Source organism: Acidianus brierleyi, assembly GCF_003201835.2.
GTDB classification, from domain to species: domain Archaea; phylum Thermoproteota; class Thermoprotei_A; order Sulfolobales; family Sulfolobaceae; genus Aramenus; species Aramenus brierleyi.
Window position 1 is genome coordinate 519,044 of record NZ_CP029289.2, and the last position, 57,671, is coordinate 576,714.

The window sequence follows — 57,671 nt, forward strand, 5'->3', positions numbered from 1 at the left end:
CTTTAATTTTTTCAATTTTTTTCTCATTTCCAATAAGATCTTCTCTTATCACAATGCCAAAGAACGGATTTATGTCTACGTCTTCAGAGAATAATGATGTAAGAATTTCTATAGCTAATGCTAGATTAAATCCTTTATATCCTCCTATAGGTAAAAGTGAGCCACCGTTTATTAAGTCTTCAGGTTTTGATGTTCCTTTACCTTCAGCATTTAGAATCATACCTTCTTCTATTTTTTCTCCTCTATATAATGAACTTACTACTTTCCCAAAAGAAGTTTTACTTAATGCCATATCTATTGTAATAGGCGGATCTCCAGGGAAAGATATGCTTATTGGGTTATTTCCTAATATTCTTCCTTTCATTCCTTCAAGAGAAATAAGTGGTGGAGTTCTTGCTACTAAAAGTGTTATAAATCCTTTTTTTGCAAAGTTTTCAGTAAAAGAGGATAATCTTCCTATATGCGATACGTTTCTGCCTAAAAATATCTTGAAGTTTTCCACTTTTTCCTCACTAGCTTTTCGCAGTATAACTTGTCCAAAAGTCATTTTACCATCTATTTTTATGAGAAAATCATTACGTTGAATATCTATTCTAGCTTTAGGGTTAATTGGAGGAATTATTGTACCTCCTAGATTTACTTTTTCTCCTTTAGCCAGTTTTACGTAATAAGGAACTAATTGTACTCCATGATCTTCATGACCAGCTAAATTAGCATTAACTAGTTCTTCTGCCAATATTTTAGCATATTCATCGAAAGTTATTTTCTGAAATATAGAAAAAACAAGACTATAGAGGTCTTCCTTATTTACTATCATAAATTATAATGAAAAGATGTTAGATATAAGCTATTAATATGCTTATATAACTTCTAATATTTTATCTAAAATCCTAAATTAGAAGAAAATATTTTAAAAATATCCTTAAATTAACTAGAAACTTTTTATTACTCTTAATATTATTCTGGAAGATTTTCACATTTTACCTAATGTCATGAACCTTTTTTATAAGAAGTTTTTACTGCCATAATCTAAAATGATAAAATAAAAATTCTCTTTAATCTGGAGGAATCTCCTTTCCTATAAGTTCGACATCTATTCCTTCTTTTGATAATTTTGAATTAAAGTAGCTATATAGAAGAAATATAGCGCCCATAATTAGTGCAATGATGAACATTACTTCAAATCCTACTTTAGAACTTATAACGCCATAGAAAGAGTCAGATAAGAGAAAGATCCATCCTATTAATGATATAGTACCTAGAACGGAAATTAAAGGTATTCCAAGGATTTCTTTATTTACTGGTGAAGGAGCATTAACATATAATTCATGCTTAGTAATAGGAAATTCTATTGCTGATATTGCAGTAAATATTTGTAAGAAACCTAGTGCTATACTAAAAAGATCGGTAGCAACATAGAGCCCTAAAGGAAATAATGGACTTACCATTATAATTGAAATAGCTATTACAGTAGCAGTTACAGCATAACTAACTATTGGAATACCACTTTTTGAAATATGAGTTAATTTTTCTGGTAATAATCTATCAAAGGAAGCTGCGAATATTTGTCGTGATTGAGCAACTACTGAAGGTAGTATGTCCTTTATCGGGAATAGGAACATTATAAAACCTACAGCTATTGCTAAGATAGAGAAATTACTTAATGCTACTGCTCCTAAAAGAGGTATTGAAGGAGTTATGCTTAAGGAAGATGATACATATCCTAGCCTAGAAATAAAAGCGGATCCAAAAAGATGTTGATAAGAATATATCGTTAATGCCATTAAGAATAATGCTACTAATCCTGCACCTATTGTAGCAAAAAATAAACTTTTTCTGGGAGACTTAGCATCTCCTGCTAACCACCCTCCAAAATGGCTAAATCCACTCCAAGAAGATGTTAGTGGTATTACAGCAAGTAACGTTGAAGCTAAGCTAAAAGATATTAATGATGAAGACCAGCCTTTTTGATTACTAAGTAAGATTATATTCTGATAAGAAGAAGGACCGAAAACCTTATTCCATAATGCTGGTGCAGATGATGGATTCTCAAAAAGCATTGCAAAATCAAGTATTAACAGAAGTGCTAATGGAATATAAAATGCTACAAAAATAGATAATTTAGATAATCGTATGCTGAAAGAGTCTAATAATGTAAATAATATAGTTATAATTATTGCAACAATTACTATATGAATAGGTGAATCGAAATATTTACCTATGTTAACAATACTCGGAGAATGCGTTACTAGTCCTGCAATAGTTAGAGAATCTGAGAGAAACGATGCTCCGATGTAAGCTACAACTCCGATTATAATACAGTATCCTAACCAAGTAAATATATTTATAAAATAGCCTAATCCTGGAGAAAGTATTCTGCTTATCCAAACATATTGTCCACCGATTTTTGGCATTACAAGACCTAAAAAATATATTACAGACGCCGCAGCAAAAAGAGGAATAGCATCAATAAGTAACGACAATAATGGAAAACTCCCTGGATATTCATAGGTAATGCCTACAGTAAAAAATAATATTCCAGAACCTATAGAAAATGAGAGAACTAGCGTTAGCATATCTAGACTGCTAAATTGTTTAATTAATCCGCTAGATTCTCGTATAAATATTTTTTCTTTATTCTTATCTTCATGGCTCATTTATATCAATATAGTCACAATAGTTAATATTATATAAGCATTTTTTACATAAAAATATGTATACTAACTATAAATCTTTAAATTATAATATACAGAACTCTATAATATTAATATTTTAGAGAATTCCTTAGAAAGCACAATAATTTCCTTTCGTAAAGTAGTGAGAAATGAGATCCCTCTTCAATTACTGAAAACATAGGTAATTGTAGCTTTATGGGATACATTAATTAATACTATTTAGTAGATAGGGCATTATTAATATTGTTTCCATGGTTAATGCTTACTATTTAAAAGGGGTTATAGGAGAAATAAATTGGGTATATTGCAAAATGATTATAAAAGATGTTAAGATAATTACAAACGATGGAATAATAGAAGCAGATATTAAAATTGAAGATAACAAAATTACTAAAGTTAGTAAAATTATTCACGAAAAAGGAGAAGATATAATTAGAGGTAACGGTAAATTACTCTTGCCTGGAGGAATCGATAATCATGTTCACATTTTTAAAAAGTATTTAAAGGTTCCTACGTCTGACACTGTTAGAAGAAGTACTATAGCTTCAGCCTTTGGTGGTACAACAACAGTGATAGATTTCGCTTTTTCAGATAGATCTCCAAAAGTTGAGGAAAGAATTGAACAGTTTAAAGATTCTTTCGTTAATTATTCTTTTCATATATTTGCGTCTGATATTACTGATAATTTAATTAATACATTAAAATCTGGATTTAAGTCAGTAAAATTTATGATGATAGAATATGCAGGAATTAAAAGTTCCTTAAGTGGATTGAGAAGAATAAATGACTTGTTGAAAAAGTTTAATGGATATATAATGGTTCACGCAGAAGACGAAGAGTTAATAAAATCGTTATCCGAAGGTAAAAAGGGAGATCCTAAACTTCACTTATTGACAAGACCAGAAGAGACAGAACTCTCAGCAGTCTTAAGAGCTAGAGCTATAGTAGATAATGGTATAATAGCCCACGTAAGTTGTGGTAGAACTTTAGATTTAATTGAAGGAAAACTTTTGGGAGAGGTAGTTCTTCATCACCTTTTATTAAGTAAGAAAGTTTATGAGAGAAGTGATTCGCATCTATTTGTTACATCACCTCCAGTTAGGGATCCAGAAGAATTGTGGAAAAGGATAAATAAAATATATATGATAGCTACTGATCATAACTGGTTTGATAGGGCTATAAAAGAAGAGCATAAGGAGTTTCCAGATCTCGTACCAGGTTTGCCAGGAGTAGAGTTAAGAGTTCCTATGATAATAACAGAATTTATGAAGAGAAAATTACCTTTAAGTCTTGCAGTGAAGTTATTAAGTGAAAACCCTGCAAAGCTTAATGGTCTAAATAAAGGTAAAATAGCTGAAGGTTATGATGCAGACTTGGTAATTTATAACCAAGAGAAGAAATGGAAAATATCTGTTGATAATACTCATATGGCTGATTGGACTCCATACGAAGGTTACGAAGTTATAGGAAAACCAGAAACTGTTATAATTAATGGTAAGATTGCAATAGAGAATGAGGAAATTAAAGATGAGTTCTTCACAGGTAAGCTAGTTAAGTAAAGCTTATAAAAAGTTGCAATAATAAATTTATGTATGGTAAAAGTAGAGAAAATTTTATCTCAATATTTTGAAGTATACTCTGATGAAGAGAATCTAGAAAAATATTCTATAGATTATGGTTACTTATCTCCAGTATTATCGTCAATTAGAAAGTTACCTTCTGCTATAATAAAAATAAAGAACGAGAATGAGATAAAAATACTAATGGATATAATTAACGAGTATCATTTTCCAATAATCGTAAGAGGAGCAGGTAGTAACACGTTAGGTGAAACAATTCCTATAAAGGAAAATACTATTGTAGTAGATATTACTAAGTTTAAGGGGTTTGAAAGGAGAGGGGGCTATTTAATAACTAAAGCTGGTAGTGAGTTTAACGATGTTGGTATAGAGGACTTACCTACTGTTCCCACAAGTTATTACATGGCTACAATCGGTGGTTACGTAGCAGGCGGATCTTTAGGCTTTGGATCTTTAAGAAATGGCGCAGTTTGGGATAATGTTGAAGAAGTCGAAGTTTATACTCCTAAGGGTTTTTTCTCTCTTGAAGGTGAGGAAGTATATTCAATAGTACAATCTGCTGGAACTACTGGAATTATAAGTAAAATAAAAATGAGAATCGTAAAAAGGCCAGGAAAAGTTAGAGTAATAAGGAAATCGTTCAACTATTTGACCGATGCATTAAGTTTTTCATTAAAAATACTTGACGATGCAGAATTTATTAGTATAAGGAATAAGCCTATGGCTGAGTTAATTGAGCCTGGGAAAAATTGGGAGAAGTGGAACGTTATAGCGGGAATTTACGGTGAAGGCGAGGAAGTTTCGCTAAAGGACGTTGTAACTACCTTTGCTGGAACATATTTTACTGCAGTAAACAAAACTAAGGTTAATTATAATTCTCTAGACATACCTTTAGAAAAACTAAATTACGTTGATAATATAAGGGCTATGATATCTTGTGAATTATCTAGATCTAGGAAAAAATTATTTTCACATACTTACTTTTTGGACTATGATAAGTTACCAGAGATTGAAGGTTATAATTTTAATCTTCATTCTTACAAGGTTAACGATAGAGTTGAGGTTGATAGGCTAAAGAAGATGATAGAGTTTAAGGAGAAAGTAGACGAAGAGGATTTACTTAATCCAGGAAAGTTGGTGTTCAAATGATATTAAAAAATGCTAGAAATTTAGAAGGAAAGAAAATTGATATTGAAATAAATGATAATAAGATCGTAAAAATAGCTGATACGCTGGATGGAGAAGGAATAGACTTAGAAGGAAGACTAATATCTCCAGCTCTTATAGATTCTCACGCGCATATTGATAGTAATTTTCTCCTTGATTTATGTAAAGAAGCTCCAACTCCAAAGTTTGAAGAAGCATTGAAAGTACTAATGGAGTGTAAAGAGAATTTGTCTGAAAATGAAATTTATTCTTTAATGAAAAAATCTGTATTATATTATATAAAATCTGCCTCACTTTACGTCAGAACTCACTTGATGATAGACGGTCAAAAATGGAGAGAAAGGCTTGATAGTATAATGAAATTAAAAGAAGAATTCAAAGACAAAATATTCATTCAAGTTATAGGTTTTATTCAAAGTTATGATTATTTTGACGATGAGACAGAAGAACGAATTTGGAAGGCAATAGACTTTGGAGTAGATGGTATAGGTGGACAGCCACATTTACAACCGTCTTTAGAAGACGGAATAAAAATGATAAAAAAGATATTCGACATTGCCACGCAAAAGGGAATTTTAATGGATTTTCATGCTGATTATTCCGATGATCCTAACTCTAGGTTTAGCGAAGTAATAGCTTCAGAGACTATGAAGAGAAAATATTTCAATAAGGTTTCGTTAAGTCACCTTCTTGCTATGCATTCTTATAATTCTGATTACGCTTTAAGGCTAATGAGATGGCTAAGGGAATCAGGCATTAGCGTTATTGTTTCTCCCATTACAGAACTTGAAGGGTCTGGGGCCTTTGAAGATTATCCTAAAAGAAGGGGAATTCCAAGAGTTAGGGAGATGATTTATAACGGAGTCAATGTAGCCTTAGGTCACGATGACATTCAAAACCAGCTAAATCCTATAGGCGATGGAGATTTATTGAAGGCTAGCTTTGCTCTAATGATAGGAGATTATATGTACTTTTCTCAGTTTTTTGGAGATATTTTTAACCTTATGACTTATAATGGAGCTAAAGCACTTAATATAAAAGAATACGGTTTGAAAGAATGTATGAAAGCTAATCTTGTAGTATTCGAAGGAAAGAATGTTAAGGACGTTTTAGTTGGAATAAAACCTCGACGAATGGTTATTAGCAACGGTAAAATAGTCTATGAGAACTCTTATTTAGAGTCCATAAGAATTTAATCTCTTTTTTAAGAACGGCCTCTTTATTCTAGCTTTAATTACTTCATCTTCATTAACGTCAGCGTAGATTACTTCCTCCTTTTTCCCTGATTTACTTATTATTTCTCCCATTGGAGAAACTATCATAGATTCGCCAAAGTATTCATCGTTTTGTTCAGGATATTCCTTGCCTATTCTGTTTATACCTACAATGTAGGAGGTGTTAAATACTGCATGAGATTTTAATTCTAATTCCCAGATCTCCTTAAATGCTGCAACTGAAGGGATAAAAACTATCCATGCTCCTTTAACTACCTCTGCCCTTACAGTCTCTGGAAAGTGTCTATCGTGACATATTACTGTTCCTATAGTAGCACTATCTAAATTAACAACTGGAAATCCTAAGTCGCCTACTTTAAAGTAGTAGTATTCATTAAACTTGTCTTCCTGAGGTAAATGTGTTTTCCTATATTTACCTATAATTTCTCCTTGATCATTTATTATAAAAGCTGTATTATAGAACTGGAGATTATGCAAATCTTTCTCAAATATTGGAACAATTATATTTATTTTCCTCTCTTTTGCTACTTCTCTAAATTTTTGTATAGTGTAACCTCTTTCATCTTCAGCAAGCTCAAAGTATTTAGGATTTTGTTCAAATGGAAAATAAACTGTATTTGAAAGTTCGTCTAAAGATACTATTTTAGCTTGATTATCTGCAGCCTTATTAACCATTTCTACTTGCCTTTCTATATTGTCCTTTTTATCCCACGTCATATAAGTTTGAACAAGAGCTATACGCATAAGATAAGAGAACTTATCATTAAAATAAAGATTTCTATTTTACTTAGTCATGTAAATACATAAGAATAAATTTGTTTTAAATTCTTACTTGTGTATGTAAATATACTATAAGCAAAGTATATATATGATGATTTAAAATAAAAATATTCTAATATGGTTTGGACAATAAATTATGTGGATGATATAACTGTAAGTGATAACTACGAATATGTAGCGTTTATAAGATCCCAACTAGATCACGCAAAGTTCTCTATATCAGGTAAAGCATTTACTTATGAAGATCTTAAGGAATTTAAGATACCTACAGTTTACGATAAGAGTTCCTTAAGGATTCCAGAAGTTCCACTACTGCCTAAATATAAGGCAGTTTACAAATTCCAACCCCTTGCTATTGTTATAGGCAAGGATAGATATGATACTTTCGACAAAGCTGAGGAAGTTGAAGCTAAATACGAGCCATACGATGGTCCATTATATGAGGAAGTTCCAGATAACGTAATTTATAGAGATTATAAAAAAGGTGAAGTAAGTTCTGAAAAAGAATTCAGCTTAAGGGTAGATTTTAATAGGAGTTCTCAATATAGCATGGAACCACGGGTTATAGCTGTAAAAAACCAAGGAGATCAATTAATTATTCATTTATCTACTCAAATCCCTACAGTAGTGAAAATGTTAGTATCTGAAATGCTAGAAATTCCTCAAAACAGAATATCGATAGTGGTGCCTAATGTAGGCGGAGGCTTTGGGCTAAAGCAGGATATTAATTACGAGGAACTTTCAGTAATAGCTTTAGCTTTTAAGTTAAATAAAAACCTAAAATGGGTAGAAACAAGAACTGAGAGCATTCTGACTTCTCAAGCTAGGGATCAAGTTCATGAATTAAAAGTAGGTTACACAGATTCAGGAAAACTAAATTATGTTCTAGATAAAATAACATATAACGCCGGAGCACATCCTTTGCCTTTTACAGGAATTTCGCCATTATTTGTAACATTAAATACAATGAAAAGTCTTTACAACTTTGAATTTTATTACGACGCAGAAGCTAAGGTTAGTAATAAACCGCCACAAGGAGCTTATAGGGGCTTTGGGAGACCAGAGGCCATACTAATTATGGAAAGGATAATGGACGAAATAGCTAAAAGGACTAAAATTTCTCCAATAGAAGTTAGGAAGGTTAACATCAAAGAAAAATTGGAAGGTGACGTAGGTAACTTAAACGGTGTAATAGATAAGTTATATAAAAAATATGAGGAAATGAGAAGAGTCTATGGAAAAGGAATAGGGATAAGCCTTTATGTACAATATGCTGCACCAAATTCTGAAATAATGGTAAAGCATGAAGGATCTTTAATTCCAGGCTATGAATGCGTAAGAGCAAGGTTAGATTTAGATGGTTGGATAGTAATAGAGACTACTTTAACTAATCAAGGACAGAGAATGGATAGTTCCATAAGGAAATTGGTATCCAAAGAATTAGGTTATGATAAAGTCAAAGTAGAACTAGCTAAGACTAATATTAATGGTTACGGAGTTTGGGCTAGTAGATCTATGCTAACTGCAGGAAATGCTTCAATATTAGCAGTTAGAAAACTAAAGGAAATTGCAAAGAAGATAGATGAAAGCGTTGACTGGGAAAAAATTTCAAGAATAATGAGACAGGAACCTTGGAAATTAAAGGAACTTTCAGTGGAAGAATGCTACGAAACTCCAGAATTTGTAGGCACAGTTAGCGGTCAAATAATAGCAGTTATGAAAGACGATTTAGGAAATGTTAAACCCTTGTATAATTACATAGTTGCAGACGTCGGAGTTACAGGAGACGACGAAGTAGTTAAAGGGCAATTAATTGGTGGAGCTCTACAAGCAATAAGCGGATCGTTCTTAGAAAATACTGAGGACGAGATTGAGTATTCTATAGCTACTGCAGTAGAAGCGCCTAAGTTCGAGGTAGAATTATTACATACCCCTTCAAATACTCCAGCTGGAGTTAGGGGAGTAGGAGAGAATAGTATTTCTGGAGGTTATGCCTCTTTTATAAATGCAATAAATGATTTAGGCTTAGAATGTAATAGTGTTCCATGTAGGTTAGTAAAATGATATTTAAGAACGCCAGAATAATTACCTCTAATGGAATTATTGATGCAGATTTTAGAGTAGAAGAAGGTAAGATTAAGGAAATAAAAAAGAATATTATACCTAAAGATAATGTAATTGATTTGTCAGGATACTATGTTCTTCCAAGTGTTATTGACGGTCATACTCATTTTAATTCCCGTTTTTTAGGAGCTAGAGAAGTTATACCAACTGCAGACGACTATAAAAGTGGTAGTGAAGTAGCTTTAGCAGGAGGAGTAACTTCGTTTATAAATTTTATAGATCCTGCTAAGGAAGATCCAATAAAAAGTGTGAAGACTGAGATCGAAAACGCTACTCAATCTATGACAGATTATTCCTTCCATTTAATAGTAAGAAATGGAGATCATATAAAATATCTGGACGAGATATTTAACCTTGGTATCAAGAGCGTTAAAGTTTTCATGGCATATAAGGGAAGTATGCAATTAGACGATGAAAATATAATGCGGGCTATGAGAAAAGTTAAGGAGTTAGGAGGGGTAATGGCAATTCATGCAGAGAACGGTGACGTAATAGATGAATTACAAAAGGAATATGGTGATAAAGATGAAGCAATTTATCATGCATTGACAAGGCCCTCAGAAGTGGAAGAGGAGGCTGTAAATAGGGTATCTATGATGGCTTATTTAACTAAAGCTAAAGCTTACATAGTACACGTTTCTTCTCCTAATTCATTAAAAATAATTCAGTCATGGAGAGCAAAGGGTACAGAAGTTTACGCAGAGACTTGCCCTCATTACCTAATGTTTGATGAAAGTTACTATAATAGACCAGACGGTAAGAGGTTCATAATGTCCCCACCTTTAAGAAGTAAGGAAATGAGGAAAGAGTTAGTAGATAGTTTAAAAAACATGTTTACTTTAGGCAGTGATTACTCTGGATACATGTCAGTATATAAGGATAAGGCATTAAGTTATATAGAAGTACCAAACGGTGTCGCGTCAACTGAATTCCTAGTCCCTACTATAATGAGTTTAATGTTTGACGGTTTTATTTCGCCAGAACATGTAGCTGAGATAACTTCTGAAGACCAAATAAAGCTTTATGGGATTAAGAACAAGGGATTCAGTGTAGGCTCTGATGCAGACTTTGCTTTAATAAAGAAAGAAGAATGGATAGTTAAAGATTGGCATGGTAAAATGGATCATTCAATTTATGAAGGTGTAAAATTTAAGGCTAAGGTTATAAGAACTTACCTTAAAGGAGAATTAGCGTTTGAAGAGGATGTAAAAGGATCTAAAGGCGAGATGCTGAAGAGATAGAGAAGGTAGAATAATGACTATAATAAAAAATGTGAATATGATGGGCTTAAAGCGAACTAACATAACCTTAGATGATAAAGCTAATACGATAATTGACGCTAATGGTAGAATAGCGTTTCCATCTTTTTTTGATATGCATGTACATCTAGAGAATTCTTTAAGTTTAAAAGATACTGGCGAAAATGAAAGTGGAACTTTAGAAGAAGCTGTAGAAAGATGGGCTAAAATTAGAGATTCTCTATCTTTAGAAGATATAAAAAATAAAATTAAAAAATCTCTAATCTTAGAGATATTTAATGGTATCACACATATTAGGAATCACGCTGATACATGCTCAAAGAATATTAATTCTGTTAAGGCTTCTTTAGAGGTTAAAGAGGAAATGAAGGACTTTATTGACATTCAAGTAGTAGCTTTTCCTGAGCAAGGAATATTTAACTGCAATGAAGAGGAGTTTAAGAAGGCTGTAGAGATTTCTGATATAATAGGAGGTAAGCCAGATGGTGAGGATAATGAGGATCTTGGAAAAAGACATTTAGAGTTAATTTCCTCATTATCCTTAAAATTAAATAAAAGTATAGACTCTCATATAGATCAAGGAGATGAACCCACAAGGTTTTCTGAATATCTTTTAGGATTAAGAAATAATCACGTAGCCCTTTCTCATCTTACTTCAATTCATTCTGATAATGACGAGTATGTTTCAAAACTAATTAAATTAATAAAAAAGAGGAATGCCTCAGTAATTAGTTCTCCCTTAACTACAGTATTCCTTAATGGTAGATTTGATGGATATCCTAAGAGAAGAGGATTAACAAGAATTAAACAACTAGTGGATGAAGGAGTTAATGTAGCATTAGGTCATGACGACTTTCAAAACCCTTTCTTTCCCTTTGGATTTGGAGATATAATTCAAGCTCTATGGATGGCTATTCTAATGGAGCAGGCAAACTTAAAGGATACTGAAGATTGGATAGGCTTAATTACAAAGAATGCTGAAAAGGAATGGATATTATCTAGTTATCTTAAACCTTCAGAGGACATTGTTATTTTAGATGCAAAAAGTTTAAGGGAGCAGTTTTCTACTCTTTCTCCAAGATTTATGGTGATTAGAAAGGGTAAAATAATAGCTTATTCAAACAAGAGCGGAGAAGTAATCTTAAACGGTAATAAGATAAATCCTTATGAACTTATCGTTTAACTAGTTGCTATATATCTTATACTTCTGATCGTTTAGTACTTACTAGTGTTAGTGAAAATAATTCCAAATAATGACTAAGATATTGCAGAATCTATACAAGATTTAAAATTAGGAATAAAAAAAGGAATTATGTTTCTTTTGATTGTGGTCTTATTTCCATTGCTATATCATATTCTCCAGCTTTAGCCAATTTCTCTGGATGTTTTTTCAAGTAATATATCCCTAGAGGGAAGCCTACGGCTAGAGGCCATACAATTCCAAATATCCCTGCGCCTAAGAATGCATAGTTAAGTAAAGAAGGAGAAGATATAGCAGTGCTTAATAATCCCTGCATACTGTAATATAATACAATTACACCTAGGATACTAGATATTATAGGAACTACTCCGTGTTTGAATATATCAAATTGTCTCTGTTTATTAGCATAAATCGTAAGTCCTATATTAGCAAACATGTGTTCAAATATTACTCCAATACCTGCAATGGTCAATAGTAATAAGGCTCCATTAAAAGGTCCTAGTAGTAAACCTGCCGCAAGGCTTGATCCGAAACCTACTCCTAACCATAGCATTAACGTTCTGACTGGTGTTTTCCTTTTTGGATGTGTATAGTAGAACCATCTTGGAATTATTACTCCGTCTCTAGCTGCGGAAAAGGATATTCTACTAACTACATTAGAATTTGCTATTATAAATGATAAATAACTATTTGCCACAAATATTGTTAATAATGCGAATCCGGCTATTCCTAAATATTTACCAAATACTATTAGACCAGGATCTGGAGATGATGCAAAAGCAGATATATTTCCCAATCCCCAACCTACCGTTAATGCATATGCTGGCGGTATTAAAGCGAATCCTGTTAAAAGGAAAGCGTATAGTATAGATTTTCCTACATTCTTTTTAGGTTCCTTTATCTCTTCTGATACCGTTATTACTGTGCCTAATCCTGTAAAATCAAGAATTGAAAAGACCATTCCTAGAAATACTAAAGGTAATGCGTATGTTGGTGGAGAAAATACGGAAAATGTATTTAATGATCCAAGTTTGAATATTATTGCTATTGAGGCTAAACCTAAGAAAAGAACTTCAGCTAATCCAGTATAAAATGCGTAAGATAAGGATTCCTTTATACCTAGATAAGATATTATAAAACCGTAAGCAGCTACTACACTTGCTAGACCTACCCATACATACGGTAAGGAACTAATAGAAGGAGAAATTAAATAAAAGAAGCTAGCGAATCCTAATATTCCAAAGGCAGGTCCTCCTAACATTTCGTTTTCAGTGTAAGATAGAAATGTAGGTATGGAGAGTATTTTAGATCCTAATGATGCATAAGCATAATATCCTCCAGCATTTGTCCTTAACTTGGAAAATTGATAAGGAGTATTCATCCACATTCCATAAATTAACCACGCTATTAATACAGCTATTACAGTATATGCTCCTGCATAAGCTACTGTACCGGTTAAAAGTATTGCCACATCGCCAGCTGGAGAAACGTGTGATATTGATTGAAATACTCCATGCATTAAACCTACTGCATTATGTTTTAATTTATACTCATTTTTTTGAATTTGTGAATTTGGAAAATCCTTTTCTTCCATACTTTTCGTAATTGATCTTGTTTATTATATTTTTATTTTGTAATCTGTAGTAACACTTTGTATTACTTCTTAAACTTTTAAATTCTATCAGAACACTACCAGTGTATGAATAGATTAAGTTATGAGAACGCCCCTAGAATATTAGTTAAGCCACCAGGTCCAAAATCATTAGAACTATTAGATATCCAAGACAAGTACGAAACTAAATCAAGGATTTACACTCAGATATTTAGAATGGCTGTTGATGATGCTAAAGGTTCTACTGTTAAAGACGTTGATGGAAATATTTACATTGATTGGTTTTCTGGAATTAGCGTTTTAAATCTAGGTCATTCAAATCCTATAGTTATAGACGCTATTCAAAATCAGCTTAATAAAATAGATCATATAAATGAAGTACCTACAGAGGCTAGAGTTCAATTTTTAAAGACTCTTGAATCTACATTACCTGGAAAGCTAAGGAACAATGCTAAGATAATGTTTACAGTAACTGGAGGAGATGCATGTGAGGCCGCAGTAAGCCTAGCGCGATATATAACAAAGAAGAAAATCATAATCGCTTTTAGTGGATCATATCATGGAATAGCAGGAGAAATAGCAAGTGCTACTGCTAATTATCATTATAGAGAATATGAGAATCTAGATTATCATAATTTTTATCATCTGCCATATCCTTATAAATACAGATTTCCAATAAAAGTAAATGATGAGGATATAAGCAAGGTTGTAATCGATATGCTAGAAAATATTTTAAAGGATAATTATTCAGGAATAGGACCTGTAGGCGGAGTTTTAGTAGAGCCTATACAAGGAGAAGGAGGATATATAGTACCTCCTGATGATTTCTTGCCTATGCTGAGAGAAGTAACAGAGAAATACTCTATTCCACTTATAGCAGACGAAGTCCAAAGCGGAGTAGGGAGAACAGGAAAGATTTGGGCTAGTGAACATTGGTCTATTACTCCAGATATAATGTGTATTTCTAAAAGTATTGGTGGCGGAATACCAGCATCTATGATAGCGTATAAAAAAGAGTATGATGAATTTTTACCTCAAGGATTTCATTTAGGGACATATAGAGGAAATCCTCTAGCTTTGGCCGCTGGTAATGCAATATTAAATTACTTACAAAATTCAGAAATACTTAATAGAGTTCAAGAAAAAGGTAAATATATAGTAGAAAGATTTAATGAAATGAGTTATATTTCGAATTATATAGGAGACGTAAGAGGTAAAGGATTTATGATTGGTGTAGAATTAGTTAAAGATAGAAAAAGTAAAGAACCTGCTACTGATGTAGCGATTCAACTAAAGAAGAAGCTATTTGAAAAAGGATTGCTAATGCATACTTGTGGACATTATGGTAATGTGATGAGATTTATGGCACCATTAACAATTGAAGACGACCTTATAGATAAGGGTTTAGAAGTTTTCGAGAATAGTATTAAGGAAATTGGAAATACGTGAATTCTTATGCTTAAACTAATAAATTTTTCATCAAACGTTGTTTTTGGTAATAATGTTATATGCTCAATTCCTAGTGAAATGGAATCTAAGAACTTTCCTAAGGATATCATTTTTATCTCAGGAGAAAATACTTTTAAATTATTTGGAAACAAAGTATTAGATAAAATTCAGAAAAGTGATTTTCGTGTTATTAAAGATATTATAGGCGTAGGAAAAGATAAGGATACTATAGATGATCAAATCTCTAAGTTTCCTAAAGATAAAAAATATACAATAATAGCTGTAGGTAGCGGTTCAGTATTGGATGCAGGAAAATATATTGCGTCAGAAACTAATTCTCCCTTAATTTCTATTCCTACTTCTCTTTCAACTGATGCAATAGCTACTAGTTTTTCAGTACTATGGAGAAAAGGCTCTAGTATAGCTATAAAGACGGTAGCACCATCGCTAGTCATTGGTGACTACCAATTACTGAAAAAGGAGGATAAAAGGTTTATAAAAGCAGGTATAGGTGATATGCTTTCCAAACTTTCTGCACTTTATGATTGGAGATTAAGTTTTTGGCTTGCAAAAGAAAAATATAATGACTTTGCATATAGTTTAGCTTCATATACTACTAAGTTGATTATAAAAAGGTTAAATCATATTTTGAATAGTGATTATATAGGTATAGAAACTTTATTTCTTGCTGAAGTTACTGATGGTTACCTTATGGAGATTTCGAATACTACTAGAGTAGCTGCTGGTAGTGAACATCTTTTTTCTTTTGCAATGGAGACGCTTGGGGTAAATCTATTACATGGAGAATTATGTGGAATCGGGACGGTAATTATGCACTTCCTACAAACTGGATCTCACAAGGCTAGAAAAATATTTGAAAAATCACATTTCCCCATTACTGTTAAAGAGCTAGGTATTAATAAGGAGACAATAATAAAAGCGTTATCAATATCTCATAAAATGAGAAATTGGTATACGATACTAGGTAAAGAAGGCTTAACTGAGGGCCAAGCAGAAAGACTGGCTAAATATGCAGGTGTAATCTAATAGGAACTTTATTTATGAATATTCATTATTACGCTATTCTCTTTTATTTCGAAATTTACCTTTAGGTTTAAAGATTCTAAAATTCCACTATAGTAATGAGCTAGAATTAAAGAGTACATTCTATTTAATGTATGATGCAACAGTACTGTGTAATTCTCCTTTTCTTGAGCATTAAGAATTGTAATGCTATATAATCCAGAATACTTGGCGATATATTTAAGTAAAAATATAAATATATCTATTTTTTCACAATTTTTACATATTTCAGACCAAAGCATTATATATTCTCTTCCCCAATCTTTTCCTGCAGAATTTGCAATACTAATAATATCGTTCTCTGATTTTCCTATACTATCTATGAGTAGTCTAAAAAATCTGTATGAGATCGTCACTATATTATCTTGACTAACTTTTTCAATTCTATATGTATAATATACATACTTCTCTAGTTCTTCAGCCACTATCGAATTAAATTTCATATTTTTCTCATATGCTATTTCTTCTAACTTATTAGCTATATATCTTGGTATTCTTATAGTTTTTAAAACTGTAATTTTAGAATTATTTCTACTTTCAACTTGTTTTAAATCTAATGTTCCCATTAATATGCCATGTTTTTTACCCTATTTAAGCGTTCTTTAGTATACAAGATTTAGTTAATAAAAATAGTAATGAACTGATATAGAAGAGATTATAAAGTAATAATTAGATATATTTGTTAATAGCTAAAAATTACAAGTTTTTGTATACATTGAACTCCCAATCTGTAATTACACTATTGTATTCTTCTAATTCTTGCTTTTTAACAGCTATAAATTCGTTTATTATCTTATCTCCTATTAAATTGACTAGTCTAGTATCCTTCTTAAGTTCAGTTAATGCTTCATTAAGATCTCTGGGAATTTCCTCTAGTTCTTTATTTTCGTAAGCATTATCGCTTACAGGTTTTGGAGCTTTTAGACCTCTTTCTATACCGTCAAGTCCTGCAGATATAAATGCTATAAATAAGAGGTAAGGATTTGTAGCTGGATCAGGAACTCTATATTCTAATCTTAGATCTCTCGACATGGAGCTAAATCTTGGAGTTGGAATTCTTAATATTGTAGATCTATTATTCGATCCGTAACCTATTTTTACTGGAGCCCACATATCTGGAATTCTTACTAGCCTTTTATATGAATTCACTGTAGGTGCCGCAATGGCAGTTAGTGATTTAGCATGCTCAATTATGCCTGCTATAAAAGAATATCCAATTTCGCTTATTTTTAGGTCATCTTTATCAGAATAGAATATATTGTTTCCATTACTCCATGCGCTTAAATTTAGATGTAATCCAGAACCTGGATATTCCTTAAATGGCTTAGGCATAAAATTTATATCGTAATTATATTTTGCAGAGATCATTTTGGATATTTCCTTAAAAAATATTAAAGAATCTGATGTTTTAATTGGATCGGAATGCCTTATATTGAATTCATATTGTGATGGTCCACATTCCTTTAATGTTTTCATTACTCCTATACCTATGCCTTTTAAGGTATTTTTTAATTCAATAAGAAATTTATCTATAGAAGAACCATAATATCCTCCTACTTCATAACAAGATACGTCATTAAGTGGCTTATTTTCCTTTGTTACATAGAATTCATATTCAAAAGCAGAAATAAAATCTATATTAAACTCATTTTTAATTTTAGTTAGAGTGTTTGTGAGTTGCCATCTTAAGTCATGTTCCCATGGTCTACCAGACTTATCATACATTTTTCCAATAGTTATTGCATATGGCTGTACTATTGACAAAGTAGAAATATCAGGAATTATTATAAAATCATCTGAGTTAACGCCTAAATTTCCATTTCTAGCTAAACTTCCAGCTGGTGTATAATTCATAATAGCCATTGCAGTACTAGTTCCATTTTCTAGGATATCGTCTAATTCGTCTATATCTTCGGCTTTACTTCTTATAAACCCTCCATAATCAACGAAGTCTATCTTTAGAGTATCTACTCCATTTGATTTTAATTTTTTTAAAATATCTGTATATTCCATTAACAAATAAAGAGATTTGGTTCCTAATAAAAAATATGTATTTCAATGTATTACAAGAAATAAGTAAGATCTTGCAAATTGATTGAATGAACGTCTGGTAATACAATTCTTTTAACTAGTTTCATATTCTTAGAAATAATATCGACTCTTTTGTAGGATAAGTACATTAAATCAGTAGATCTATATTTTATAAAGAGAACATTAGATCTAGCTAGATAATAATCCAGAAAATTATAAGCTAATGTATTAGTAATTAGATATTTTGATACGGACGGAGGATTATCACTCCAAGCATCATTAGAGTTAAGTCTATCAATCTTAATCTTTATTGTATTTATTTTATCATAGATAACTAATCCATTTGACATAGATTTGTCCTTTTTGTCTTTTAATTCTCTAACAAGGACGATATACTCCATATCTGGATGTAAAAGATCTAGCCAATCTATGTAATTATGATATTCTAAGAGCTCTGCTTCCCTATTTAAAAATCTAACAATTTTTATATATTCATTCTCACTAACTTCGTTTTTATCATAATTCAGATACATTTCGATATTTTCTAAGCTTTGCATTTCATTCACCTATCAAGTAGTCAAGAATTCTTCTCCACATATATCTAGCAGATTTCTCTGTAAGTCCTGTGGGAATTATATCTAGTTCTTCTCCATGCGGTCCCATAAAGTCTTTTAAGGAAGTTAAATGATCTCCAACCTTATAAGGTACTTTAATTTTTCTCATTAAATTCGTCGAGTACTTAGAAGCCTTTGTTATCATTGTCCAATGTTCTATATCATCAGTTTCAACTACCCCACCTGCACCAAACCCATTCATAAATGTTCTATAGGATAGATCCTTAAATTCCTCATCCACATCCTTTTCTACTACAAACCAATTATAATACTCTGTGGTATCAGTATTTATAGGCCTTAATAGCCTAAAGCTAATATGTGGTATTCCAACGGATTTAGGATAATCTAGATCTACGTCAGGTAATTTTCTTATACCATTAAAAAATCCTAGATTGGGAAATACTAGTCCACTCATATGGTAAGAAAGGCTAAATAATTCAAACTGCTTTGGTTCCAATAGCTTTTTAGCTTCTTCTACTACAGCAGGTTCCCAAATTGGATATAAGATCGGGAAAAATTCTGCAGGAAATCCTCGTCCTTTCCCATCTTTACCTAAAAATCTAATGTTATGCCCTTTCTTTGAGGCTATTTGATATCCAGATATTATATTTTTAATATATTCAAAAGAATAAAGAGATGATGCAGATTTATGTGTAATAACAAAATGATATACATCATGTACAAAGCTATCAGCACCCATTTTCCAGTTAAATTTTATTATTCTTCTTTCAGGAGGTAAAAACTGATATCCAGAAGAATTTCTTCTAAATAATATATCCATATACCATTTTATTTCTCCCAAATAATTCTCAAGAGGTTCAGGATTCTCATTGAGAGTAGAAAAAATAAAACCCGCGTAGCTTTCGCTCTTAAGCTCTAATAGGCCATATCTTTCTTTATCTAATTCTCCGTAAGCTATAGATTCAAGCGGTACTCCTATAAGTTTTCCATTACCATTAAATGTCCATCCATGGTACGGACAAGTAATAAACTTTGAATTTCCTTTTTCAGCTTTAACTATTTGAAGCCCTCTATGAGGACATATGTTAAGGAAAATTCTAATCTTATTATCTTGCCCTCTTATAGCAAGAACTTCATCTGTGGGGCCTATAGCTCTTACTGCAAAATCTCCAGGCTTAGGAATCTCAGATTCATGTACTACAAAATGCCATATATTTGGCCATAGTCTTTCTTTTTCTAGTTCGAACACTCTCTCATCAGCAATCCACCATAATTGTAATTCATGATTTTCCTCTAGGTCTTCTCTTACCTTTACTAACTCATCAATGAGTCTTTCTTTTTCGTAATCAGATTTATTCTTGTTTATATCGTTTTTTTCTATCATAAAATATTACCTTAATTAGAAATTTTATAGCTTGCAATATATTGATAATGTGTATTTCAGAGTATTACAATGTAATCTAAGAGAAGTTAAAATAAATGTTTTCGAAAATGGGAAAACTATGAAAGGAATATATGTAGTCCGGGTTGACGTCTTAGATAGTAGTATAGAAAGTAGTTTCAATAAATGGTACAGCTACGTTCATTTACCAGACCTAATGAAGATAAAATATTTAGAATTCTCCAGAAGATTCTTTAGTAATACGAGTATTCCTAAATATCTCTCCCTATACGAATTTCCAGATAAAGAAAAACTAATAGAAGGTAAAAAGAGTGAAGAAATGCAATACGTAAGATCAGATACTATAAAACGATGGAGCGGTAAATTATCTAAAGGTGAAAGATACTATACAACAGTAGAGGAAATTATAGTAGGCGATGAAAAAATTTCAGACAACAATAAGATATTTATAACTTTTGATGATAATAAAATTTTAAATAATATCTTAAATATTATACTTATTGAAAAAGAAAAAATGGAAAGATGCCTTAAGCTGGATGTCTTTGATAAAGAGCCAGAAGATCTTCCAAGATATATATTACTTTGTGATACTAATGATAAAAATAATAGTAAAATGTTTGAGGCGCTAAAGGATATAGACGGAATAAAAGGTTTAGGATTTTATGAACCAATAATTTCCTATAGTAAAGTAACTTACAACGATACTCTATAAACAGTGTACTACAATCTAATACTTTTTACATATAATACTACCTTTTTTATAACAACATTATATGGGTAGTCTAAAAACTATTGTTTTAAGTTCAATGATAGGTAATATAATGGAATGGTACGACGTATTCATATTCTCAACTGGTGCACTATATATAGCTAAGGCTTTTTTACCTTCAAAAGTAACACCTACCATTGCTCTATTAGACGTTTTCCTTATTCTAGCTCTAGGATTTATTACTAGGCCTTTAGGCGCTTTTGTATTTGGGAATTTTGGTGACAAATTAGGTAGAAAAAGAATGCTAATAGTAACATTATCATTAACCGGAATATCAAGTGGATTAGTAGGATTACTACCTACTTATATAGATATCGGATTCATATCTTTAATTCTTTTATCGATATTAAGAATATCATTAGGTATAGGCTTAGGAGGAGAATGGGGCGGAGGATTATTATTAATAGTAGAAAACACATATCATAGGAATCCATTTTATGTTTCTTTCTTTCAATCATCAGTTAGTATTGGATTAATAGTGGGGTCATTAGTATTTCTTACGTTGGAAACTTTACTACCATCCTCTGAAATGTATTCCTTTGGATGGAGAATAGCCTTCTTAATATCGTTCTTACTTCTAGTAATAGGTTTAATAATAAGATTAAAAATAGGAGAAACTGAAATGTTCAAGAAAGCATTAGAAAATGGAGAAATATTAAGAAAGCCAGGACTTAGCTTATTCAAGAATCATTTTGAAAAAGTAGTCTTGGGAATCTTAATTGTAGGAGGTTTAGCTATATATTTTATAGGTTCGGTAAGTATTCCAAATCTATATGAGTTTAATAAAATAGTATCTCCTACTCAATATTTTTATGGTATAATGTTATTTGGAATAATCGATATATTATTCGTTTTTATTGGCGGTATTCTTTCTTCAAATTGGAAAAAGATAATTATTTTTACTGTAATAGGTAACTTATTGGGCATATTTGTTCTTTATCCAGCGTTTTTATTAAAAACTCCTACAAATTATTTGCTATTTCAAACATTATTAGGAATTTCCCATGGTATAATGTACTCTCCAGTAGCCGTAATTTTAGTTAAACTATTTCCAACAAATGTAAGATACAGTGGGATTTCTGCGTCATATCAATTTGCTGGTGCTTTCTTAGGAGGAATAGAACCTTATGTAATTACTTGGTTAAGTACATTTAATTACTTATTTTATCCTATATATCAAATTTTATTATGTGTAATTTCCATAGTAATTTCTATTATAGTATACAAATATAACCTAGCAAAATACCTTGAAACAGAGGTGGAGAAAAGATGAGAATATCAACTGTTCAGTTAATAACGAGTAGAAATAAAGAAGAAAATTTGAGAAAAATACAGCAATATATAGAAAAAGCTAAGGATACTAACTCGGAACTTGTAGTATTTCCAGAAGCAAGTATGTTTTTCTCTCCCCCAGACGAGTCACCAGAAATATTATATGAGAAAGCAGAAGATTTGGAAGGACCGTGGATAACTGAAGTTAAAAAATCTGCTAAAGAAAATGGAATTAATGTAATTTTGGGAATATATGAAAGAAGTAATAACAAAAAGGTATATTTAACTGCAGTATTTATTGATAAAACTGGTGATTTGAAATATGCATATAGAAAAACTCACTTATATGATGCTTTTAGCTTTATGGAATCAGAGAGAATAGAGCCTGGAAAAGAGTATTATTCTCCAATAAATATTGATGGACTAAAAGCAGGAATACTTCTTTGTTACGAATTAAGATTCCCAGAGATATCTCGGACATATGCATTAAAAGGCGTAGATTTACTAATTGTTCCAGCTGCATGGGTAAAAGGATATTTAAAAGAGGACCATTTGTTGACGCTAGCTAAAGCAAGGGCATTGGAAAATACTAGTTATTTAGTATTATCAGCTCAGATAGGAAATATATTTACTGGATATAGTATGGTAATAGATCCATTAGGTGTACCTATTTCAAGAGCTACAGAAAAAGAAGGTATAATAACATCAGAAATTGATAAAGAAAGAATAAAAGAAGTTAGGGACACTCTTCCAGTTCTATATCAAAGACGAGAAGATTTATACTTTAGGTGACACTTTTGTACAACATGTTTTCAAAATACGCAGATAATTTAAGATTATCAGAATTATTACGTTATTTTAAAATTATCTCAAAAAAGCCTAATATAATAAACTTTGTAAATGGGTTACCAGATCCTAGAACTGTTCCAGTAAACGAAATAGAAGAGATTCTAAATCAAGTCATAAAAGAATACTCTGTTACAGCGTTCCAATATAGCATAACTTGCGGTATAAAAGAATTAAAAGATCAAATTATAGAACTTGTGAAGAATAGAGGAATATACGGAGTTAATGAAAACAATATTTGCATAACAGTCGGAAGTCAAGAGGCACTTTACATGCTTTTCTCTATTTTTATAAATCCAGGAGATAGTGTAGCAGTAGAGAATCCAACGTATATATCAGCCTTAGAAACTCTTAGAACCCTAAATCCTAATTTTAAAGGGATAAATATTACAAATAATGGTTACGAAATGGATAGCTTAAGAGAAAGTAATGCTAAGCTACTTTATACTGTACCATCAGCTCAAAATCCTTCAGGCTACACACTAAGCCTAAAAGAACGTAAGAAGATAATAGAACTAGCACACGAAAATAATACAACAATCATTGAAGACGATACATATGGTTTTCTTCTCTTTGATAATTATGTTCCATCAATGAAATCTCTAGATGACGAAGATAGAGTAATTTACGTTGGAAGTATGAGTAAGATATTCTCTTCTGGCCTTAGAATTGGATGGATTATAGCTAATGAAAAGGTTATAGAAAAAATAGAGGCATTAAAGCAAAATATTAACGCTCATTCTCCAACAATAAATCAACTATTAACAGCTGAAGCTATAAGGTCAGGAGTTATAGATAGAAATATAATAAATGCTAGAAATATATACAGATTAAAAAGCGAAATTATGAAAAATGAAATTATGAAAAATCTGGGAGATAAAATAGAGTTTATTTCTCCTACCGGTGGAATGTTTTTCTTCTTATGGCTAAAAGACATTGATACCGAGAAGTTATTAGAAAAAGCAATAAATAATAATGTTGCGTATCTACCTGGAAAATACTTTTATCACGACATGTCTGGATATAATACCATAAGGCTGAGCTATAGTTATCCTAATGAAAAAGAAATAGTTGAAGGAATAAAAAGACTGAGTGAGATAATATATTAGAAATGTATTTTTTGTAAAGCATAGTATATGCCTGAATCTATTAGGCTTCCAAGAACCTGGTATGGAAAGTATTCACTTAAAATTCCATAAAAGTTATAGTAATTTAGCATAAAACCTATAATAAGAGCTATAATAGCTTTTAGTTTAATTCCATTATTATAATAGAAGGAACTAACACTATTATTTCTTAGATTTACGTACCAATCAACTATCAATATAAAAGTAAAAGGCAATATTAGGTCTCCAACTAGCAAAAGGAAGTTTTCAATATAGTTTAATATCCCAAGTATTGCAAGGATTATTGATACTGTTCCTAATAATATTGAAGCTAATGGTTGAGAAATCATATATGATTTAGCTTTTTTCATAAACGTTTCCATTGAGACTAATAGATCAGCCACTGCAGGATATAAGTTCATTGAATTAGTATGAATTATTGCTATAGACGCTCCTATAGCTGCTACTAGAACCCATATTGGATCTCCATTTCTATAAACTGCTGCTAAGTTCCAATTTCCAGTCGCGCCTTGAGAAATATATCCTAATAATCCCATCAAGAAAACTGGAAGCATTATCCCTATTCCAGGAGAAACGAAATAAGATAAGGAAAATTTATTGTATGGTTTAGCAAATCTGGTTATGGTAGTTATCTTATAAGCCCATGATAGAATAGAGAAAGTTAGAATAAGATTAATTGATAATCCCCAATTTACTGTAGTAGACGGTGACATCATAGCTGAAATATTCGGATGATAGTATGAGAATAAATAGTAAGCTAAGATAGCGTAACTTATTACTAGAATCGGTGAAGTAAATCTATAGAAATAGTTTAACCATTTAGCACCAAATATTACTAGAACTATTTGTAAAATTCCAAGAACTATTGACCAAAAAGCTAATGATAATCCGCTAACAGAAGAAAGTATTTCCGCTCCTACAGCAAGATTTAAACCGAACCAACCCATGTTGACAAAAGTGTAGAGGAGAGATAACATATTTGCTGGATAATAACCGAAAGTGCCTCTAGCTTGTGTAAGGGAAACTATTGGTTTTTGTCTTCCTATTTCAGAGAAGAGACCTGCAGGAATTATTCCAATTAAAGTAGCTAGAGAAACTATTATAAGAAAATTAGGTATTCCAACTCCAAATAATAAATATCCCGCTAAAGGCGTTGCAGCAGAAGCACTAGCCATTGCCCAAAAAATAAAAATATCTATAGAAGATATTTTTCTCATTCTTTCTGGAACAGGTAAAACGCCAATAGTTTCTATTTCTTTACCTATTTTGCCAAGCTCTGGAATTCCTGAAGAGATTTCTTCACTTTTCCTTTCATCGTCTTCCATAATAAATCACTTTTTACAAGCTACGTTGTGGATCGCTTCAGAATTATACAAAAATTTTTAAGTAATTATGCAGAGTATTACCCATGGAAAAGAAGAACACTAGGGATTGGAGCAAGTACGATGAGAACGTGTTAACAAGATATAAGCTAATGTTCCCCTTCTACGTCTTCGAACACTGGTGGGAATTACTCCAGGAAGAGAACAGGTACGCTAAGACCAAGTACAAGGCACCAAAGGAGTTCAACGACTTCCTAGCATTCCTACACTTATTCTTACCCTACAGAGCAATAGAAGGAGTATTAAGCGCACTAGCAGAAATGAAGATAATCCCAACAAGCCTAGATTATTCAACAATATGGGAAAGGGTAAGAAACATGAACATTAATTTCCCTGAAGCGAGTGACGAACTTGAAGTAATAGCTGATGGTACTGGAATAAGCACAACAAGAGGAGGACAATAGTAGCAAAGTGGGGCAAAAGGAGGGATTCAAAATTCCTTAAGATTGAAGTAGTTATGGAGAAGGGCGAGTTCAAGATAGTAAGCGCTGAGGTGACGAGTAATGAGGCCGAATCTGCTTCAAATACTGTAAAGGACTTGAAGGAAAAGGGTAAGGAAGTTAAGAGGTTCTATGGCGATAAGGCTTATGATACTAACGAGATTTATAATCTTGGTGTTGATGTTGTTGTTCCTCCTAGGAAAGACGCTTTAGGCGTGGTCATCCTGCTAGGCGTAAGGCTGTGCGCGAGTTCAAGAAGTTGGGTTATGTACGTTGGCGGGATGAGAAGGGTTAGTTAAGGTGGTTGGTTGAATCCTTGTTCTCAGCGGTTAAGCATTTGGTGAGTCTGTTAGGGCTACGAGTTTTGCTGGTCAAGTTGTTGAGGCTAAGCTAGTTTGGCTTATGCTTGGATGATGTACATGGCCAACCTTGTTGTTGGTCGAGCTAAGGGCTTTGAGGTCAAGAAGTAGTATAGTAAATTATTTAGGAGAGATATTATTTTCTATAGAAAACATATTTTTACTGTATCATCCTATTGAAATATATTGAACGAACCCACAAAGCATTTACAAGCTTTCAATATATATCGATGATATTTCTTCGTAATTTTCAGGTTTTCTATCCCTTAAGAAGGGAGCTTTTTTCCTTCTTTCTCTTATATAATTCAAATCTATATCAACTATTTCATAGCCTTCTATACTATCCATTTCTTTAACTATTTTACCTACAGGGTCTGCAACTAAACTTTTTCCAAAATACTCAATTTCTTTTCCTTGAAATACTTCTGGTGTTCTATTTACTCCAACTACATATATGGTATTAAACGCTGCATGTGCCCTCAATTCTAATTCCCATGTTTCTGGGTAAAAATTAGTTGTTGTAGGAATAGTTACTATATCCGCACCTTTTAATGTCAGAATTCTTACGCCTTCAGGGAAATGTCTATCATAACATATTATTCCTCCAACTTTGTAGTCTCCAAAATTGAAAACAGGATAATCTTTCCCTGCTTTAAAATAGAATTTCTCATAGTATCCAGGAACTTGAGGTAAATGTGTTTTTCTATATTTTCCCAAAATATTTCCATCTTTTATAAATACTGATGTATCGTAATAAATTCCCCTTATTTTTTTGTCCTCTTCAAAGAACGTAATAACCATACCTACCTTATATTGCTTAGAAAATTCATAAAAGGTTCTTACTGTAGGTCCATCGTCTGGTTCTGCTAAATCAAAAAATTTTGGGTCTTCTGTTGCAGCAAAATATTGAGTGGTAAATAACTCGTTATATACTATCAATTCTGCGCCGTCTTTGACAGCACTTTTTGCATAATCTAAGGCTTTCTTTATATTAGCTTCTTTTGATTCTATACTGCCCATTTGTATCATAGCTACTTTAACCATATATCTCACCTCTGACTACGTTTATTTCTTCATCTATATTAGTTCTCCTCTTAGTTACTTTTTCCAAAAATTCATATTCACGCATTTTTTTAGAAGCTATACCTATCATATCTTCTAGGTTAGAATAACCTTTTCTTTCCATGAAAGAGTAAAGTTCTTTTTTCCATTCTTCTATAAACTCGAAACCTCTAATCATAGTGTATGTTACTGACTGTACGGTTTTAGCTCCCATCATCATATATTCTACAGCATCTTTCCAGTCAAATATACCGCCAACTCCACTTATTTCTACAGATGTGGATGAGAAGATCTTGGACACCGCAGCTAGTCCTATAGGCTTTATAGCAGGTCCAGATATTCCTCCATATCCAGAATATCCATTAATATCTGGTAATGGTTGTCCTCTTTCTATGTCAACACCTATAACTCCACTAACAGTATTTATTGCAGTTACCGCTTTAGCACCTGCATTTTCTGCCTCTTTTGCTATATCTTTAATTTCAGTAACATTAGGCGTTAATTTTACTACAATTGGTATTCCAACCGAAGATACTACCTCTTTTGTATACTTATAAACCAAATCGGGATGTTGACCTATGAATGCTCCAGTTTTCCTTTCTGGTTCTCCGTGCGGACATCCAAAATTAAGCTCTAGCATAGAAGCCCCTCTATCTTCAGCCCATCTAGCTAGTTTTACCCATTCAGAAAAATCTGAGCCACCCATTATACTAGCTATTATAGGAATTTTTACTTCTGACTTAATTATTTTCATATATTTATCCCATGTATCTAATTGATCTTCAGTTATTAACTCTAAATTTTCAAATGCTATAAGTTCCTTATTTCTTCTCATTGTTCCATACATAGGCCTTACAGACTTCCTTACTATCGAATCTCCAATTGTTTTTAGGACTATTCCTCCCCATCCTGCTCTATACGCTGATATGATTTTTATTGGATTTCCTGATGTCGGTCCAGAACCTACAAAAAATGGATTAGGGAAAGAGACATCACCAAAATTTACGGATATATCTTTCATAGAAAAGCTTGTAATTGAACTATATTTAAGTATAGATCCATTTTACATTAAATATTTTCCAAAATATTCAATACAGAAACTGTTTCACTCTTGATAACTTTTAGATATAAACTTTGGAAATTTTATAAAAAGAATTTCTTTAGGCGTTAAAAAGTTTTTAATATTAAAATGGAAATTTCTTATAAATATATTAGGACTAAAGAACTTATGAGCCTAGACATAGTATTAAAAAACGCTAAGATATTCACTTCTTCAGGTCCTATAGAAGGAGATATTGGAATAAAAGATGGAAAAATAGTTAAGATTGGAGATATACAAGAACAATATATAAAGACCATTGATTTAAGTGGAAAATATGTTATCCCAGGTTTAATAGATGGACATACTCACATGGAATTCCCGTTTATGAGCGAGATAACTGCAGACGATTTCTATTATGGGACTAAAGCTTCTATTGCTGGCGGTGTAACTACTATAGTTGATTTCGTTACTCCTTCACATGGTCAAGATTTAATTTCTGCTTACGAAAAATGGAGGGGAAATGCTGACCCTAAAGTTGTATCCGACTATGGGCTCCATATGATAATTCGAGAGATAAACTCAAACGTCTTGGAACAAATACCTAGTGTAATAAATAAAGGAGTAGTAAGTTTTAAGCTATTTATGGCATATAAGAATGAATTAATGCTTCCAGATGGAGATTTATACAAATTGATAAAAAAGATAAGTGATTTCGGAGGAGTAACTGGAATACATGCAGAAAATGGCGAAATAATAAATGAACTAATTCAGGAATTTCTTAAAGAAGGTAAAGTCGAGCCTATATATCATTATTATTCTAGACCAGACATATTAGAAATTGAGGCAACTAATAGAATAGCTTCTATTGCGAGTTTAGTAGGTAAAGATGTTAAAATGTATATTGTTCATACATCTACGGGAGAGGCTGTTGATATAATATCTAACTATAGAAAGATGGGATATAAATTCTTTAACGAAACTACGCCACATTATTTGACATTAAATACTGAGATGTTGAAAAGACCCGATGCGTTTAGGTATGTTATGAGCCCACCATTAAGAAGCGATGAGCAGAGAACAAAGCTATGGTATAGATTAGCATCAGGTGACATCTTTACAATTGGTAGCGATCATTGCGTATACTCAGACTTACAAAAGAAACGTCATATGGAAAAGGTTCCACCATTTAATGAAATACCTAATGGCGTTCCAGGTACTGAGACAATACTGCCTTTACTTTACTATTTTGGAGTTAAAAAGGGAATTATATCTATGGAGAGATTCATAGAAGTAACGTCTTTAAATCCTGCTAAGTTATTTGGATTATATCCGCAGAAAGGTACAATTATGCCTGGCTCTGATGCAGATTTTGCAATCATAGATCCAGAAAAGAAAGTGAGAATTTCCCCTGATGTCCTTCACAGTAATATTGACTATACAATATATGACGGTGTAGAGGTAGAAGGATGGAACGTAATGACTATGAGAAGAGGAGAAATAGTTTACGAAGAAGGTCAAGTAATAGGTAAAAAAGGAAGCGGTAAATATATACCAGGCAAAACTCCCATAATGATGTGACTCTAAATGGCAGAAAAAACAATAGATAGGTCGTCCATAACAAAATTTTATCCAGAAAAAGGACAAGTAGAACTTACAGAAACTTTTCCTAACGAGAAATTTTTATGGAACGCAGATGTACACCCAATTCCTGTTAAAAATAGAAACTGGGGTTCACTTACATATTTTATGATATGGGTCTCAATGGTTTTTATAATTCCTAGTTGGACACTAGCTAGCGTAGGTTTAGTATTCGGATTAAATATTATTCAATCGATATCAATGGTATTCTTAGGGAATTTGATAGTTCTTATTCCCATGATTATTCAATCTCACGGTGGAGCAAGATATGGTTTAGCAGAGCCTCAATTAACCAGATCTAGGTGGGGAACTTACGGTGCAATATTTCCTAGTTGGATAAGGGCTATAATAGGAGCAGGTTGGTGGGGAATTGAAAGTTACATTATTACTGAAGCAGCTACTGCAATATACGCTATATTATCCGGAAAAGTAAGCGTAGTAGCCTATACTGTAAGTCATTATGCAGATTATCCTTTTATTTTAAGTAAAGATTTTCCTCAAGTATTTTGGGGAACTTTCGCTATAGTCATTTTATTACAGATATTAGTTTTCTACTATTCTCCTATAATGAAATCTCAACCACTATTAAAATGGCTTGCAAGAATTGGAGGCCCAATAATATTAGTATCCTTTTTTGCAGTATGGTTATATTTCATGAGTAAAGTTGGTTGGTCAGTTGATATATTTACTTTATCTTCTACGTCATCTGCTTCAATGCTCTCAATATTAGCTTTCCTTAATGCAAATATAGCTTATTGGGCAACAATGGCGTTAACTATGCCAGATTATACTAGATTAGCAAAAAATCAATTCTCGCAAACTATAGGACAAATTCCTATGCCAATATTAATGCTAATAGTAGCTATAATGGGTACTATGACCACTGCAGCTGCACTAAAACTTTATGGAGCGCCAATATGGGATCCAATTGTCCTAGTGACATTACATATGTCCTCTTCTGCTAGTATTCTAATATTATTTGCGTTTATATTGGCAACATTTCTAGTAAATGTCTTTGCTAACGCTGTAGGTCCTGCTTATGACATAGCAAATACTTTTCCTAAACATTTAAGTTGGTTTAAAGGTTCATTAATATTAATATTAATAGGATTAGCATTAGGAGCGTGGAGCTATTATGGCAATGCATATAGCTATATAGAGAATTGGTTACTAACTTATGGTGGACTTTTAGGTAGTGTTGAGGGAGTAATAATATTTGACTATGCTATAATTAGAAGATTTAAATTTGATTTAGTTGACATATTTTTAAGTAATGGAAGATTTAAATATTGGAAAGGAATAAATCCAGCTGCAGCAATAACTTTCTTAATAGTTTCAGCAATAATTTATTTACCATATCCAGGGGAAAGTATAGCATTAGGCAATGCGTGGGTACTATCCTTCTTACTCTCTGGTGCAATATATTTACCATTAATGAAATATTGGGTTATACCAAAGTATCAACCAGAATTAAAGGGATCCTTAACTCATGGGTACTTCTCTGAGGACACGTTGAAAATTTTTAAGGTGAAGTGAGAATGAAAGACTTTAGATCTAAAAAGGTAGCTATAATATCTAATTGTATTTTAAATCAAAACTCTAAGGTTATAGGATTTGCAAAATATAGGGGAATTATTAAAGAAATAGTTGATTTACTATATGAATACGACTATGGGATTCTTCAATTGCCTTGTCCTGAGACCCTTTTTGCAGGCGCTAGAAGATGGTGGCAAGTAAGAGATCAGTACGATACTGAAGGTTATAGGGAACATTGTAGAATGTTAACAAAACCTATAATAACTATGCTAAAGGAGTATGAAAAGGAAGGTTATGACGTTTTGCTAATAGGCGTTGATGGAAGCCCTTCTTGTGGAGTTAATTTATCTCCAACTAGTAAGAAATGAGGAGGTCCTCCTACTTTAAGGGATGAAGATGCGTGGAATGCTGAAATGATAAATAAACCTGGAATTTTCATGGAAGTATTAATGGAAGAGATAGAAAAATCTGGTCTTAAAATACCTAAGACAATTGGTATAGGATTAGATATTACCGATGCTGAACACTGGGATAAGAATAAGATTTTAGATTTAATAAAATAATTTAAGGATGAACTAAGGAGAGATCAAAATGTCAAAAACGGATAATAGATTATGGAACCAAGATATTGCTCCAGTAGATCCTAAAGTAAAAAATTGGGCTGAATCTTTTTCATAATAATAGAGATCTTTTTATGTTCATTTATCATCAACTAATTTCGTGGAGAGGTTACTGAGGCCTAAGGAGGCTTGCCAACTGCTCGGTATTTCATACTCAACCTTGTTAAGGTGGATTAGGGAGGATAAAATAAGGGTAGTAACAACTGAAGGAGGAAAGTATAGGATTCCTTACAGTGAGATTAAAAAGTACTTAGAGAGGAGGGAAGAAATAAGAGCAGTAATTTACGCAAGAGTTTCATCAGCAGACCAGAAAGAGGACTTGGAGATACAAATAAACTACTTGACGAACTATGCAACAGCAAAGGGTTACAAAGTAGTTGAAGTGTTAAAAGATATTGCAAGCGGGTTGAACACTCAAAGGAAAGGGTTACTCACGCTATTCAAACTAGTTGAGGGAAGAAGTATTGACGTCGTTCTTATAACCTACAAGGATAGGATAACGCGTTTCGGGTTTGAATACCTTGAGGAATTCTTTTCAACAATGGGAGTTAGAATTGAGGTTGTTTTCGGAGAAGAATCTAAGGATGCTACACGAGAACTAATTGAAGATCTGATTTCCATTATTACGTCATTCGCTGGGAAAATTTACGGAATGAGGAGTCACAAGAAGACAGTCCTAGTTCAGGGTGTAAAAAAGTTGATAGGTGAGCTAAATGGAGAGGACAGTGAAGTTAAGGGTTAAGGTTGACTACACTACCTACTCAGCACTTAAGGAAGTTGAGGAGGAGTACAGAGAGGTTCTAGAGGATGCATTAAATTATGGGCTGTTAAACAAAACTACTTCCTTCACTAGGATTAAAGCTGGAATTTATAAGACCGAAAGGGAGAAGCATAAGGACTTACCTTCACACTACATTTACACCGCTTGTGAGGACGCTAGCGAGAGGCTAGATAGCTTCGAGAAGTTGAGGAAGAGAGGTAGGACTTATACTGAGAAACCGTCTGTGAGGAGAGTCACTGTCCACCTAGATGATCACCTGTTGAAGTTCAACCTTGACAGGATTTCAATTTCTACCAAGAAGGGTAGGGTTTTCATTTCTCCAATCTTCCCTAAGATTTTCTGGGAGTATTATAACAAGGGCTGGTTAATTGCGAGTGAGGCTAGGTTTAAATTGTTGAAGGGGAACGTGGTAGAATTCTTCATAGTTTTTAAGAAGGACGAGCCTAAACCTTACGAGCCTAAAGGTTTTATCCCAGTTGATCTCAACGAGAATTCAGTCTCTGTACTTATCAATAGTAAACCCGTATTGCTTGAAACAAACACTAAGAGGATTACTCTGGGCTATGAGTATAAAAGGAAGTCAATAACTACTGGTAGGTCAACTAAGGATAGAGAAGTTAAGAGGAAGTTGAGGAACTTGAGAGAGAGGGATAAAAAGGCTGATGTTAGGAGGAAGTTAGCAAAGCTAATCGTTAAAGAAGCTTACGAAAGTAGGAGTGCCATAATCTTGGAGGACTTGCCAAAGAGAGTTCCAGAGCATATGGTTAAGAATATGAAAGACTCTCAGCTTAGGTTGAGGATTTATAGATCAGCATTTTCCTCAATGAAGAATACTATCATTGAGAAGGCTAGGGAGTTTGGAGTTCCAGTGATTTTGGTTAACCCGTCTCACACTTCTACTATATGCCCAGTTCACGAGACAAAGATTGTTTACCAACCCGATGGGGGCACTGCCCCAAGGGTTGGTGTTTGTGAGAAAGGGAGAGAGTTGTGGCATAGGGATGTTGTCTCACTGTATAATCTAAGGAGGAGGGCTGGAGATGTGAGCCCCGTGCAGTTGGGCTCGAAGGAGTCCCATGACCCACCTATCATTAAGCCTGGTAGGTGGTTGAGGGCTAAGTCCCTACGCTTGATCATGAATGAACATAAAATGAATGAAATGAAAGTGTAGGGACAAACGGAACTTACATACCTTCATGGATTAGATTCTTTGTAGCTATAGGCTTTTTTGGCGTACAGACGTTTTTGATTAATGAGGCTATAGTTGGCTTATTCTTAGAGATAGAAGGGAAAGCCGCAATATTGAGTTCGTATAAAGCATTAACTCCATTTATACTAGTTAGCAAATTCCCTATACTGTTCTGGACCTCTTTTGCAATAGTTATAATATTACAGATCTTAATCCTGGTATTCGCTAAACCTATCTTGGGTTCTCCTTCTCTAAAAATTCTAGGATATATAATGCCATTTGTTTCATTAATAGCATTGACTATGGTTTTTATTTATTTTGTAAGCCTATATCCTTCAGCGTTATATAAGGTTATTTACTCTTCACCTGCTCCTATAAACATATCAGAATTTCTTTTACTTCTTCTATTTTTAAATTCCAATATCCACGCTACTCAAGTTATAAGTTGGCCAGATCTAATGAGATTTGGGAAATCCTTTAAGCATTATGATTGTAGGTCAAATTGGTTTACCTATATTTTATACTACAGTGGTAGGTTATGGAGCAATAATGGCAGGGATTTCAAAAGAAATAACTGGAAGCGTTACTTATGATCCAACTCTCCTCGTAGTAAAATTTACTACTTATCTCTTTGCTATCCCTATACTTATAGCCTATGCTTTTACAATGCTTAATACCAATATTTTTAGCAATGTAGTTCCTCCAGTATACGATTTAATTAATACTTTTCCTTCAAAACTTTCATGGATAAGAGGAGTTATAATAGTATCTATACTTGGTATAGCAGTAGGCGCTTGGTCCTTGTATCTTAAGGGAGCATATACATACTTTGACACTTGGATAGCGTTCATATCTGGTCTATTAGGTCCTATAGCTGGAATTATAGTAGCAGATTACGCAATTTTGCGGAAATTCAAAATAAACTTACACGATGTATTCGTTAGAAAGGGAGAATATACATTTTATAAAGGGTTTAATATTAGTGCTATACTCACATTGATTATAATATTTCCGATTATATTCTCAACACAGTTACATATACCTATACCTTTTTCAATATACATTTACAAAATGTCGTGGATGAGCGGATTTCTTATGTCAATACCATTATATTTATTATTAACAAAATTATTTGATAAATATAAAAGATAATATATTTTTTAATATTTGAATTTCAGAAGGATTTTTATTTATTATTGACTAAATATGGCGCTGAAATTCTTTTCTTATATTCTGTTAAGATATCAAATGACAAAGTGTCCATTTCTTGTTCTCCTATAAAAGGAAGTATTATTTCATCCATTGTTAAATATATAACATATTTTATTCTTTCATCCTGCTTTGTGGGTTCGTTCAATATATTTCAATAGGATGATACAGTAAAAATATGTTTTCTATAGAAAATAATATCTCTCCTAAATAATTTACTATACTACTTCTTGACCTCAAAGCCCTTAGCTCGACCAACAACAAGGTTGGCCATGTACATCATCCAAGCATAAGCCAAACTAGCTTAGCCTCAACAACTTGACCAGCAAAACTCGTAGCCCTAACAGACTCACCAAATGCTTAACCGCTGAGAACAAGGATTCAACCAACCACCTTAACTAACCCTTCTCATCCCGCCAACGTTCATAACCCAACTTCTTGAACTCGCGCACAGCCTTACGCCTAGCAGGATGACCACGCCTAAAGCGTCTTTCCTAGGAGGAACAACAACATCAACACCAAGATTATAAATCTCGTTAGTATCATAAGCCTTATCGCCATAGAACCTCTTAACTTCCTTACCCTTTTCCTTCAAGTCCTTTACAGTATTTGAAGCAGATTCGGCCTCATTACTCGTCACCTCAGCGCTTACTATCTTGAACTCGCCCTTCTCCATAACTACTTCAATCTTAAGGAATTTTGAATCCCTCCTTTTGCCCCACTTTGCTACTATTGTCCTCCCCTTGTTGTGCTTATTCCAGTACCGTCATCTACTTCAAGTTCGTCACTCGCTTCAGGGAAATTAATATTCATGTTTCTTACCCTTTCCCATATTGTTAATCTAGGCTTGTTGGGATTATCTTCATTTCTGCTAGTGCGCTTAGTACTCCTTCTACTCTGTAGGGTAAGAATAAGTGTAGGAATGCTAGTCGTTGAACTCCTTTGGTGCCTTGTACTTGGTCTTAGCGTACCTGTTCTCTTCCTGGAGTAATTCCCACCAGTGTTCGAAGACGTAGAAGGGGAACATTAGCTTATATCTTGTTACTACGTTCTCATCGTACTTGCTCCAATCCCTAGTGTTCTTCTTTTCCATGAGTAATACTCTGCATAATTACTTAAAAATTTTTGTATAATTCTGAAGCGATCCACAACGTAGGCTTTCTCCACATGCACTAAAAGGTAAGTCTCACAATCTTTTAAGCATGGTTTTCAGTTTTTATAATTATGAGATACCCATGAATGGTTTTTAACGTGAGTCTAAATTATCTAATAGAGGAGCGTAAAGAGGGAAAAAGAAAGATCTTTTTAATTATAATTATAATGAAGATTAATCATTTTTTATTTTTATGAGCAAAATTCTTAAATCTAACTAATAAAACATTAAAGCTAAATGAAAACAATTTGCCCTTATTGTGGAATTGGTTGCGGAGTAGAGTTTGAAAAAGATAGGATAACTCCTACTAAATATATAACTAATAAAGGAATGATGTGTATTAAGGCTGCTTTGCTTCCTGACACTCTGAAATCTAAAAGGCTTATTAACCCTACATTGGACGGTAAGGAAATTGATTTGGACAATGCTTTAAGTGTACTCTCCACATATATTAGGAGAAATATAAAGAAATATAGTAAAAATTCTATAGCTTTTTACATGGGCGCTCAAATACCTACTGAGGATCAATATCTTTTTGTGAAGCTTGGGAAGGGATTTATAGGTACTGGAGTATTTGACTCTAGAGAGTGTCCCAAGCGCAAATAATTGAATAAATATAGTATGATAGAAAAACAATTTTATAATTAATCAAGAATAAAATATAATTATATCTTTCAGTATAACGAGAGATTAAGCTTATATTGTAATGGAAAATAATCAAGTATAGAGAAAAACAGAATTTCCAACATAGTCCACACTACCTTGATCAACTCTCGCGGTACAAGTTAGTGGGCGAGTTGACTCTCCAGAACACGCGATAACACAGAAGTGTAGATGTAGGAGTTGTAAATCAACGCGATAACGTAGACAAAGAACTCGACCATACCCTTTTCAGTAGCGTAAGGCCCCCAATACCTCCTCAAGAAGATCCCAAAGAACTCCACTCCTGAAACTAGAGAAACCTATCAACCAGCTCGAGGACTTCCCCACGAAGCCCCTATCCACTACCTTATAACCGCTGCGAGAGAAGCCAACCTTATTGTCCGGAAAATTGGCCAGTTCCACTTGAATCTCGTGAACTATCATTGTAGGCGACATGAGGTTGAAGACCTTGAAGCCGAACTCCTGTTCCTCTTCTTTGTAAACTCTCCCTTGAACCTCCTCACTTTGCACTTAATGTAAAGGAAGAGCGTGTTAGCCGCCTCCCTGTACTTCCTCTGCCTTAGGTCTAGCTCAAACTTCTTCTTCAATGTTTCCTTGTTCCTCTTCCCGAAGGGTACCTCGATTAGGAAGGAATCCACGATCCACAGCTTTCCAACCTTTCCGTATAACGCACTGCTAGGTAAGTAGTCAGCAAGTCTACTCATCTTCCCCTCCAACTCCTTGGCGTACTCCTTGAACAGAGTCTTTACCTCTCCCCTAAATTTCTTTGCCCTCCTATGGATCTCCGACTTAGACTTGTACTCGCCTAGGAACCACCTTACCACCACGTCTGACTCGTAGTAGCTCCGCACGTCCCTGTAGGAGCACGTCCACACAATCATAACTATTAACGCTCTCAATATGAAGAGGTCAGAGAGACGCGACAGCACTTCAGACGTGATCAGCATGTAGTTCATTTTCACAAGTGTTTTATGCCTTGCTGATAAATGTTCATAGGGGACCGGGCCGTTGTAGTATTCTATCCAATGTTTCATGTGAATCGGTACTACATCGTCCCGGTTCCCTTTAAGTATTACGCGACTTTTTGCTTCAAGCGAAAATTCAAAATTTCTCAGTAATTCACGATATCTTTTGAATTATTATCTATAAACCTTTACATAGATTTATTCAATTATTTGCACTTGGGACACTCTCTCGAATATTTCCAAAAAGAATTTGACATTCATATTAGTAGAGCTTAATACCCAGCCTGGATAAAAGCTGTTTTTCCTCAGCGGTGAATTCCACTGGTTTATTTACGTAATAATACCACAGCTTTCTACTTGCACTCTTTATAACAGTCGCGTCATAATTGGAAAACAAATTAACGTAACTATCACACTCTCCTTTAACGTCCTCTAACTTGTCTGTATATACTATACCGTCAACATCTGGGAGAACACCTCCAAATTATCCCCTTTTGATGACGCAATTAAGAAAGCCATAGACGATATCAGCTTATCGTCATTAAAGTGTTCTTTCAAGCGGTTTATATATGAAGAGGCCTTCCATCTATCTAGTGAATGTGTCGATAGTGTCGTCACTTGCTTATTTATATTTCTATAATTTTTAGACTTTATATAATATTCGAATTTATTGTTAATTCTTTATATATAGAATCAACGTTTAATAAATTTATACCCTAATGACGACACTATCGCACTCATAAAACTCGGCGTAAGCTCTTATACCAATTTCTTAGCTTCTATTATTTCCTTATCAAGGGGTTTGGGCTTCATAGGATTTCATAATATTTAATATCAATCCTCAGCCCTTGGACTTCACCAGAGTCACGGGGCATTGCCCCGTTCATACCCCTCCGCCCCTTTAGCGGGATAACCCCAACCCACCTACTCCCAGTGGGAGTAAAAAAGAGGTGGGGAAACCCGCACATCTTGAGGTAAATATTCAATGATGCGTTCAATTGCCTATCCAGAGTGAACCCACACCTTACGCAATGAAAAGTCCTGCCGACCTTTCGGGAAACCCATCCACATCTGGGGCAGGACTTAGATGTAAGGTGTGGGTTCACCTCCTTAACGAAAGAACCGTAAAGTGGTGCCTTATACTTTAAGACACTGTGAATTGTCCTCCACACAGTCCTTGAAATCCTCTTAGACAGCTTGTCATCAGCGTCTTGGAACATTGACTGCTTATTCAATTTTTCAACAGCAAACATTGTCACAGGATACATCTCCAGCAACTTGTTCACAAACTTGTGAACATAATCCAGCACGCGATTCCTCTCCCTATGAGAATACTTCCTCAACAACACCTTCCCCTTCTTACCGTGCTTTGAAGCAAAAGACTGTATTTTACTCCTCTTCAACTCCATACCGAATTTTAGACTATACAACTCCTTCAAGGAAAATGTAACAAACTTCTCCCCATCATAAGCGTCCAATGTGTAAAGATTACTATCAATTGCTAGGAAATCTAGGGGAGTAAACCAAGGTAATTTATAACGGAATGGTAGGTATACTTTGTCCTCCTTAATTATGGGCTCACCTAACTCAAGTCCTTCAACCCTCCTTGAAAACCATTTGTGAGACCAAGAGAAGGTAATATACTCATACGGCCTTACAGTAATCCTAACTTCTTCGCCCTCAACTTTCCTAAGAGTAGACTTAACCCTAACGTAAACCTTCTTCAATCTAGGTTTCCTTAGCGATGCTTTTCCCTTCTCAACCCTCCTCTTCCAACCCCTCAATATTGAGTAAGCGTCATTTATTGCCTTGTCAACGTAATGGGAAGCTAGATTGTTAATCTTCTCAAGTTCGTCTCTTAATACCTTGTACACTTCCTTTTTCTTAGGCAGGGTTATTTTGACTTTCTTGCCTTTCTTCGTTTCTTTTTTCTCTATCTTAGTCCTCTCCCATAACCAGTCTAGAGCTTTCTGCATTAGGACTCTGTAGTTCTCTAGTAATATCTTGCTTTCCTCCTTCTTATCGTTCTTTAGGGAGTAAGTTAGGTAAACGTATTCCTCCTCTGGTTGGAATGATTTAAGCCTTAAGCTCTTCGACACATTTCTTCACCTTCTCATGACTCCTCATACCATACAACTTTCCGCTAAATGATACCAGTATAGAGATCAAATCTTCTATTAGTTCTTGTTCTGGTGTTTTGTCCTCCTTATTTAATACCACGAGTTCACAGTTGTGTGCTTTGCATACTTCTTCAATTATCTCGAAGCCAAACCTTACAAGCCTGTCTGGGTAGGCTATGACAACTTTCGATACTTCGTTGTTTAGTATCATTCTTAGTAATTTGAGGAATCCTTTTCTCTTCATGTTTAATCCAGATCCAATGTCTGTTATTACTTGGTCGTAGTCCTTAACGTTCTCCTCTAGGTATTTTACTTGGTTTATCAAGTCGTCTTTCTGTGTGTTTGATGATACTCTTGCGTAAAGTATCACTTTCCTCTTTCTAACAATCCCCACCAGTCTTTCGACGTCTTCTTCCTTGAACCTCCACTTTCCAGTTTCTAGTATCACGGGTTTTATGTACCCTTTCTTAACATATTCTCTGAGTGTTGCATAGGATATTCCTAGGCGTTGGCACACTTCCTTGGGTCTTAGCATTATATAAAAATTTATGATGAAATAATATAAACTTTACGGTTTATCGGAAACTGCTGTCAACGGCTTAATATTTCACATCCCATGCTGATACTCGCTGAAAGGTGAAGGAGGTCTAATGTCTTTAATTTCACTCTGTTACTCATCCTCAAGGCAAGGTCGAATACTCTATTGAATTCTACATCCTCTACTTTACAACCGCATTTCTCTAGAGCATAATCTACGAGGGCATTAAGCTCTTCTTCTGAGAGTTTAAGAGTTCGTGAAAAGACAGAATAAAGTTCAGTAACTACAAGCTTGCTTATTACCTTTTCTCCGTCTTTGGGAGATTTTGCAATAGCTTTTTCGTGGTTCGGATCTTTCTCGTTAATTAGAGCTATTATAATACTGCTATCGATATAATATTTCATTCCCTTTCCCTTAATAAGTCTTCAGAAGTCGGTAGCTCGAAAGGTATCCCTTCTTTTAACCATTTTTCAGTTAGTTCAAGGTTAAAGATTAATGAGCTCCCTGCTCGTGTTATAGTCTGACAGGCCAAGATATCTACGTATATCCTTTGTTTTGTTGTGATTCTCTTCTTTTATTCTTTAGCTGATGTAGAAACTAAAATATCTACAGTCTTATATATTAAAAAAGTCATATATTTCCCTGTTGAACAAATTTGTTCCTAGTTTTTTAATGATCGATTTTCTTCAACTTAAATATTGATGACACTAATAATATATCTAGAACAACAAAGATAATTACGGCTATTAATACGGACCAGAAATATGATATCAGAGAAATTATTAATGAACTTATGATGGTAAAGACAGCGTCAAATACCGAGGAAATTGAGCCCATTATAGAGGAAGATGTCGCGAAAGTTTCCTCTGGGATCGAACTATACATTAAGTAAGAAAAATAATAATTTGCGAAAGAACCGGCTATACTTGATAGAAATAGAATAACATAAATTATCGGTAATAATTGCTCGTTAGTGAAAAATACTAAAGAAATATCTGAGACGTCTGAAAGCACAAATAAGAACGTCATCCAGGCTTTGCTATTTATGCTAAATTTGTAGCCTAATTTGTTACCAACTAAGCTACCGATAATGAAAATAATGCTCCATAAGCCTATAAATACGGGCGGTAGATGTAAAGCGTAGTAAACTAGATATACGATAAACAAGTTTATTAAGGATCCCGGTAAGGAATAAATTATATTGAATATTAAAATTGTTTTTAATACATTATTTTTTATTATATTTAAAAACCCTACCTTAAAAGTGCTTATATATGACTGTTGAGCCACCTCATTATCTACTCTCCTAACGCTTAACAAAAACGCTAGGCCGATTAATGTAATGATCACGATTAACGTTAGGTTTTTGAATAAGCTTAGAGCGAGTAATAAAGTTCCTAAAATTTGACCTGTAGCCAAGGCTACGATTTCATATTTTCTAACTAAATAAATTCCCCTCTGGTAATCAGTCATAAGAATTTTAAATAGTTTATCAAGTGCAGTTGACTCAAGAGCTTTTATGATACTGCTAAATGGAATACCTATGAGCAACACGGTGAAGAAAAGTAACTTTAATTTGACTAAGTATAAAAATATAGGGTAAAGCGAGATAATAGTAATTATGTCTAGTACGTAACCTATTTTCAGTAATTTGACAATATCTTTATATTTATCAATTAAAGGGGATTCAAACAGTTGTATGTGTGGAAATATGTAATTAGTTATACTGAATAACGTATATGTTAGTACCAGACCTATTATCCCAAGAAGATGCCACAAAAAGAAATAACCTAGAGAATTCTCAGCAACTATTAATAAAAATTTAAATATTATTAACTTTCTTACCTCGTCCATTATCATCACCATAATTCTTTAGAAAATGTGTTAATAGTACCTTTTTACCAAGGTCTGTATTAACATAAGTTAGTATTTCGTCTTTGGGGCAATGTTTCATTGCCCTACAACCACCATAGCATAATGCCCCTACTTGACAATTAAGGTAGCATTTCCTTATTTCTCCAAAAGCCTCTATTAAATACTGAGAGTTAGTTATTTTAATGCCTCCATCATCAGTTATAATTCCAAAATACTTCGGAGTATAAAGATACCCGGGACATTTGTAAACCCTTAAGAATTCATCAATTGCATAACCATGTTTAGCTACGTAAGTACAAGGGCCATGAAGATATGCTGGACTGGTCTTAAAGCCCAATTCTTGAGCAAACAACTCAAGTTTTATTAATTCCATAGCCTCAGTCTGTGAAACTTCTGGTAAATAATATTCATTCTTCATATAAACTTCTTGAGTCTCATATATCCAATGAGGGGAAAAGACTACTTTATCGACTAAATCACCCAAATCCTCTTTAATCTTCAATAATAATTTTCTTACTGATTCAATATTATCATAATTTATATTAGATCTTAAGGATATATCAAATGGATATTTCTCTACTAATTTAATAAAATTATTATAAACTAAATCAAAACTGCTACCTCCCCCTGCTAAGGGTCTTCTCTTATCCATAACTTCTTTCATACCATCTATCGTAATTTGAATTCCTATAGGACTAGAATCTGATAATTCCACTAGCTTCTCTATTTTATCCTCAGTGAGAAGGCTACCATTGGTTATGATTACTTCTTCCAAAGAGATATTTTTATTAAGTTTTATATTAACTAATTCATTATGAATTTTTATTATTTCATTAAAGGCCAATAATGGTTCACCTCCATAATAAACCAAATGTATTTTACGTATATTATTTTGATCAACGTATTTCTTAACAAAATTTATAAATTTATCAGCTCTTTTATCATTTATTACCTCTCCGTCCTTTCTATATGTTTGATAACAATAAGGGCAAACAAAATTACATTTACCAGAAATTGCAAACCAAATTTCCATTCCGTTATAATTGGTTAATGTATTAAATCTGAATTCTATGATATTATGCTTATACCTATTTATATCATAATCAAATAATATATTTAATCTCTGCAGATCATTTATTAGTTCAATTAGTTCTTGATCAGCCAGTCTTACGTTAGCATTATTAATATATTCTAACAATTTATTCCATAAATCTTTATTAACTTCTATTATAGCATGATTTATCTGATTAAATAAAATAATACTGTCGTTGTTATTAAAATAAATTAAAAAAGGAGATAAATAATATCTTTTCATAGAAAACCACATCCTTTTAAATCATTGCTATTTTCTTGGGCAGATCTACTAATATTATCTTTTCATCAGCTAAAAACTGCATTTCTTGGGCAGATCTACTAATATTATCTTTTCATCATTCTCGCCTAACGCATAAAATAATGTTCCTTCTACTTTTAAATCCCATGTATGTTCATATATGCTTGTTTCTACACCTACATCTTTTGCTAAAGCTAAACTTTGCAGATTACCATTAGACAGCACTATGGGCTGTGTAGGCGATAATTTTAAACCCTTATATATGTATATCCTTTGTACACCTTCATAATAAATCTCCTCTATTGGCTTATATCCATCTGGCGTCAGTATTAAGTCTCCTACTTTCAATTCCCTAAATTTCCTAGGCCCGTTAGGCGTTATTAAAACTAAATCATCAGTAAAACATCCTCCTCCTCCTCCAAAACAAATTGGATTACAAAAATTTCCACAGCCGAAACAGAAATTAGGCTCCAAAAAATTAAACATATCATCTCCTTCGTATAAGATTCTATACTTTGGTTCTATTAATGTATTATCTATACTTTCCATTTTTGATCCCCTGACTAGTTTTTACACTTAAACTTCTTTTTTTTCTTAACTCTCCTAATACCTTAAAAATTATTAAATATTGGCGTACTAATTATATCTAAGAATATTGAAGATTTTTAGTCTTCTATTCCACTTAAATAAACATTTATAAATAATTTGTAATGATAAATACTAGGATTACGTTTCTACAATATTTATTATTTTTTCTTCAGATCTTAAAAGTTAGTATGGAATCTTTTTTTCACATAAGAAAATACATAAGAAGTCTAAAGAATGGGATTTTTGGTAGAAACGTTTGTATAAGGGAAGCAGTACCTAATTATATGAGACGGACTAAAGCCACGGGATGAATAAAGTCAAGAGGTTTAGGTAATTCCCCCATTAATTTTATCTTTAGCTCAAATATTTTCCTTGACGAACTCAAACAACTGCTAAGGATCCTATTCAAAGGAGGAAATTACTTGACAAAACTGTGTAAGGAGGGAGAAGAGCCTTAAATTACACCAAAACTGAGGAAGCAAGAAAGGTGATCAAGAGTCTAGAAAGAATGTGTTATGGAAACAAGGGTACTCATAGTCTTTTATGTGAAAAAAAGATTCCATACTAACTTTTAAGATCTGAAGAAAAAATAATAAATATTGTAGAAACGTAATCCTAGTATTTATCATTACAAATTATTTATAAATGTTTATTTAAGTGGAATAGAAGACTAAAAATCTTCAATATTCTTAGATATAATTAGTACGCCAATATTTAATAATTTTTAAGGTATTAGGAGAGTTAAGAAAAAAAAGAAGTTTAAGTGTAAAAACTAGTCAGGGGATCAAAAATGGAAAGTATAGATAATACATTAATAGAACCAAAGTATAGAATCTTATACGAAGGAGATGATATGTTTAATTTTTTGGAGCCTAATTTCATTGCTTGTCATCCGTTTTGTGCTCCAGTCGTATGGGACCCTTTCACCAAGAAGGGAAAAAGCTGCTGATGACTTCGAGAAGATAATGCAAGTCCTTAAGGACGAGTTGGACAACGAGAGACTAAGACTGGACATGGTCTTCGCTGATAGGGATTCTGGCGGTGTAGCCAAATCAACAGCCCCTTGAACACTCATGCCCCTCCTCTGACCAAGAATGTTGTCTCCCCTCTCGAGTATAACTAGATAAGCACTAGAATTATGCTCAAGACATAAGAGACTAACGTACCTATTTCCCCCATAACTAACATCAAATTGCTCCAAACCTCTTTACACACACTCAGAGCCTTTGCAACCATGACAAACTCCAATCTCCAAGAAAAACTATTCATAAGTATGAAAAGGTGGGGTATTAGGGATGTTTTGGCGGAGTTTCAGATTTAGGACTTGTGATATCGCTGACTCCTCCTCATCTTGGAAGGGTGAGGGTTCCCATCTCATCGTTCCCACCATCGATTCGGGACCACATTTCTCATTTGAGGGCAGTAGGGGGTATCAGAGCTCCCCCCACATACGGTAGACCCAAAATCACCTCCTTAAAAATAAATCTATAGTGTAAATAAGTGTTTCAATTACATTAAATGTAAAATTCTCTGGATTGAATAAATCAGGAAATAAAAGAATTAATAATAATCTAAATTCCTCTCTCCCCACCTCCCCCTTGAATATGGTATATAAGGAGTAGAGCACAAGGGCCAGCACGAAGATCAACGTGCGGAAAACAAACTTAGTAGAACTAGTAAATGGAAGAAAAGCCTTAATGTTCCTATAAGAGGTCTCTATGGGACCTCTTACCTTATTGTACAAATCCAACACTTCCCTCTTGGGCAGATCTAGATTAGTAGCCCTAGCAAAATAAACAAGACTCTTCTTCTTTCTCCTCACTTTTTCCTTGCTATACACGAGAAGCCTGAACTTGACCTGCTCATCCCTCCTATGCCTCTTACTATTAGTTGTGTAATCCCCGTCAAACTCCTCAAACACCTTCACGTCCCCAACAGGCACAGCAATTATATACTTAAACTGTGAAATGAAATTGAGCACATCAACTGTGTAGAAACCAGCGTCAAGAGTTATCAACCTTATCTTGAATCCCATTGCCATTACTTGCTCCACGAGGATCTTCACTATCTCGTCCTTAGTCATACCGTTCACTTGCGGAATAAAGGCAAGTAAAAGTACTTTCCCCTTATACTTGGTTGTTGCAGTTGCGTAGTTCCACGAGTTTCCTTTTTCAGAGCTCCCGAGCCCTTTCACTGGTTTCCCATACCACGTCTTGGTTGTCCAGTCTATTGAAAGATCTATCTCATTCACTCCCTTTAATATCTCCAAGGATATTTTCCTAGCTCTTTCCAATAGCTTTTCAATCACTTCCATCCCTTGTTTCTCTACGTAATTCCTCACGGTCTGTGGGGATACGTCATACGCTCTGGACTTGTTCTCTACTGAATCGTTCCACAAACACGCGGAGATGAGAGTTTTTGCTACCTCATCTACCTTTTCCCCTTTGAAGTTCAACATGGAAAGTAATTTATATCCTATTTGTTGAATGTTATTTTGGTGAGGGAGACCGGGTGTTACCATCTTCCTATCTCACGTAGTAATACTCCATCTCCCTCACCTTAAACCCTTTCTTCAATTCTTTATACTCTTATAAATTTCTTTATCTTTTATAAATTCGATATTATCCTATCAGAAATATTTTTTCTAATATGATTTTGGGTCTACCGACATGAAAAGAGGGGACTTTCATCCGTTACGTCTAGTCCCTTCAATGAAGGAAGGAGATACTAATTACCCCCTCCATCAGTCCCATTAAACTGGGGAGGAGCTTCATTAGCATCACTAAGAGAAACTTTGGCAAAGAAGTATTTAAACACGGTCTATCCATCCCCTTGGCTAGGCTTTCCACTCCTTAACCCCCATTTTTTTGTAAGTTATAGTGTGAACTTCGAGTGAATGACCGTTAGGATTGTTGATGTTGATGAGCTTTGAATCCTATGGTTAAATGAGTACTTGATCATTTCCAGGCTTCTATTCAAAGCCTTTGGCTCTTGAACCTAAAGTGAGGAGCGAAGATACTCGTTTGGGTTTACCGGAGAATCACTGTGTGAGATCCTCTAAACCAGTAGTATAGGTTGTAATCGCCACTAATCCACCTTCTTCAGGCACATATCTTTTAACCTCGTTAAAAGCCCTCCCATGCCCTACCTAAAAGCTTACCCGCTTAGCAAGATTATGAGACCCACGTTACTGTGATAATTATGTTAGTAGTGGAAAGTATGCGCTTAGCAAGATTATGAGACCCAAATGAAGGACGAGAGATACCCTCTCTAATTATCATGTATCTCCTTTAAGTAATACTCATAGCTAAGCGACGACAAGGCATGTCCATGATGTTATCCTTAAGCTACATATTTATCATATGTCGAGAGAGTGTCCCAAGCGCAAATAATTGAATAAATCTATGTAAAGGTTTATAGATAATAATTCAAAAGATATTGTGAATTACTGAGAAATTTTGAATTTTCGCTTGAAGCAAAAAGTCGCGTAATACTTAAAGGGAACCGGGACGATGTAGTACCGATTCACATGAAACATTGGATAGAATACTACAACGGCCCGGTCCCCTATGAACATTTATCAGCAAGGCATAAAACACTTGTGAAAATGAACTACATGCTGATCACGTCTGAAGTGCTGTCGCGTCTCTCTGACCTCTTCATATTGAGAGCGTTAATAGTGATGATTGTGTGGACGTGCTCCTACAGGGACGTGCGGAGCTACTACGAGTCAGACGTGGTGGTAAGGTGGTTCCTAGGCGAGTACAAGTCTAAGTCGGAGATCCATAGGAGGGCAAAGAAATTTAGGGGAGAGGTAAAGACTCTGTTCAAGGAGTACGCCAAGGAGTTGGAGGGGAAGATGAGTAGACTTGCTGACTACTTACCTAGCAGTGCGTTATACGGAAAGGTTGGAAAGCTGTGGATCGTGGATTCCTTCCTAATCGAGGTACCCTTCGGGAAGAGGAACAAGGAAACATTGAAGAAGAAGTTTGAGCTAGACCTAAGGCAGAGGAAGTACAGGGAGGCGGCTAACACGCTCTTCCTTTACATTAAGTGCAAAGTGAGGAGGTTCAAGGGAGAGTTTACAAAGAAGAGGAACAGGAGTTCGGCTTCAAGGTCTTCAACCTCATGTCGCCTACAATGATAGTTCACGAGATTCAAGTGGAACTGGCCAATTTTCCGGACAATAAGGTTGGCTTCTCTCGCAGCGGTTATAAGGTAGTGGATAGGGGCTTCGTGGGGAAGTCCTCGAGCTGGTTGATAGGTTTCTCTAGTTTCAGGAGTGGAGTTCTTTGGGATCTTCTTGAGGAGGTATTGGAGGCCTTACGCTACTGAAAAGGGTATGGTCGAGTTCTTTGTCTACGTTATCGCGTTGATTTACAACTTCTATATCTACACTTCTGTGTTATCGCGTGTTCTGGAGAGTCAACTCGCCCACTAACTTGTACCGCGAGAGTTGATCAAGGTAGTGTGGACTATGTTGGAAATTCTGTTTTTCTCTATACTTGATTATTTTCCATTACAATATAAGCTTAATCTCTCGTTATACTGAAAGATATAATTATATTTTATTCTTAATTAATTATAAAATTGTTTTTCTATCATACTATATTTATTCAATTATTTGCGCTTGGGACACTCTCTCGAAGACGTAGAAGGGGAACATTAGCTTGTATCTTGTTACCACGTTCTCATCGTACTTGCTCCAGTCCCTAGTGTTCTTCTTTTCCATGGGTAATACTCTTCATAATTACTTTAAAATTTTTGTATAATTCTGAAGCGATCCACAACGTATATATAAACTTCTTTATAGAATTCTTGAGTTTCCCTAATCTTAATCTTATTGACTGTTAAAATTCAAATTAAACGTTAGATTAAAGGCAAATTTAAAGTATGTTTAATAAAATTTGAAATAACTGGCAGCATAATTTCAAACAAAATAAATATATAGAGCCTAATCTTCCATTATAATAAATGGCTTTCGATATAGCGTTAAAAAATGGTAACATATTTAATGGAAAAGAATTTATAGGAAAAAGCAATATTTACATTAATAACGGTAAAATAGTAAAAGTATCCAAAGAGGAACTAGATGCCAAACAAGAAATAGACGCAATGGATATGTTTGTAATGCCAGGTTTAATTGATGCTCATATGCACATATCAGGAATTAAGGGTGGAAGTTTATTAAAACTAATGTTTGAAAGACCAGAATATAGAACTATAAGAGCTACTAAATGGTTAGAGAAACTACTGCTAGCTGGTTTTACAACAGTTAGAGATTGTGGAGATCCTATTTCTATATCATTAGCTAAAGCTGTAAAAGAAGGTATAATTAAAGGACCTAACGTAATTGCTGCAGGCAGACCTATAACTCAAACTTTTGGTCATGGAGAGTTGAGCCATGATATACCATTAGAAGTATCTGAGACTACTGGATTTTCAGAAATTTGCGATGGTACGGAATCATGTATTCATGCTGCAAGAAAAGTTTTGAGAGAAGGCTCAGACTTCATTAAGATATTCGCTACTGGAGGAGTTTTATCTCAGAGAGATAAACCAGAAAATCCTCAATTAACTTATGACGAAATAAAGGTTATCGTAAATGAAGCAGAAAAAGTAGGAACTTATGTTGCAGCTCATGCTCATGGAGATAAAGGAGCAAGGATTGCAATAGAGGCTGGAATAAAAACGTTAGAACATGGGACCTTGCTTCAGGACGAAACGTTAAAGTTGATGATAGAGAAAAAGGTTACTTTAACTCCTACATTATCTATTCAGGAAGTAATTTATAGACATGGTAAAGAGATAGGAGTTGATGAATGGGGATTAGAAAAGATTGCAATGGTAAGAGACAGTATCTCTTCAGTAGTAAAAAAGGCTAAAGACTATGGAATAACAATAATCACTGGAACTGATTTAGGTTTTGAGACTGGTCTTGAAGATATAGATATAGGAAAGAATTGGATGGAAATTGTTCTACTAATAGAAATAGGTGGTTTAACTCCAGTAGAGGCATTACGTGCTGCAACATATAATTCTTCAATAGCAATAAACATTAACTCTGGATTAATAGATTCTGGTAAAGAAGCTGACTTGATCATAATAAACGGAAATCCTTTAGAAGATATTAAAGATATATCGAAGGTCTCTTATGTTATTAAAGACGGAAAAATTGAAGTGGAAGAAAGAAAAATTAAAAACTAATTATTTTTACTTCTGTACAATTTTTTTAGATCTAACAATAATTGATAGTAGAAGTGCTAAAAAGTTAGGTAGTGCTATTGCTAGCAAGCCTGCTTTTTCGAATCCATAGGATGAAATAAGTCCACCCATTATAGGTGCGCCAAATATAGCGCCTATGTTGAAAGTAAGAAACATGAAACCAGTAACTGAGCCTACTACTTCGTCTGGAACTACGTCTTGCGAGAAAGATATTATACTCACTATTAGGCCACCATATCCAGCTCCCCATGCGATAGTAAGTAAAATCATTGGTAAATACCCTAAGTATCCTATAAAAAGGCCTATAGAAGATAAAGTTAATATTGTACTACTTAGTAGCAAACTTATTTTTCTACTTATCTTATCACTTAATAGTGCTATTGGGAGTAGAAATACTAGTTCTCCGAGACCATTCATAGATGCTATTATTGTAGCATTAGACTTGCTTAAGTTCAGACCATACAAGAGATAGTCTGAATAATATCCTAAGAACGCAAATAATGCTATCCCAAATGATAATATTGCAATACTTAATATTATGGTATTTACATTTAGAATTTTTTTCAAGTCTATTTTTTCTCTTATTTCCTCTCTATAATTTATTGGAACAAAATAAAAGAATAATGCTAAACTTATTATGGATAAAATTCCTGATATCAAGAATGGTAAACTAAATTTAGGTAAAAAAGGTGAGATAACATACGGTGCTATAAAAAGCCCGACTCCAAAAGCTACACTATTAGCTCCTATTCTTAATGCTCTTGTTGTATTTAATAAATCTCCAGCAAAAGCAGCAGTAGCTGGTTGGAATATTCCTACACCCACACCAACCAAAAATCTGTATATCAATAATTCTAATCCGTTAGATACGTATCCTGTTAATATAGTAAATATTGTAAAGAGTCCTACAGCCGATACTATGGTATATTTTGGCGATATTTTATCAAATAAATAACCACCTACCATACTAAAAACAGCTATACCTATTGCATATATAGACGCTGTTAGGCCTATATATGCTGAACTTATCTTTAGTGTGCTTATTATATAAGGAGAAGCGAAAAAATATAGCTCAGAATCGTAAGCCTCAAGAAACCAAGGTATTAAGACTAGAACTATCATTAATACATAAAATTTTTTATTTTTCTTAGCTAGATTTTTAACGGATTCTCCACTTCTCATTACTATCAACTTTCTGAGTTATAATAATAGTTTTATATATACTTTTCTATATACATTTTATAATATTTACTGACGTAAATATGAAAATAGAACAGTATTAACAATTGTGCTTTATCTATAACTATTAAAAATTTAAAAATTTATCAATCATTATCCTTATTAACTGTTAATTTTTGTTTTAATGAGATGTCTAAATGAATGGAAAAAATATTGGTATAAGCAGGACTATTATAATCTTAATTGTCCTAGTAATTATTATAATAGCCGCAGTGGGAGCAGAATTCGTAATAACCAAACACCCAACTCCCACCGTTAAAGCAATCTCACTAGCACCATCAAACACAAACGTACTAACAGACGTAGCACAAACAGCACCACCAGACGCACTAGACCCAGCAACAGGCTTTTTCGTACAGGACGGTCCATTGTTTACTGCTGTTTTTCAAGAGCTTGTAGAGTTTAACGGTACTAATTATCACGAGGTAGTCCCAGTATTAGCTGAGAATTATTCTACTCCAAATTACCAGAATTATTACTTTAACTTGAGGGACTACGTTCACTTCGCCGACGGAGTACAATTCAATTCGTCAACAGTATGGTTCTCACTATACAGAACAATACTAATGGGTCAAGGACCCGGAGTAGCAAACTACATCGGATTATTATTCAACTCAACAGTTTACGGAATGACAGGATACGCAATACCTTGGGGAGTTAACTACGCAATACAGAACGCAACAGGATTACCAACAGCAAATAATTACACACTAACAGCACAAGTACTAGCATCAATACTCTCACACTTCAACGCGAACAACGCAACAATACAAAAGATAATGGAATACCCAAACCAAGCAGTAGTAGTAAAAGGACCGTATGAAGTAGAGGTTAGTACGCTAGAGCCTTACAGATATTTGCCATTTGATCTAGCTGGCTGGTGGGGTGCTATTGTTAATCCTGTAATTGTTGATGAGCATGGTGGAGTTTCTCCCAATTCCGTTAATTCTTACCTTGATGAGTATGGTATGAATGGTACTGGTCCTTACGTTATAGTTAAGGTTTCTCCTGGGTTTTCTACCATAGAGTTGGAGGCTAATCCTAATTATTGGGCTGTAGGTCATGACGTTCCTCTAGTTGCTCAGCCTGCTCACATTAAGTACGTTGTTATTAATTATGGTTTGAGTCATAATGATAGGGTTGAGGATTTCTTGAAGAACGATGCTCAAATATCTTACATTTCAATACCCTACTTGTCCCAAATACTTGGTGCCTACCCATATAATACTATACCGATGAATTCTTCCTTCATTAACTTCGGTTCTGAACCTGGTGTTAACTTTATTGCATTAAATACTCAAAAGTATCCTACTAATATTACTGATTTTAGGTTGGCTGTGGAGTATGCTGTTAATTATTCTGCTTTATTGTCAATATTTTCTTATAATGGTAAGCCTTTGGCTTCTGAGTTTTTGGGTCCTATATCTCCTCAGTTTCCTGGTTATTATGATCCTAGTGGTCTTCCTGACTATAATTATAGTCCTTCTTTAGCTATGCATTATCTTAATGAGGCTGGTTACATTGGTCATTTTTACGTCGTTCTTCCTAATGGTAGTACTTTGGGTGATTCTTCTGGTACTCAATTGCCTCCCTTGTCATTGTATGCCTTGTCTCCTGTTAATGAGCTTGAGGAGGACGAGCTTGAAATAATATCTCACGATCTTAGCGCAATAGGAATATCTACTACAGTCTACTACGTACTACCATCGATAGTTCCATCATTTAATACGCCAAGTAATAGTCCGCAGTTGCTTGATCTAGGCTGGTTCCCAGATTGGCCTGATCCTGTCTTCCAGCAATTGATGCCTATAACCGACATACAATTTGGAGCCCTGGATCATGCTTGGCTAAATTCTTCTAAGCTTCAGTCAATATATAGTAATTTACCATTTATTACAAATTCTACTCTTCAGAAAAAGTTAACTGCAGAAGCATACTCTATAATTTATCATGAGGCTCCTTACATGTGGTTACCAGTTACCGATTATTATTACTTTGTTCAGCCTTATGTCCATGGATTCGAATATAATGAATTTGTAGGATATTATTATAATATGATGTATTATAGTAACTATACTTACACTACATAATTTTTTAAAATATTATAATAAAAAGTTATATATTTCTATTCGTTATATTTTTAAATGCTTTATGAGTTACTTCGATTTTTCTCAAAAATAAAATTAAACTTACTTCTAATTAAAGTTGAATTTAGAATTTATCTTGATCTAATGAGTTCAAGATCTAAGAAAATTCAACTAGTCCATAAATCAATCTTTGTATAGACTTTCTACGAAAATCCTTGCAGTATTACGTAGCGTTAAAAATAATTTTATATAATGGAAGAGAAGTTAAATTATTTACTGTAAAGCCTAAAATACTATCATCTAAAATAAATAAGATTTATTTTATTGTATAAAAGAATGGAAATATTTAAGTAAGAGAAATTTCCGTAAACTACTATTTGTAATATCGAAAATCTAATGAATCATATATCAAACGGAAAGATTATAAGTCCATTAATATATTTTCCTTATGCTAAGTGAAGAAGAAAAGGAATATTCTCTTAATAAATATATAGAGTTTTTGAGACATCCTTCAATCTCTTCAACGGGAGAAGGAATAAGGGAAACTGCAGGCTGGTTAAAGGATTTTATGAATGATCTTGGTATTAGTGCTAGAATTGAGGAGACTGGAGGAAATCCAGTAGTCTATGGTGAAGTTAATAATGGGGGAAATAAAACCCTCTTGGTATACAATCATTATGATGTTCAGCCCGTCGATCCATTAGATGAGTGGAGATTTCCTCCTTTTTCTGCAACGATAAAAGATGGTTATATTTTTGCTAGAGGAGCTTCTGACAATAAAGGCACATTAACGGCAAGATTAATTGCTTTTTCCAAGTATAATGGAAAATTAAATTTTAAATTCCTATTTGAAGGTGAAGAGGAAGAGGAAGTATTAATTTATCGAAATATGTAGAAAAGAACTCAGAAAAACTAAAATCTAATGCAGTAATAATGGAGGGTTCTGGTTTAGATATTAAAGGTAGGCCTATGATAGTATTAGGTGTTAAAGGACTTGTATACATTCAAATAAACTTGAGAACTGGGGAAAGAGACGTTCATTCTTCTAACGCTCCTATAGTTTATAATCCAGTATGGGAATTGATAAAGCTCTTGAATTCTATTTTTGATGGTGAAAAGGTAAAGTTGAAAGGATTTTATGATGATATAACACCTTTAAGTAAGGAAGTGACTGAGCTTTTAGATAAATATGATCAAGACCCAGAGGAATTAAGAAAATCTTTAGGTATATATAAATTAAAAAATAATGATTTAAGATCTCTGTTTACTGAACCTACTTGTAACATAGACGGTATTATTTCTGGTTACGTAGGAAAAGGAAGTAAGACTATAGTTCCATCATCTGTTAGTGTTAAACTTGATTTTAGATTAGTTCCTAATCAGGATCCTAAAAAGATTTTTTCGTCCCTTTTAGAACACGTAAAAAATCAAGGATTTAACGTGGAAATTATAGAGATGGGACTAGAGAAACCAGTAAGGACTGAGCCTAATACTGCAGTCACTAAAGCTATGGTATCCTCAGCAAAGAAAGTTTACTCTACGGAGCCATTAATTATTCCTAATGCAGCAGGGACTCAGCCTATGGGTTTATTCTTTGATCTTGGAATAAAGGAAATAGTCAGCGCTATAGGTGTAGGTACTCCCTCATCTAATGCTCACGCTCCTAATGAAAACGTAAAGATAGAGAATTTCTATAAAGCCATAGAACACGCATACGAATTTTATAACGAATATGAAAAAATTTAAATTTTTTCTTAAAAATTTTTTATTGTAATGAAGGGACTATATCTTGTAGTGGTATAGCTATAGCCCATCCAAATGAATTAGCTAGAAACATTGTACTGCCAGCTATTACTGGATTAGTTATTCCGAATCCTCCGCCAATATCATAGGAGTCCTCTATTTGTCCATTAGAAGGATTTAATGCTAATACATATGGTCCTGCTGTTAACCATAAATATCCGTTATAGATTACTGGTGCTCCTCTAGGTGCTCCAGGAGTATCTGGAGAAGCCGGTTTTACATATGGAGTCAAGCTAGTATTCCATATTACATTACCGTTAGTTATATTTAGCGCAGTTACACTGGCAGTAGATGGACTGGTTATGTATACTATTCCATTATCTATGTATGGTACTGCTGATTTAAAGGCTACCGGCAAATATCCATATCCTATAGGAGTTGTCCATAATTCCTCTCCATTAGACGCATTGTATGCTGTTACTATTGTATATACGTAATTGTTACTTTCGTTTGCTACGTTCTCTTGAACTACAATTCCAGATTGTTGATCTACAGCTACTGGTCCATCACCTCCGCTTGTATCATATATACTCCAATCTGTAGGAGTGCTTATCCATAATATGTCTCCATTTTCTCCATTTACTGCTACTACTACTCCGTAAGGTTGTTGCAATAAAGTGAATCCAGCAATGAATACTGGTATACCATTAGGTAATATATAATAATCAAGGCTTGACATGCTATCTATATATCCTTGTAAATTATCTTGCCATAATTCTTCCCCGTCATACGGATTCACTGCCTCTATAGTTCCGTTTCCTGTGGCAAATACTAATTCGTTTCCATACACTGCAGGGCTTGGCATTAATTCTCCTTTAGTATACATCATCCATATGAGTTGCCCATTTTGTGCATTAAAAGCATAAATTGCTCCGTAACCCATTCCTCTAAAAACTTTTTGAGGCTCATTTGCTAATAGATTAGCAATTGCTGAGAAAGTAAATCCTACATCACCTACTGTCACGAAAACCATATACCGTGATATACTATTGGATTACCCATAGCATAGCTTGCTAGTCCAGACGCATACCATACTGGTTTTCCAGTTAATGGATTAACAGCAAATATACTTCCTAATCCTCCGCTATCAAATTCAACATATAACATGTTATCTGCTAATGTTACTCCTAGAGGTTGTCCATCGAATTGAGTTAGTTTAGCCGGTGCACCTCTATCTCCGTCAACTTGATATGCAGGTAATTCGCTATATGGTGCATTTAATGGTATAGCGTCACCTCCTACATATTCTACTAATGGTTGTTCCCAAGTTATTTTTCCGTTTATCAATAATGAATTAGACGTTCCTACTACGCCGTCATGTGCTTGAGTATATGCTAATACGCACCAATCTACAGGGAATCCTAATTGTGGTGGTGTGTTTATTGGTTCGTATGTTACTGTTAAAAGATATGGAAAATACTCACAAGGTATATACTGATTTCCAAATTTGTCGTATACTGGAAACCCTAGGAATCATTGCTTTAACTTGTGTTTCATTTGCCATATTTATGAATGATATAGTAGCTAATATCATTATAGATAATATTACCATTATTTTTAAATATCCTTTAAATTTAGATTTCATTATAGTTCCAAGCCAAACGATGAAGTGATTATTTAAAAATATTTTGAACGAA

Annotated in this window: 49 protein-coding genes and 5 pseudogenes (1 of these 54 cut by a window edge); 28 read left to right on the plus strand and 26 right to left on the minus strand. The window is 33.7% G+C overall.

Annotation, left to right across the window (positions count from 1 at the left end; translation table 11 throughout):
* Both DFR85_RS18550 and DFR85_RS18555 read right to left on the minus strand, forming a co-directional pair.
* Positions 1-817, minus strand: the 5' portion of a protein-coding gene (locus DFR85_RS18550) for an Ldh family oxidoreductase (RefSeq protein WP_110269577.1). 122 nt of this gene lie to the left of the window's left edge; only the first 817 of its 939 coding nucleotides appear in the window; the start codon lies at positions 815-817; its stop codon lies beyond the left edge, outside the window.
* A gap of 238 nt (positions 818-1,055) precedes the next feature.
* Complete coding sequence (locus tag DFR85_RS18555; protein ID WP_110269578.1) at positions 1,056-2,657, minus strand: APC family permease; 1,602 nt, start codon at positions 2,655-2,657, stop codon at positions 1,056-1,058.
* A 329-nt stretch (positions 2,658-2,986) separates the two neighbouring features.
* Here DFR85_RS18555 and DFR85_RS18560 point away from each other — a divergent pair, with 329 nt between their 5' ends.
* Genes DFR85_RS18560 through DFR85_RS18570 form a run of 3 tightly spaced genes read left to right on the plus strand, consistent with a single transcriptional unit; the run spans position 2,987 to position 6,618 of the window.
* Positions 2,987-4,234 carry a dihydroorotase gene (locus tag DFR85_RS18560; RefSeq protein ID WP_162582574.1) on the plus strand — a complete coding sequence of 416 codons (1,248 nt, stop codon included), beginning with the start codon at positions 2,987-2,989 and terminating at the stop codon, positions 4,232-4,234.
* Positions 4,235-4,267: 33 nt separating this feature from the next.
* Positions 4,268-5,404, plus strand: coding sequence for an FAD-binding oxidoreductase (locus DFR85_RS18565; RefSeq protein WP_110269580.1), 1,137 nt, complete (start codon positions 4,268-4,270; stop codon positions 5,402-5,404).
* Positions 5,401-6,618 carry an amidohydrolase family protein gene (locus DFR85_RS18570; protein ID WP_110269581.1) on the plus strand — a complete coding sequence of 406 codons (1,218 nt, stop codon included), beginning with the start codon at positions 5,401-5,403 and terminating at the stop codon, positions 6,616-6,618. Before DFR85_RS18565 ends, DFR85_RS18570 begins: the two co-directional genes overlap by 4 nt.
* Here DFR85_RS18570 and DFR85_RS18575 read toward each other — a convergent pair.
* Positions 6,598-7,401 carry a carbon-nitrogen hydrolase family protein gene (locus DFR85_RS18575; RefSeq protein ID WP_110269582.1) on the minus strand — a complete coding sequence of 268 codons (804 nt, stop codon included), beginning with the start codon at positions 7,399-7,401 and terminating at the stop codon, positions 6,598-6,600. The genes DFR85_RS18570 and DFR85_RS18575 overlap by 21 nt on opposite strands.
* A 153-nt stretch (positions 7,402-7,554) precedes the next feature.
* Here DFR85_RS18575 and DFR85_RS18580 point away from each other — a divergent pair, with 153 nt between their 5' ends.
* The 3 genes from DFR85_RS18580 to DFR85_RS18590 are packed head-to-tail and all read left to right on the plus strand — an operon-like array spanning position 7,555 to position 12,003.
* The gene (locus tag DFR85_RS18580) at positions 7,555-9,501 is read left to right on the plus strand and encodes a xanthine dehydrogenase family protein molybdopterin-binding subunit (protein WP_110269583.1); all 1,947 of its coding nucleotides are present in this window, start codon (positions 7,555-7,557) and stop codon (positions 9,499-9,501) included.
* Positions 9,498-10,802 carry an amidohydrolase family protein gene (locus tag DFR85_RS18585; protein ID WP_110269584.1) on the plus strand — a complete coding sequence of 435 codons (1,305 nt, stop codon included), beginning with the start codon at positions 9,498-9,500 and terminating at the stop codon, positions 10,800-10,802. Before DFR85_RS18580 ends, DFR85_RS18585 begins: the two co-directional genes overlap by 4 nt.
* A 13-nt stretch (positions 10,803-10,815) precedes the next feature.
* Entirely contained in the window at positions 10,816-12,003 is a 1,188-nt protein-coding gene (locus tag DFR85_RS18590; RefSeq protein ID WP_110269585.1) for an amidohydrolase family protein, read from the plus strand.
* A gap of 127 nt (positions 12,004-12,130) precedes the next feature.
* Here the strand turns inward: DFR85_RS18590 and DFR85_RS18595 are convergent, their stop codons facing one another.
* A complete protein-coding gene (locus DFR85_RS18595; protein ID WP_110269586.1) occupies positions 12,131-13,615 on the minus strand; it encodes an APC family permease in 1,485 nt (494 codons plus the stop codon).
* Positions 13,616-13,720: 105 nt separating this feature from the next.
* Between DFR85_RS18595 and DFR85_RS18600 the strand changes: the two genes are divergently transcribed.
* Together DFR85_RS18600 and DFR85_RS18605 are read left to right on the plus strand one after the other, a co-directional pair.
* The gene (locus DFR85_RS18600) at positions 13,721-15,082 is read left to right on the plus strand and encodes an aspartate aminotransferase family protein (RefSeq protein WP_110269587.1); all 1,362 of its coding nucleotides are present in this window, start codon (positions 13,721-13,723) and stop codon (positions 15,080-15,082) included.
* 6 nt (positions 15,083-15,088) lie between these two features.
* Positions 15,089-16,129, plus strand: a complete 1,041-nt coding sequence (locus tag DFR85_RS18605) for an iron-containing alcohol dehydrogenase (protein WP_110269588.1) — start codon at positions 15,089-15,091, stop codon at positions 16,127-16,129.
* A gap of 8 nt (positions 16,130-16,137) precedes the next feature.
* On the opposite strand, the gene DFR85_RS18610 is transcribed toward DFR85_RS18605, so the two are convergent.
* The 4 genes from DFR85_RS18610 to DFR85_RS18625 all read right to left on the minus strand — a co-directional run bounded on the left by DFR85_RS18610 (position 16,138) and on the right by DFR85_RS18625 (position 20,155).
* Complete coding sequence (locus DFR85_RS18610) at positions 16,138-16,731, minus strand: hypothetical protein (protein ID WP_110269589.1); 594 nt, start codon at positions 16,729-16,731, stop codon at positions 16,138-16,140.
* Between the two features lie 130 nt (positions 16,732-16,861).
* The gene (locus tag DFR85_RS18615; RefSeq protein ID WP_110269590.1) at positions 16,862-18,178 is read right to left on the minus strand and encodes a glutamine synthetase family protein; all 1,317 of its coding nucleotides are present in this window, start codon (positions 18,176-18,178) and stop codon (positions 16,862-16,864) included.
* Between the two features lie 50 nt (positions 18,179-18,228).
* Entirely contained in the window at positions 18,229-18,753 is a 525-nt protein-coding gene (locus DFR85_RS18620; protein ID WP_110269591.1) for an aromatic-ring-hydroxylating dioxygenase subunit beta, read from the minus strand.
* 1 nt (position 18,754) lies between these two features.
* Entirely contained in the window at positions 18,755-20,155 is a 1,401-nt protein-coding gene (locus DFR85_RS18625; protein ID WP_110269592.1) for an aromatic ring-hydroxylating oxygenase subunit alpha, read from the minus strand.
* A gap of 49 nt (positions 20,156-20,204) precedes the next feature.
* On the opposite strand from DFR85_RS18625, the gene DFR85_RS18630 reads away from it, so the two are divergent.
* The 4 genes from DFR85_RS18630 (at position 20,205) to DFR85_RS18645 (ending at position 24,169) form a co-directional block, all read left to right on the plus strand.
* The gene (locus tag DFR85_RS18630) at positions 20,205-20,885 is read left to right on the plus strand and encodes a DUF4286 family protein (RefSeq protein WP_110269593.1); all 681 of its coding nucleotides are present in this window, start codon (positions 20,205-20,207) and stop codon (positions 20,883-20,885) included.
* Positions 20,886-20,946: 61 nt separating this feature from the next.
* On the plus strand, positions 20,947-22,215 hold the full coding sequence (locus tag DFR85_RS18635; protein WP_110269594.1) for an MFS transporter: 1,269 nt from the start codon (positions 20,947-20,949) through the stop codon (positions 22,213-22,215).
* Complete coding sequence (locus tag DFR85_RS18640; RefSeq protein WP_110269595.1) at positions 22,212-23,006, plus strand: carbon-nitrogen hydrolase family protein; 795 nt, start codon at positions 22,212-22,214, stop codon at positions 23,004-23,006. The genes DFR85_RS18635 and DFR85_RS18640 overlap by 4 nt, the downstream gene beginning before the upstream one ends.
* A gap of 14 nt (positions 23,007-23,020) precedes the next feature.
* A complete protein-coding gene (locus DFR85_RS18645) occupies positions 23,021-24,169 on the plus strand; it encodes an aminotransferase-like domain-containing protein (RefSeq protein ID WP_110269596.1) in 1,149 nt (382 codons plus the stop codon).
* On the opposite strand, the gene DFR85_RS18650 is transcribed toward DFR85_RS18645, so the two are convergent.
* Positions 24,166-25,512, minus strand: coding sequence for a purine-cytosine permease family protein (locus tag DFR85_RS18650; RefSeq protein WP_110269597.1), 1,347 nt, complete (start codon positions 25,510-25,512; stop codon positions 24,166-24,168). The genes DFR85_RS18645 and DFR85_RS18650 overlap by 4 nt on opposite strands.
* An 83-nt stretch (positions 25,513-25,595) precedes the next feature.
* Here DFR85_RS18650 and DFR85_RS18655 point away from each other — a divergent pair.
* Positions 25,596-26,479 (plus strand): annotated as a pseudogene (locus tag DFR85_RS18655) (transposase).
* 96 nt (positions 26,480-26,575) lie between these two features.
* Here DFR85_RS18655 and DFR85_RS18660 read toward each other — a convergent pair.
* Together DFR85_RS18660 and preA are read right to left on the minus strand one after the other, a co-directional pair.
* Positions 26,576-27,412: a carbon-nitrogen hydrolase family protein gene (locus DFR85_RS18660; RefSeq protein ID WP_110269598.1), complete on the minus strand. Its 837-nt coding sequence runs from the start codon at positions 27,410-27,412 to the stop codon at positions 26,576-26,578.
* Positions 27,405-28,451, minus strand: coding sequence for an NAD-dependent dihydropyrimidine dehydrogenase subunit PreA (gene preA / locus DFR85_RS18665; RefSeq protein ID WP_110269599.1), 1,047 nt, complete (start codon positions 28,449-28,451; stop codon positions 27,405-27,407). Before preA ends, DFR85_RS18660 begins: the two co-directional genes overlap by 8 nt.
* Positions 28,452-28,658: 207 nt before the next feature.
* Here preA and hydA point away from each other — a divergent pair, with 207 nt between their 5' ends.
* The 8 genes from hydA to DFR85_RS18705 all read left to right on the plus strand — a co-directional run bounded on the left by hydA (position 28,659) and on the right by DFR85_RS18705 (position 35,388).
* Positions 28,659-30,050 (plus strand): dihydropyrimidinase, encoded by a 1,392-nt coding sequence (gene hydA / locus DFR85_RS18670; protein WP_162582576.1) that lies wholly within the window; start codon positions 28,659-28,661, stop codon positions 30,048-30,050.
* 6 nt (positions 30,051-30,056) lie between these two features.
* The gene (locus DFR85_RS18675; RefSeq protein WP_110269601.1) at positions 30,057-31,646 is read left to right on the plus strand and encodes a cytosine permease; all 1,590 of its coding nucleotides are present in this window, start codon (positions 30,057-30,059) and stop codon (positions 31,644-31,646) included.
* A 2-nt stretch (positions 31,647-31,648) separates the two neighbouring features.
* Positions 31,649-32,014: a CD3072 family TudS-related putative desulfidase gene (locus tag DFR85_RS18680; protein WP_110269602.1), complete on the plus strand. Its 366-nt coding sequence runs from the start codon at positions 31,649-31,651 to the stop codon at positions 32,012-32,014.
* A gap of 45 nt (positions 32,015-32,059) precedes the next feature.
* Positions 32,060-32,209: a hypothetical protein gene (locus DFR85_RS18685; RefSeq protein ID WP_162582578.1), complete on the plus strand. Its 150-nt coding sequence runs from the start codon at positions 32,060-32,062 to the stop codon at positions 32,207-32,209.
* Between the two features lie 157 nt (positions 32,210-32,366).
* The gene (locus DFR85_RS18690; protein ID WP_110269603.1) at positions 32,367-33,008 is read left to right on the plus strand and encodes an IS607 family transposase; all 642 of its coding nucleotides are present in this window, start codon (positions 32,367-32,369) and stop codon (positions 33,006-33,008) included.
* The gene (locus tag DFR85_RS18695; RefSeq protein WP_210433933.1) at positions 32,980-34,218 is read left to right on the plus strand and encodes an RNA-guided endonuclease InsQ/TnpB family protein; all 1,239 of its coding nucleotides are present in this window, start codon (positions 32,980-32,982) and stop codon (positions 34,216-34,218) included. The genes DFR85_RS18690 and DFR85_RS18695 overlap by 29 nt, the downstream gene beginning before the upstream one ends.
* 74 nt (positions 34,219-34,292) lie before the next feature.
* Complete coding sequence (locus DFR85_RS18700; protein WP_162582580.1) at positions 34,293-34,829, plus strand: hypothetical protein; 537 nt, start codon at positions 34,293-34,295, stop codon at positions 34,827-34,829.
* Entirely contained in the window at positions 34,723-35,388 is a 666-nt protein-coding gene (locus DFR85_RS18705) for a cytosine permease (protein ID WP_162582582.1), read from the plus strand. The genes DFR85_RS18700 and DFR85_RS18705 overlap by 107 nt, the downstream gene beginning before the upstream one ends.
* Positions 35,389-35,422: 34 nt before the next feature.
* Here the strand turns inward: DFR85_RS18705 and DFR85_RS18710 are convergent, their stop codons facing one another.
* Positions 35,423-35,593, minus strand: a complete 171-nt coding sequence (locus tag DFR85_RS18710; protein WP_162582583.1) for a hypothetical protein — start codon at positions 35,591-35,593, stop codon at positions 35,423-35,425.
* 75 nt (positions 35,594-35,668) lie between these two features.
* Positions 35,669-36,538: pseudogene (locus tag DFR85_RS18715) on the minus strand (transposase).
* Between the two features lie 297 nt (positions 36,539-36,835).
* Here DFR85_RS18715 and DFR85_RS18720 point away from each other — a divergent pair.
* The gene (locus DFR85_RS18720) at positions 36,836-37,204 is read left to right on the plus strand and encodes a molybdopterin-binding domain-containing protein (protein WP_110269606.1); all 369 of its coding nucleotides are present in this window, start codon (positions 36,836-36,838) and stop codon (positions 37,202-37,204) included.
* A 179-nt stretch (positions 37,205-37,383) separates the two neighbouring features.
* Here the strand turns inward: DFR85_RS18720 and DFR85_RS18725 are convergent.
* From DFR85_RS18725 to DFR85_RS18765, 7 genes and pseudogenes are all read right to left on the minus strand, one after another.
* Positions 37,384-38,295, minus strand: a pseudogene (locus DFR85_RS18725) (IS5/IS1182 family transposase).
* A 740-nt stretch (positions 38,296-39,035) separates the two neighbouring features.
* On the minus strand, positions 39,036-40,325 hold the full coding sequence (locus DFR85_RS18735; RefSeq protein ID WP_110269607.1) for an RNA-guided endonuclease InsQ/TnpB family protein: 1,290 nt from the start codon (positions 40,323-40,325) through the stop codon (positions 39,036-39,038).
* On the minus strand, positions 40,303-40,881 hold the full coding sequence (locus tag DFR85_RS18740; protein WP_110269608.1) for an IS607 family transposase: 579 nt from the start codon (positions 40,879-40,881) through the stop codon (positions 40,303-40,305). The genes DFR85_RS18735 and DFR85_RS18740 overlap by 23 nt, the downstream gene beginning before the upstream one ends.
* 56 nt (positions 40,882-40,937) lie before the next feature.
* The gene (locus DFR85_RS18745; RefSeq protein ID WP_110269609.1) at positions 40,938-41,288 is read right to left on the minus strand and encodes a type II toxin-antitoxin system VapC family toxin; all 351 of its coding nucleotides are present in this window, start codon (positions 41,286-41,288) and stop codon (positions 40,938-40,940) included.
* A 265-nt stretch (positions 41,289-41,553) separates the two neighbouring features.
* Positions 41,554-42,738, minus strand: coding sequence for an MFS transporter (locus DFR85_RS18755; RefSeq protein WP_162582585.1), 1,185 nt, complete (start codon positions 42,736-42,738; stop codon positions 41,554-41,556).
* Positions 42,707-44,074 carry a radical SAM protein gene (locus tag DFR85_RS18760; RefSeq protein ID WP_162582587.1) on the minus strand — a complete coding sequence of 456 codons (1,368 nt, stop codon included), beginning with the start codon at positions 44,072-44,074 and terminating at the stop codon, positions 42,707-42,709. The genes DFR85_RS18755 and DFR85_RS18760 overlap by 32 nt, the downstream gene beginning before the upstream one ends.
* 69 nt (positions 44,075-44,143) lie before the next feature.
* The gene (locus tag DFR85_RS18765; RefSeq protein ID WP_110269612.1) at positions 44,144-44,641 is read right to left on the minus strand and encodes a hypothetical protein; all 498 of its coding nucleotides are present in this window, start codon (positions 44,639-44,641) and stop codon (positions 44,144-44,146) included.
* Positions 44,642-45,470: 829 nt separating this feature from the next.
* Between DFR85_RS18765 and DFR85_RS18770 the strand changes: the two genes are divergently transcribed.
* Positions 45,471-45,629, plus strand: coding sequence for a hypothetical protein (locus DFR85_RS18770; protein ID WP_162582589.1), 159 nt, complete (start codon positions 45,471-45,473; stop codon positions 45,627-45,629).
* Positions 45,630-46,145: 516 nt separating this feature from the next.
* Here the strand turns inward: DFR85_RS18770 and DFR85_RS18775 are convergent.
* Positions 46,146-47,201 (minus strand): ISH3 family transposase, encoded by a 1,056-nt coding sequence (locus tag DFR85_RS18775; protein ID WP_110269613.1) that lies wholly within the window; start codon positions 47,199-47,201, stop codon positions 46,146-46,148.
* A gap of 1,008 nt (positions 47,202-48,209) precedes the next feature.
* Here DFR85_RS18775 and DFR85_RS18780 point away from each other — a divergent pair.
* Positions 48,210-49,121 (plus strand): annotated as a pseudogene (locus DFR85_RS18780) (IS5/IS1182 family transposase).
* Between the two features lie 201 nt (positions 49,122-49,322).
* Here the strand turns inward: DFR85_RS18780 and DFR85_RS18785 are convergent.
* Positions 49,323-49,412 (minus strand): annotated as a pseudogene (locus tag DFR85_RS18785) (IS5/IS1182 family transposase); the annotation flags it as partial.
* A gap of 242 nt (positions 49,413-49,654) precedes the next feature.
* Between DFR85_RS18785 and DFR85_RS18790 the strand changes: the two are divergent.
* Complete coding sequence (locus DFR85_RS18790; protein WP_110269614.1) at positions 49,655-50,887, plus strand: metal-dependent hydrolase family protein; 1,233 nt, start codon at positions 49,655-49,657, stop codon at positions 50,885-50,887.
* A 6-nt stretch (positions 50,888-50,893) separates the two neighbouring features.
* Here DFR85_RS18790 and DFR85_RS18795 read toward each other — a convergent pair whose 3' ends face one another.
* Positions 50,894-52,087 (minus strand): MFS transporter, encoded by a 1,194-nt coding sequence (locus DFR85_RS18795; protein WP_110269615.1) that lies wholly within the window; start codon positions 52,085-52,087, stop codon positions 50,894-50,896.
* Positions 52,088-52,281: 194 nt separating this feature from the next.
* Between DFR85_RS18795 and DFR85_RS18800 the strand changes: the two genes are divergently transcribed.
* The 3 genes from DFR85_RS18800 (at position 52,282) to DFR85_RS18805 (ending at position 55,977) form a co-directional block, all read left to right on the plus strand.
* Entirely contained in the window at positions 52,282-54,234 is a 1,953-nt protein-coding gene (locus DFR85_RS18800; protein ID WP_110269616.1) for an ABC transporter substrate-binding protein, read from the plus strand.
* A gap of 445 nt (positions 54,235-54,679) precedes the next feature.
* A complete protein-coding gene (locus tag DFR85_RS32110; RefSeq protein ID WP_281351062.1) occupies positions 54,680-55,126 on the plus strand; it encodes a M20/M25/M40 family metallo-hydrolase in 447 nt (148 codons plus the stop codon).
* The gene (locus tag DFR85_RS18805) at positions 55,105-55,977 is read left to right on the plus strand and encodes a M20/M25/M40 family metallo-hydrolase (protein WP_281351083.1); all 873 of its coding nucleotides are present in this window, start codon (positions 55,105-55,107) and stop codon (positions 55,975-55,977) included. The genes DFR85_RS32110 and DFR85_RS18805 overlap by 22 nt, the downstream gene beginning before the upstream one ends.
* Positions 55,978-55,996: 19 nt before the next feature.
* Here DFR85_RS18805 and DFR85_RS18810 read toward each other — a convergent pair whose 3' ends face one another.
* The 3 genes from DFR85_RS18810 to DFR85_RS18820 all read right to left on the minus strand — a co-directional run bounded on the left by DFR85_RS18810 (position 55,997) and on the right by DFR85_RS18820 (position 57,619).
* Positions 55,997-56,998, minus strand: coding sequence for an outer membrane protein assembly factor BamB family protein (locus tag DFR85_RS18810; RefSeq protein ID WP_162582591.1), 1,002 nt, complete (start codon positions 56,996-56,998; stop codon positions 55,997-55,999).
* The gene (locus DFR85_RS18815) at positions 56,995-57,321 is read right to left on the minus strand and encodes a hypothetical protein (protein WP_110269618.1); all 327 of its coding nucleotides are present in this window, start codon (positions 57,319-57,321) and stop codon (positions 56,995-56,997) included. Before DFR85_RS18815 ends, DFR85_RS18810 begins: the two co-directional genes overlap by 4 nt.
* 133 nt (positions 57,322-57,454) lie before the next feature.
* A complete protein-coding gene (locus DFR85_RS18820; protein WP_162582593.1) occupies positions 57,455-57,619 on the minus strand; it encodes a hypothetical protein in 165 nt (54 codons plus the stop codon).
* Positions 57,620-57,671 lie beyond the last annotated feature (52 nt).

Excerpts from the sequence above, each read along its gene's own strand:
- DFR85_RS18570 (WP_110269581.1), top strand. The coding sequence starts at position 5,401 with ATGATATTAAAAAATGCTAGAAATTTAGAAGGAAAGAAAATTGATATT.
- hydA (WP_162582576.1), top strand. The coding sequence starts at position 28,659 with ATGAGCCTAGACATAGTATTAAAAAACGCTAAGATATTCACTTCTTCA.
- DFR85_RS18585 (WP_110269584.1), top strand. The coding sequence starts at position 9,498 with ATGATATTTAAGAACGCCAGAATAATTACCTCTAATGGAATTATTGAT.
- preA (WP_110269599.1), bottom strand. The coding sequence starts at position 28,451 with ATGAAAGATATATCCGTAAATTTTGGTGATGTCTCTTTCCCTAATCCA.
- DFR85_RS18720 (WP_110269606.1), top strand. The coding sequence starts at position 36,836 with ATGAAAACAATTTGCCCTTATTGTGGAATTGGTTGCGGAGTAGAGTTT.
- DFR85_RS18595 (WP_110269586.1), bottom strand. The coding sequence starts at position 13,615 with ATGGAAGAAAAGGATTTTCCAAATTCACAAATTCAAAAAAATGAGTAT.
- DFR85_RS18775 (WP_110269613.1), bottom strand. The coding sequence starts at position 47,201 with ATGGTAACACCCGGTCTCCCTCACCAAAATAACATTCAACAAATAGGA.
- DFR85_RS18635 (WP_110269594.1), top strand. The coding sequence starts at position 20,947 with ATGGGTAGTCTAAAAACTATTGTTTTAAGTTCAATGATAGGTAATATA.
- DFR85_RS18600 (WP_110269587.1), top strand. The coding sequence starts at position 13,721 with ATGAATAGATTAAGTTATGAGAACGCCCCTAGAATATTAGTTAAGCCA.
- DFR85_RS18660 (WP_110269598.1), bottom strand. The coding sequence starts at position 27,412 with ATGGTTAAAGTAGCTATGATACAAATGGGCAGTATAGAATCAAAAGAA.
- DFR85_RS18760 (WP_162582587.1), bottom strand. The coding sequence starts at position 44,074 with ATGAAAAGATATTATTTATCTCCTTTTTTAATTTATTTTAATAACAAC.
- DFR85_RS18650 (WP_110269597.1), bottom strand. The coding sequence starts at position 25,512 with ATGGAAGACGATGAAAGGAAAAGTGAAGAAATCTCTTCAGGAATTCCA.
- DFR85_RS18795 (WP_110269615.1), bottom strand. The coding sequence starts at position 52,087 with ATGAGAAGTGGAGAATCCGTTAAAAATCTAGCTAAGAAAAATAAAAAA.
- DFR85_RS18765 (WP_110269612.1), bottom strand. The coding sequence starts at position 44,641 with ATGGAAAGTATAGATAATACATTAATAGAACCAAAGTATAGAATCTTA.
- DFR85_RS18605 (WP_110269588.1), top strand. The coding sequence starts at position 15,089 with ATGCTTAAACTAATAAATTTTTCATCAAACGTTGTTTTTGGTAATAAT.
- DFR85_RS18755 (WP_162582585.1), bottom strand. The coding sequence starts at position 42,738 with ATGGACGAGGTAAGAAAGTTAATAATATTTAAATTTTTATTAATAGTT.
- DFR85_RS18560 (WP_162582574.1), top strand. The coding sequence starts at position 2,987 with ATGATTATAAAAGATGTTAAGATAATTACAAACGATGGAATAATAGAA.
- DFR85_RS18745 (WP_110269609.1), bottom strand. The coding sequence starts at position 41,288 with ATGAAATATTATATCGATAGCAGTATTATAATAGCTCTAATTAACGAG.
- DFR85_RS18800 (WP_110269616.1), top strand. The coding sequence starts at position 52,282 with ATGAATGGAAAAAATATTGGTATAAGCAGGACTATTATAATCTTAATT.
- DFR85_RS18645 (WP_110269596.1), top strand. The coding sequence starts at position 23,021 with ATGTTTTCAAAATACGCAGATAATTTAAGATTATCAGAATTATTACGT.
- DFR85_RS18565 (WP_110269580.1), top strand. The coding sequence starts at position 4,268 with ATGGTAAAAGTAGAGAAAATTTTATCTCAATATTTTGAAGTATACTCT.
- DFR85_RS18695 (WP_210433933.1), top strand. The coding sequence starts at position 32,980 with ATGGAGAGGACAGTGAAGTTAAGGGTTAAGGTTGACTACACTACCTAC.
- DFR85_RS18770 (WP_162582589.1), top strand. The coding sequence starts at position 45,471 with ATGGAAAGTATAGATAATACATTAATAGAACCAAAGTATAGAATCTTA.
- DFR85_RS18680 (WP_110269602.1), top strand. The coding sequence starts at position 31,649 with ATGAAAGACTTTAGATCTAAAAAGGTAGCTATAATATCTAATTGTATT.
- DFR85_RS18580 (WP_110269583.1), top strand. The coding sequence starts at position 7,555 with ATGGTTTGGACAATAAATTATGTGGATGATATAACTGTAAGTGATAAC.
- DFR85_RS18675 (WP_110269601.1), top strand. The coding sequence starts at position 30,057 with ATGGCAGAAAAAACAATAGATAGGTCGTCCATAACAAAATTTTATCCA.
- DFR85_RS18575 (WP_110269582.1), bottom strand. The coding sequence starts at position 7,401 with ATGCGTATAGCTCTTGTTCAAACTTATATGACGTGGGATAAAAAGGAC.
- DFR85_RS18640 (WP_110269595.1), top strand. The coding sequence starts at position 22,212 with ATGAGAATATCAACTGTTCAGTTAATAACGAGTAGAAATAAAGAAGAA.
- DFR85_RS18620 (WP_110269591.1), bottom strand. The coding sequence starts at position 18,753 with ATGCAAAGCTTAGAAAATATCGAAATGTATCTGAATTATGATAAAAAC.
- DFR85_RS18820 (WP_162582593.1), bottom strand. The coding sequence starts at position 57,619 with ATGAAATCTAAATTTAAAGGATATTTAAAAATAATGGTAATATTATCT.
- DFR85_RS18705 (WP_162582582.1), top strand. The coding sequence starts at position 34,723 with ATGATTGTAGGTCAAATTGGTTTACCTATATTTTATACTACAGTGGTA.
- DFR85_RS18615 (WP_110269590.1), bottom strand. The coding sequence starts at position 18,178 with ATGGAATATACAGATATTTTAAAAAAATTAAAATCAAATGGAGTAGAT.
- DFR85_RS18590 (WP_110269585.1), top strand. The coding sequence starts at position 10,816 with ATGACTATAATAAAAAATGTGAATATGATGGGCTTAAAGCGAACTAAC.
- DFR85_RS18625 (WP_110269592.1), bottom strand. The coding sequence starts at position 20,155 with ATGATAGAAAAAAACGATATAAACAAGAATAAATCTGATTACGAAAAA.
- DFR85_RS18555 (WP_110269578.1), bottom strand. The coding sequence starts at position 2,657 with ATGAGCCATGAAGATAAGAATAAAGAAAAAATATTTATACGAGAATCT.
- DFR85_RS18790 (WP_110269614.1), top strand. The coding sequence starts at position 49,655 with ATGGCTTTCGATATAGCGTTAAAAAATGGTAACATATTTAATGGAAAA.
- DFR85_RS18610 (WP_110269589.1), bottom strand. The coding sequence starts at position 16,731 with ATGGGAACATTAGATTTAAAACAAGTTGAAAGTAGAAATAATTCTAAA.
- DFR85_RS18685 (WP_162582578.1), top strand. The coding sequence starts at position 32,060 with ATGATAAATAAACCTGGAATTTTCATGGAAGTATTAATGGAAGAGATA.
- DFR85_RS18740 (WP_110269608.1), bottom strand. The coding sequence starts at position 40,881 with ATGCTAAGACCCAAGGAAGTGTGCCAACGCCTAGGAATATCCTATGCA.
- DFR85_RS32110 (WP_281351062.1), top strand. The coding sequence starts at position 54,680 with ATGCTAAGTGAAGAAGAAAAGGAATATTCTCTTAATAAATATATAGAG.